Origin of the sequence: Paenibacillus phytohabitans (genome assembly GCF_013141775.1) — a bacterium.
Taxonomy (GTDB): Bacteria; Bacillota; Bacilli; order Paenibacillales; family Paenibacillaceae; genus Paenibacillus_AQ; species Paenibacillus_AQ phytohabitans.
On sequence record NZ_WHOB01000042.1, the window covers coordinates 1 to 57,671 of the forward strand.

The following is a 57,671-nucleotide window of genomic DNA, read 5'->3' on the forward strand; positions in this document are numbered from 1 at the left end:
CTTGTCATTCCCCACTCCACCCTGCAAAACATCATTTCCACTCGTACCTGTTAACGTAACTCCTGCCGCTCCCACCGCAGGAGTTATAGCATTATTCAAGACATAGTTGTAATCCCACACCGTTCCATCAGAGAAACTTAGCGCTTCAACAACACTACTAGTGGCTCCGAAATAATTGATAATCTTTAGTTTGTCACTAGTCCCTGTAACGACCAGTTCCAGGTTAGTTCCGTTGCGTACGATGGTTATTTCACTAGGCAACAAGCCAGCATTAAATAACACCCGATCGTAATTACCTTCAGTAGAATCACTGTCTATAATTGTATCGCTGCCATACCCTTTGCCGAATATGTAGGTGTCGTTGCCGATTCCACCATCAAGATAATCATTACCTGTTCCACCATCTAAAGTGTCATTGCCGGATTGTCCGGCGAGATAATCATTGCCCGCTTCACCCATTATGGTGTCGTGGCCCGCTCCTCCAAAAGCGGTGTCGTCACCAGCACCTGCTCTATATTTATCGTTATTTGATGTTCCGTAGAAAGTATCCAGTTGATCTGTTCCATTAGTTTCAGTGAACGCATGATTTAATATGTAGTCAACATCCCAGATGTTCCCGTTGACAAATACAATACTTTCAATTCTTTGCTTCTCGCTCTTGAAAAAGTTCCTGACATTTATCTTGTTAGCACTATCATCTATAGATACTATCAGGTCATTCTGATCTCTTCTCAACTTCACGTTATCTGGTAAGATACCATCACCAAGCAGTATCTTGTCTGTATTCCCTGCTGTAGCATCTTCTTCATAGATTTGAACAGTTCCGCTATCTTTGCCGATCATATATGTATCATTGCCAAGACCACCGAATAGCGCATCGTTTCCTTTAGTCCCATTGAGAATATCATTTCCATCGCCACCGGAGATTGCATCGTCCCCTTCAGTCCCTGTTAATAGTTCCCCTTGGGAAGTACCCATAATGCTGCTCTTTAAATTCGATTCTACGATCCAGGCCCATTCAATATTTTGACTCGAAAAATAGTTTCCAAACTTACTCAGTCCAATAGCATCCGCATTATACAATTGCTTGGCCGTGCGCATGAACTCTCCAAGTTGCAGTTTGGCTAAACTACTTCCACCTAGTAAGGAAGACTGCAGCCGAGTCTGCACTCCCGACAAATCCACAACAAACTTATCATTTCCCCATACAATAGATACTTCATCATAAAGAAATGCCAGATGGGTCTGTGCCATTAACTGGGCATATACATTTTCTTTAATATCGTTATAAAATTCTAGAATTGTCCCGGCAGTATCACCAGGTGGAACATACCCAGGTTGGCTGACACCATAATATTTCTCGATAACAACCAGCTTCTGTGCGTCAACAATCCCTCCACGACTATCAGGTTCCACCTGATCTGCACCAGTCCACTTATAGATCATTCGATCAAGCAGGTTATTACGAACCAACAAGTCTGTTTCTGTCTGAAATTGTTGTACCCAGAGTTTAAGTTGACCGCTGGCATCTCTCATCATCGTTTGATGTAAACTATATAAAATCCCACTGCCCGCTACATCAGGCAACAATTGAATTACCTCTGGCTCTTCCAACCATTCATTTGCCACCGTATCGTAAGGTGCTGTTTTCATTCTATATTCAATCATGGAGTGGCCTTCACCATCATTAGTTGCATAAGAAGCTTGTCCAGTTTCACTGTTACCCGTATATTCATCCTCTAAATAGAGGTTTCCATGATCCTTCAATATCAACTCTGTAATACCAAGTTCATTCAGCGTAAATAATTCATTCTTATCCGTTATTCCATCTGAATTTACATCCTTCCAGACTTGAAGTTGCTGGAAGTCAGCATCCATTTGGTTAATGACCTGATCACCATTAGCATCCAGATCAAGCAAGGCTTGAAATCCTGTTTTGGCTAATTGTCCATCTTTTAGCACTGTATATTGCCCGAACAACTCAGAGCCATTATTAATTAAGCCATCCTTATTGATATCTCTCACCAAGAGGCCATCTTCGGGATTCACCCAGCCCGTTTTCTCAGCAAATCCATCTCCATTATGATCAAAATAAACACTGCTATCATTTACACCTACTGTATTGTTATTATCATTAGAGTCGAGATCAAGGACAACAGGATCAATATATGCCTTTTCTGGATTTACTATTTTTTCCAATTCAATAGGAACATTATATTTAGGTTTATAGTTTTTTACGACATCTGATATCTCATTCTTCATCCAAATGATTTTATTATTGTCTTCTGCAAAAATAATTTGTTCCACAGATGCTGAATAGGAATTATTAGTACTTTTGCTGTACTCTAATGTGATACTATCACTCGATCCACCAAAAGTTATAATAACTGATATTACAGAATTATAATTCCCATAATTTTTATTTATAGCAAATTTAATGAATGTATTATTGTATGAATGTCCATATATAACTAATTTATCCATATTACTTTTACTGTCGTTTACTTCCATAATTATATCTTGTCCATCATCTTTAAAAAATCTATAAGTATCTGATCCTTTTTCGCCGAATAATGTATCATTTCCACCATAGCCTGTAATTGTGTCAGAACTGTCTCTACCATGAAGAATTTCATTGTATTCCCCATTCATTCCATTAACTTCAACAGTTGATAAATTACCATTTTTAGACATATAGTATTTAAACATATCGAATCTACTATGCCTAGAAAGAGGATCGCTACCATTTCCTACTTTGTTTGACAACGGAAGTGCAGTTTGCTTTCCAAAATGCTTACCAGGAACAAACGAATTTAAAACTTCTCCGTCTAGAATGTAGTGATTAACAGGATAATCCTCTTTACTCCGAGAAAGTTTGGGTTCATTTAAATCACCATTATGGGTAGGAGCTGCATTAAAAATAACTGCTTTTTTAAAGTTATTTTTCACATTTTCTCCGAAATGTCCTTCAATCCCTTCGATTAATAACGTTTGGGCCAATTTCCCTCCTAATGAATGGCCAGTGAAGGAATAATTAGATTGATCCCCATACTCTTCAAGTACCGCATTAACCAATCTTCTAGATTGATTGACTTGATGTGTGCTCCAATTCAAATTAGCATTTTCTCCCAACCAGTCCCCGTCAAGATCAAAAAAGGAACTGTTTGACCCTCTAAAAACAAATGTAATTTCATTCTCAGAAACATTCCGCAGAGCTGCACAGTAAAGTCCAACACCGTCATAAACTCTACCTAAATAATTCCAGCTAGATTCTCCTCCCAAAAAATCTTTATTAATCGTTTTATTCATAGAGATACCATCTGTGTCCTCATTACCCGGAGCTTTTCCAGGATATATCATTTCACACAATTCTAGATACTCTAATTCAGTTACCATTCTCATACCCCTTTTTTTGTAGTTTGGTTTGTAATTCATTTAATGAATTAGGCTCATCCATGTCCAAATAAATCTCTTTTATTAGCGCGCGTCTTGAGTTGAGTATCCCAGTTATATCTTCTTCAGCAATTCCCCTAAACCGATTAATATCACCAAAATATGATCGATCATACATAAGTACATACAACCTAATGTTACTTATATTCATTTTATTTAAATTTTCCTCCAATCGTATGATCTCATCATTAAACTGAGTCACTTGCTCCTTTTCCATTAGATAATAAACATCTATGCTTATTAGTAATAAATTCGGATATTTCTTTGTTACCTCTTTTAACGGTAAAGTAATGTCTCCGTATTCAAAAATATTCCTCGCTGGTAAACTAACTTTAAAGAAAGTATTTGAAGATATAATATTAGCTATTAAAGGATCGAAAAGAGATTTTGCCTCTTCCCCCCATTTAATAAGCATATAATTATCTCCATTGATAATTTGCTCACCTCTTTTCTTAGTATATACAGCGGAGAAATGAATTTTACTATTTGATACCGGAGACACACTCAAATACACTTCATCCTGTGGAGTTATAGGCTGAACTTCGTTAATAATAAATTTTTCCTTGTATTTATTTTCAAGGTACGCTTGCGTTTTCTCAGCTATTTGAGATTCGTTTGTTGATATGCGTTTTATTGATAAATCTAAGCCTAATAATGCCCATACTCCAATTGTTTGCATAAACATCCAGAAGAAAATAATAATTAAAGCAATCCAAAAAACATGTGACCCTGTTATTTTTCTCAATAAGAAACTCCCCTTAGTTTCATACCAGTTATTGAAAAGAATTTCCGCTTTTCAAATTTTAAAAATCATGAAAATCCCCTATTTTAGCTATTATTTTTGAAAACTCACCCCCACCACCTGCTCACCGATCAGTTTCTTCTCCCCCTTATAGCTCAGGTACACCTTCACTTGCAGAGAAGGTGTGGTGAGGTTTGTTGAAATACCCTCTATCTTGTATTTTCTGGAGAGAAGAGTGAAGCTGCTTGTATCTTCCGCCGTATTTAATCCGTATTCTTTCGTCGTGATGATCTCTCCTGCATTTTCTAATTGAATGATGATTTTGTGTTCTGTATCAAATGAGTCAAACGACAGTTGTTTCGTTAAGCTTGCCGTGAATTCCATTGTTCCGTTGTAACCAGAGACCAGTTTGGTCTGCGGATTCGAGATATCCAGACTATAAGGACCCACATTCATACCGATAAGTCCAGCAGCTGCAGTTCCCGTATCCTCTACTAGTGTGAAAAACGCAGGTCTGACAAAGGAACCTGCATTACCGCTGGTTCCGGCGATTTCTTTATCATTGATCGCTAGACCAAAGAGCAGTTTTAAATCCGCCAGATTTGTACCCTTAGGCACTTTGCCAGCTAAAGATTGAATGGACACACTTCCATACTTCACATTCTGTTCAGCATTTGTTTCATAATCCAGAGGGTAATAGCTTCCATCCTTGCTCTGAAAGTAACCATATAAGGGATTATGAACTAAGGTTCTTTTGTTATTATTCCTCTGAATCATCTGTACTTCCACCAGATCTTCACTCATTCCGGGATACACCAGAACTTTATACAATTGTGTTTCTGATTCTCGGCCAGCGATCTTCAGGGAATAGATATCATTAGCATCATATTGTGGCACTGTATCCATACTATCAATCAGAAATTGACCAATGCTCCGCTCTGCCCCATCTTCATTTACTTTGAGCAGCATATTCACCTCACCTGTGCTCATTGAATACGGTACTTTCCCGATCACCTGCAAGGAGATTGCGGTATCCGGTGAAGTACTGATTACTTTATCCAACACGAGCTGCTGGGCCTCTATGGAAGTATGATTCACAGTATAAGCTGCCTTAAATTCAGGTAACGTTTCGTTTTGACGGGAGCTGCTGTATAATTCAAATTCTGTCACAACTGCATCTTCCCCATCTACAGGCAGACGGTAAGTTGATATCCTTTTAATTTTGAAATCCCCGTTCTTTGTTGAGAAATACACCCAATCCTTCGCTGTCATCTGCGAATTCTGTAATCCCTGAAGGCTAAATGAGGCAACAGGCCGATACAACTTATCATTCCCCTGTAAAAAAGGTTCTTCCAATGACAGTTTAAAATCCTGCAGTCCTGCGTTCTTAGGAAGCTGTACCTGAAAAGTCTGGCTCATCTGATCTTGCGGACTTAAACCATTCACCGTTTGAGTATCTGTTAAAGTCCCTTCATAGCTGTATTTCTGGTCAACAGAACCCTTAAGTTTAAACTCTGGTAATTCAATTTTTTGCTGACCATCATTTGTGAGAGTAATCGTACCTTCGACTATTTGGTATTTCCCGTCCATATACCCCATGACGTTACTCACACTTATTGAATACGGTGAACCGTCTTTGAGTGCCGTCTTGGTAATACTATCTACTTTGGTTTGTTCTACTTCTGCGGCTTTGTTAAGCGGTATTTTCAATAGTGGTTTATACACTGGATGCTCATCACCGCTCAGTACTTTGGCAATAATCAGGTTCATATTGTATTTGCTTAACGATTTAGGCATATCCGCAGAAAGAGATACTTTCAGTTGTTCAAGAGCTTCCAGTCTTTTCTCAGTTGTAGTATCGCTTGGAGTCAGCACATAGGTAATATGGTTTACTTCAACGAAATAAGCCAGACTCGGTGTAACGACACTGAGTTTATTATTATTTTTAAGTATGATTGTTGTTCCTACATCCATTTGAGGCAAATCGGTTTCGGTTATGTATAGCGGGTCTACTTGCAGAGAGAATTGATCTTCATCGGGTCTGATATAATGTCCCTTCTCCATGTTTACAGGAACTGATGTCCAAGCTCTGGCTTGTGCCAGCTTAAAAGCATGAAGTGTCAAATTCAGACTGTTTTCTGTCGTAGTCAGGAGTAATTTGAAGTTTTTGGCTTTGGATGCCTTCGGAATGGTCGCATACAAATCAAAAGCAGCTTTTTCCTTAGGGTTCAATATACCGTCATCACTGCCATCAGTCTGAAGCGGATACAGGTCACCTGATTCTGCTTGCAGCCAATAGCTGTATTTAGGAAGCTCAACCGGCTGTGTTCCCCAGCTCTCATCAAGAAGTGTCAGAGTGTACATCCGGTCATTTGCTGTTTCATAACTAAAGAAATCACTGAGTGATATCCGGATTTGATTATTCTGCAGCACTGATATTTTGCTGTCACCAGATGCTACAATATTCGAATAATTACTTGGTATCTTAATTGTACCCATCGATTTACTGAAGCCCGCATAAGCAATATTCCACTCCTTCACATCAAATTGCACGCTGGTAAGCTGTGTCTGATTAGGAACTGTTGCGTAGAAAGTGAAGTCTCTGCTGGATTGCGGCAATACCTTTGTATTTGTCTGAGATTCTTTAACCTGAATGGCATTCCCCGGATTTCCGGCATTTGTCTTCACTGTGATTCCATATCTCAACAAATCCAGAGGGGCTCCGCCTCCGTTATATAGCCGAACCTTGAAGGACAGCACATTATTCTTGCCCCACTGCACTAAGTAAGGTTCGATAATCTCGATTGAACTATTTTTGTTAACACTTACTTTCCCCACAGTACCGGCTACCACATTCTTACTTTGAGCAGACAAGGCCCCCGGCCAGAACAATAGAGTGATAAGCATGCTCAATAGGATACTGGTTGCAAATAGCTTCTTCATCGTACTTCCCCTTTGTTGTTATCTTAGCGTGAAGCTCTCTTCCGCAACTTTTTTGAGTGGTGACAGGAAGAAATCAATGATTCGTCTTTGCCCTGTCTTTGCCTCTACGGATACAGACATCCCTGGACTCAAACGGATCTGATTCCCGGAAGATGTCTCCGCAGACATCACTTTGAGCTTAGCTTTGAAGACAGGTCCAAGCTTCTCATCTTCAAAGGCATCCGGACTCACATAGATAATTTCACCTTGCAGGTATCCGTATTTCTGAAAGGGAAAAGTATCTACCTTCACATTGGCAGCCTGACCCTTTTTAATAAATCCAATATCCTGATTGGCGATAGTTGCTTCTATAATTAGAGGCGTATCGTCCGGTACAATCGAGATGACGTCCTCCGCTGAAGTCACCACACCACCAATGGTAAAAGAAGACAGCCCGTGCACAGTTCCATCTACTGGTGAAGCTAACTGCTGTAGTTCAAAGCGCTTTTCTGCTTTGGTGAGTTCGGACTCGAGAGTATACAAGGTCTTTTCATTTTCTACAAGTTCATCCAGAACAGTTCTGTTGCGCTGCTTCTGAATGGAGATAACGTTCTCTTCAGCTTCAGCCAGAGCATCCTCTGCTTTGGCAATTTTCTTTTCCTGGGAATCTATCTCTAGTAATGTTTTATTCAAATCATTATCTGCCTGGAGAAGATCCGCACTTTCCGTGAAGTTCTCATCTCCACCGTTTTGTGACTTCATCAAGGCGAGCGCATAGTCTTTGTTGGCTAACTCCAGCGCGGACTGTTCCAAATGAAGCTCCTGCCGGGTCTGGGATACAACGAGTTCCGCTGCTTTAATCTTACTGTCAAACTCCTCATCCCTTGCCTCACGCAGTTGCATCTGCACTTGCAGCACTTCCTCTTCATCAACAGCAGAACCCGCCAGGGGAGTTTCTCCCTGTTCTATCCCATCAAATGCTTTGCCTGCAAGTTCTGCTTCCAGCATCGCCTTTTGCAGCTTGGCTACATATAGTTGCTTGACCATCTCCTGAATATCCGCCTCAGAAGTCGTAGAATCGAGTTCAATAAGCAGTTGCCCTTTCTCTACATGTTCCCCTTCGGTTACCATAACTTCCTTGATAGTTCCCCCTTCAAGTGGCTGCAGCACCTTGGTCCGGCCATCCGGAATGACTTTTCCACGGGCCACCGCTACTTCATCAACCTTCCCCAGGTATGACCAAACCAGTACAATAACAAATAAAATAATGATCGTCCAAATCAGCCAGCGTCCAAGTGGCGCCGGAGGAGTTTCTTCAATTTCCACTGCTGCAGGTAAAAACTCATATTCTAACCGATCCGATTTGTGTCCAAACATGTCTATTCCCTCTCCTGCTGGTTGTAGAGATAGTGGTACAGCCCTTTGTTTGCCAGCAAGCTTTGATGTGATCCAGCTTCAATTAGATGTCCTTTATCCAGCACGATAATCTTACTGGCTGTTCTGAGTGTAGAGAGCCGGTGCGCGATAATAATTACTGTACGGCCCGCACAGATTTTCTGCAGATTATTCTGAATGATGCGTTCTGATTCATAATCCAGCGCGGAGGTCGCTTCGTCGAAGATAAGAATTCGCGGGTTCGACAGCAATGCCCGGGCAATAGCTATTCTTTGACGTTGGCCGCCGGATAACCCTTCTCCCCGTTCGCCAACCATCGTATCGTAGCCTTCTGCCAGCTCAATAATAAAGTCATGTGCCCCGGCCAAATTAGCCACCCGCACAATATCTTCAATTCGGGCAGACGGGTTATTTAAAGCGATATTCTCCCGGATCGTTCCGCTGAACAAGTAGTTCTCCTGCAGTACGACACCGATCTGTCGGCGTAACCATGAGGGATCAGCCAAAGAAATGTCTACCCCATCGATCAGAATTTTACCGGACTCAGGCACATAGAGCCGCTGGATTAACTTCGATACCGTACTTTTCCCGGAACCACTTCGACCTACGATTCCCACGACTGTTCCTGGCGGAATAGCAAAAGACAGATCTCTTATAATCTCCGGGCCACCCACTTTATAGCGGAAGGTGACAGCCTCAAAGGCAATCTTCCCCTGAATCCGAGGCAACCTAGTTTTGGATACGGAGACCGCCGGTTCCGGCTTGACCTCAAAAATATCTTTTAATTTGTTAATGGAAATTCCGGTCTGCTGAAAGTCCTGCCACATTTGTACCAGCCGTAATACCGGATCACTTACACGTGAGGCGAGCATCTGAAAAGCAATCAGTTGTCCGACAGATATTGTCCCTGCCAGAACCAAATGTGTGCCATAGAACAAGATAACAAGATTAGAGATTTTTTGTATGAATTGGGCAAGAGAACCCGCCGTACCGGATAACAGGAGTACTTTAAATGTAGCTCTCGTATAATTGGATAGCAGTCCTTCCCACTTCTTCTGCGAAATGGGCTCAAGCGCGAATGATTTGATCGTCTGAATTCCGGACACCGCTTCAACTAGGTAGGATTGAGATTCTGAACCGCGTTGAAATCGTTCCTCGAGCCTGTTACGCAGTAATGGAGTAAAGATTAAAGACAGCAGAGCATATAAAGGCAACGTACCCAACGCAATAAATGTTAAATTAGAACTGTACGCAAACATGACAGCTATGTATACAACAATAAATAACAGGTCAAGTACAGCCGTAAAAGGCGATCCGGTAAGAAATTGGCGAATATTCTCTAATTCACGGACCCTGGCAATAGTTGCACCTGTTCTTCTGTTCTCAAAATAGGATAAGGGGAGGCGGAACAAATGACTGAACAGCTTTGTGCTGAGAGTTATATCCACACGGCTGGTCGTATGGGTGAAGACATATGTACGGCTGATTCCCAGAATTAATTCAAATATGATTATAATAAACAGACCAACTGCCAGCACATTCAAGGTCGAGAGTCCATGGTGTACTAGTACCTTATCAATAATGACTTGAGTAATTAAAGGAGATACAAGCCCGAATAATTGAATGAATAGAGACGCCAGCAGGACCTCCGCAAGTATCTTTTTATGCTTCCATAGCGCAGGTAGAAACCACTTGATTCCGAACTCTTCCGTGTGCTCCGTTTTCACTTTAGGAGAGAATAAAATGATGTCATTGCTCCACTGTCCTATCAATTCTTGTGTGGAAAGAGAAGACGGTTTACCGATCAGCGGATCGAAAATCAGAAATTGATCTTCGTTCACTTTAGCGAGAACCAGAAACTCCCCCTCTTTGGTAATCAACACCGCAGGTAATGGCAGCTTGAATAATCGTTTCAGCTGAACATTTGCCTTCTTAGATTTTAGACCTAATTCTGCGGATGCTTTAAGCATCTGCAACGTATTCATCCCATCATCATCAATTGCAAAAGAATGTTTAATCTGCTCGTAATCTGCTGAGATGTTATGGTAATTAGCTACCAGAATTAAGCAGTGCAGCCCAGTATCGATTTTCCTAATCCTCTCCTCTTCGTTGAGCTGAGTACTCTTTTCTTCTAAGACTTCTGCCTTCATCATTTGCACCCTTTGTAATGTAGTCAAATCCGAATTTATACTATATGTAATTAAAACGGGATTTTGGATTAATTATAAAATTTTCGAATGGAAATGATAGTAAACCATGAGAATGTTGATTTTCCCGAAGGTTGACTGGATTTAATAACTTCAGCTTGCCTACCGGGTAGTTTGCTTTAATCCCCGGGGGTCTTTGTACCTGGATTAGTTAACATTTCTTGATTACTCATTTTTTCATTAACACTGGATAGGAATTTTGGATTACGAATCTATCAATTAAAAATTTAAATAAATATGTATAATTTCATTAAATTGGAATATATATTATGTTTTATCGGCAACAGTATTAAATAGTTTATACTTATATAACATTTTTTGTTATTATAGTACATTAAACCCTTATGAGTTATAGGCGTCTTTCGCATACTTAAATTACCAGGGTAAGAAGATGCAGTTCAAGGGTACGAAGATGTAGTTCATTAGTAATGTTTTTTATTGCATTTCCATAAATCATCTCCCCCCTCCAAAAAAATAGATTGACTTAAACCATGGTTTAAGTCGTATCCTATTCCTGTCGACAAGTAAACAACCCCATGGAGGTCTCCAGATGAAATATGTTTCCATTAGCGAAGCTGCAGCCCAGTTAGGAATTCCGGAATCAACGATCCGTTATTATGAGAAAAAGGGTTTATTGCCACAGATGGAGCGTGATGAAGCCGGGAGGCGGATATTCTCGGAGGATCGTATTGCATTCCTCAAGATCATTATTTATCTGAAAAATACGCATATGCCCATCAGCAGTATCAGGCAATATGTGGACTGGATGTTAGAAGGGGACAGCACGACTGAACTCCGGCTTAGAATGTTTCAAGAGCACAAGCAGGCTGTGCTGGAGGAAATTGCACTCATGACAGAATCCTTGCAGGGCATCGACAAGAAAATTGCCCGTTATACAAATTATTTATCAAAATAATGGAGAAGAGGTTCTAAAAATGAAACTTACAGGAAACACAATCCTTATTACTGGCGGAGGCTCGGGAATCGGTCTCGCTTTTGCCGAACGCTTCATCAGCGGCGGAAATACAGTCATCATTACCGGACGGCGTGAACAGGTCCTGCAGGATGCCAAGGACAAGTTCCCCGGCCTGATTACCCGTGTAAGTGATTTGAACATCGAATCCGAGCGTATCGCCTTGTTCGACTGGGTAACCGCCAACTATCCGGAAGTGAATGTGTTAGTGAACAATGCGGGGACCCAGCAGCGCTTCAATGTACTCAAAGCAGATGCGAGAAACAACTGGGCTTATTTCAATCAAGAAATCACAACTAACCTTGAAGCCCCTCTTCATCTGGCTATGCTATTCGCTCCATTATTCGAAGCACGGGAAGCGGCGGCTATCCTCAACGTCACCTCCGGCCTGGCCTTCACACCGTTTGCCATTGGCCCGATCTATTCAGCGACGAAGGCGGCGCTTCATTCATTCACCATGAGTCTGAGACTCCAGCTCTCTGATACATCTGTAGAAGTCATCGAAATTGCGCCTCCGGCAGTGAACACGGATCTCGGCGGAAGCGGGCTGCATGTGCACGGCGAACCGTTAGATGCGTTCACGGATGGAATCTTCCAGGGATTAGCGGAGGGACTGCAGGAAATCGGCTATGGCACTTCAGTGGACCGGCTGCGGATGTCACGCGATAAGATCGATGAATACGCGGTCAGTATGTATCAGGCAATGAAGAGTTATATTGAATAACATTATCATTGCACTCATTACGCTTGGTATACAAACAACCCCGCCGCAAATGGACGGGGTTTATTTTTTATTGAAACCTGCCGGGTACGGAGGCCGTAGTTAAGGGTAACTAACGATTAAAGCCGCACTGCAATGGCTACTACAACCTAAGAGGAGGAAACAAGATGTTTAAGAAAATTCTTGGTAAAGTCCTGCACTCCGTAGAGCAGTCCAAACATGGCGGACACCGCAGACATTCGAGCAGTAATAAAGGGAGGCCAGTCTCCAGAAGGCATTCAAGCAGCAGCCACGGATACAAACGGCATTCCTCTTCAGATGCCCGCCGCGGAGGAACCGGACATAAATACTATAAGAACCGTTACGGCAGTTCAAGCTGATGTCAGCTTGATTACTTCCTACACATTCATAAGGCGCCTGTCAGCATTTGGCTGAGGGCGCCTTTTTTTGAACAGATATTAACGCAGCAGACTCTTATACAATTCTCGGGCTTCACGTATAAATACAGCTGTGTCCGTATAGGCCTCCTGCTCTCCAAGCAGACGGGACAGCATCTGCAGCATTCCCGGCGACAGCTCCAGCTCTTCCCTCCAGGTCCGCTCCGCCTTTCCCTGCTGAGGATGATAACCGGAATACAGCATGAAGAGCATCAGTTGTCCTACATCGTACAAATCCGAGGCGATTTCCGGCGGCCTGCGTTCCGGCATATCCTTCCCTTTCCTTTTCCCCTTCTGCGGCTGCTGTGCCGTATCCGCCTCTCCAATCTTTGCTGCCAATCCGAAATCAATTAAGTACAGGTCTTCATTCTGGAGAATCACATTGGGAATCCGCAGATCCAGGTGAACGTATCCGCGCGAATGAACATGGGCAACCCGCTCCATCAGCTTCAGTGTTGTGGCCAGACATTCCCGCTCACCGTAGACGAACTGCTCATCAAAGATCAGATCCTCAAGCGTCTTCCCCGCAATATAATCGGTAACCAGCCAATTCGAACCTTTATATTCAAAATAATCACGGCAAGCCGGAATGTTAGGATGCTCCATTACCCGTAGAATAGCACTCTCCCTGGCCAGCATCGCCCGGCCAACCGCTTTCTTACTGGGTCTGGACTGTTTGAGTGCCAGAGGCGTCCCGTCTTCAGGATTCCGGGTAAGGTACGTCAGCCCGTAGCTGCCTTCTCCCAGCAAAGCCTCTATTGTATAATTCCCGCCAATCACAGCCCCTTCCGGGAAGGGATAATCCCGCCAGGCCCGGATGAATCCGCGCCACCGTTCAATTGCCATAACCATTATGCCCCCCTTTCCGCTTTCCGCTTCCTGCGCCAGATTGAACATCAGTAGCTGTATTATCTCACAGATGTTCTTATCTGGCACCGGACGCACGGCAGGTCAGCACAAAGGCAGGGAGTTAGCTACAGAAAAAAAGAGGCTATCCAACCAGCCATTTCATGGCTTTTGGAACAGCCCCTTAGGTATGTATCCTAAATGTTGTATGTTCTGCAGCTTTGATCCCAAAATACCAGGCTGTTCGCGAGGATTCCTGTATGAAATACAACAATTATCCCGCATAGCCGCGTAGACAAGCAGAAATCCTGCCTTTTGTACAACAATTTCCGGTTAGGCTCGAATTCATGAGCGAAATGTTGTATTTTGGGCAGGATTAAGCTCCTCAGAACACCTTCTTCTTATCCCGTTCCTCAATCAGAATCTGCACAGATTCCTTAAATCTTAGCGCATGCACGATCTCCCGCTCCCGCAGGAACTTGAGGCTGTCCTGCAGATCCACATCATCCGTCATGTCGATCAGCCACTGGTATGTAGCTCTGGCCTTCTCCTCGGCCGCGATGTCCTCGTAGAGATCTGCGAGCGGGTCACCCTTGGCCTGGATGTAGGCAGCTGTCCACGGTACTCCTGCCGAGTTCTGGTAGAACAGCGCATGATCGCGCTGGGCATAGTTCGGACCTAAACCAGCAGCCTCCAGCTCCTGCACAGACGCATCCTTGGTCAGCTTGTAGATCATCGTGGCAATCATTTCCAAATGAGCAAATTCTTCAGTCGAAATATCCGTTAATACGCCGATTACTTTATCGGGAATCGCATACCGCTGATTCATATACCGCAGAGCCGCCGCCAGTTCTCCATCCGCCCCGCCGTATTGCTCCATCAGATAACGTGCCATACGCACATCGCATTTGCCGACACGTACCGGGTATTGCAGCTTTTTCTCATAAATCCACATTCGTGCACTTCCCCCTCCTTAGGCTTATTCATTCCTGACCGGGCCGCTAGACTTGCCAAGGCCAGGGACTCTGACTCCATTCCCACGGACATTTGGAATACGCACGTCCGAAGTTCTGCAGCGGGCCGTATAGCTCCTGGAACTGGTTGGCCAGCTTCGTGCGTTCGAAGGTCAGCTGATTGAATTGCTCAATGGCCTTCAGATCCTCAGGATGGGTATCCAGGTACAGATTCAGCTCCACCAGTGCGAAATCGAGCACCTGCAGCTGCTCCAGCATTTCGTAATAGCGGGGTTCGCAAGGATTATCTTCCATCGCCTACTTCCCTCCTTTGGACTTGGACTCATACGGGCTGAACAGCGCGGGCCACAGCGTTCCGTACTTCAGCGCTTCCGGCAGGGAGAACTGCGGCAGATTCGGGGGCTGAAAATTAATGAATTGGTTCGGCGGTACTACATACGTCTTGAACGGCACCGGCGGACAGGGATCAAACGGTCCCCTATACGGTGTCCATACACGTTCCTGGGAGTTCAAAGTTTCATTCCTCCTCAAAGTTTGATGAGCATCGTTCCATGAATGTAATATCTGATAGATACCTTCGTAACTAATTTATGACAGCTCTAAGGGATATCAGAACGCAATTGCAAAAAAACAGGGCACACCAGCAGCCTTTAGCGGCTGCCAATGTACCCTGTTACAATTTAACTGCTTCATTTCAGCAATTGCCCTGCTTAATCTTTATCTTCTTCCGTATCTTCTGCATCCTCTGCGGACTCCGGCGGATTCGCCCGGTGGATATTAATCCGGGTAATCCGCAGCCGGGTGGACTCCTCTACCTCAAAGGTGACGTCGCCGACCACCACCTGTTTGCCTTTGGACGGATTCCCCTCCAGCTCCTTGAACAGCCAGCCGCCAATCGAATCCACTTCTTCATCCTCGATGATGACGCCTGTAAGATCATTCACGTCTTCGATCAGCATGCGGCCTTCAACGGAAATATATTCTCCGTTGTGCTCCACACTCGGGCGTTCATCCTCGAATTCGTCATGCAGATCGCCGACGATCTCTTCCAGAATCTCTTCGGCGGTCAGCAGCCCCGCGGTCCCGCCATATTCGTCTACGACCAGGGTCAGCTGGGCTTTGTTCTTCTGCATCAGACGCAGCGCGTGGCTGATCTCCATCGATTCCGGCACATTCAGAATCGGCCGGACCAGTGAAGCCAGGTCATTCTGCTGCTCCAGCGGTGCGAAGAGAAGATCTGTAATATGGATGAAGCCGATAATCCGGTCCTTATCCTCGAAGGCTACCGGATACCGGGAATGCTTCGTTTCTGTAATGATCCGCATATTCTCCTCCAGCGGGAGATTGCTGTACAGTACATCCATATCCGTACGCGGGAGCATCACTTCACGGGCCAGCAGATCGGAGAATTCGAAGATGTTGTCCATCAGCTTCATCTCGTCCTTGTCGATAACCCCGCTCTTCGCACTCTGATTCATCAGGATACGGATCTCCTCTTCCGAATGGGCAGCTTCGGCTTCACTGGCCGGTTCAACACCAACCAGCCTCAGCAGCGCATTAGCCGACGCATTCAGCACCCAGATGAAGGGCAGGAACACATTATAGAAGAACATCAGCGGAGCGGACAGCAGCAGCGCTGAGCCTTCAGTTTTTTGAATCGCCAGGGACTTCGGTGCAAGCTCACCCAGCACAATATGTAAGAAGGTAATAATCGAGAACCCGATAATCACAGATACCGTAGAGATCAGGGTCTGATCCGATACGCCAAGCTGATACATCAGCGGTTCCACCAGCAGCTCAGAGATCGCCGGTTCTCCGACCCAGCCGAGTCCCAGCGAGGCGAGCGTAATCCCGAACTGGGTGGCAGACAGATACGAATCCAGTCTTTTATTGACCTTCAGCGCATACCCGGCCATTTTGTTGCCTTCGCTGACCAGCTGGGTCAGACGTGACTGTCTGACCTTTACCAGCGAGAACTCCGCCGCAACGAAGATCCCATTCAATAATACGAGCACCAGAACGAGCAAAAGATTAAGCACTAAGCTTCCTATGTCAAATTCCGTATGCACTATAATAACGCCCCATTTCTACAGAGTGATCGCTTTTCTTGTCTTGAAATCAACCTCAGGATAATACATGTCGGCTACCAGAAGGTTGGGCCCGCAGCAGCCGGCGGCATCGCAGTAGCAATTCACTTTCTGATTCAGCGGATGCTTAGTCTGCCACTCGGTGAAAATGTCATCCAGCCTGGTGCTGCTGATATTGCCAAATGCAGAAATATCGGCGAAATCTGTTACGAATACATCGCCCGTAAATAAATTTACGTTCACCCGGTTTCTTCCGTCCGGGTCATTGCGCAGAGTAACATTCTTCTCACTGCGCAGTCTGCGCAGCAGCTGCTGGTCTTCCTCCAGGAAGCTGCAGGCGAAGAACGGCAGCGTGCCGAACAGCATCCACATCTCAGGGTCCCGGGCATCCAGCAGGGAATGAATAGCTGCATTCATCTCTTGGAGTGACAATACGGGCAGCTTGGAAGCAAAGCTGGAGGCATACATCGGATGCACCTCATGGCGTCTTGCCCCCATCTCCCCGATCAGCTTGTGAATCTCAGGGAGCTTCGTATGCGTACGGTAATTAATCATCGACTCCGCCGAGATCAGCATACCGTCCTCGCTAAGCCGGCGGGAATTCTCCAGCATGGTGTCATACAGCCGGTAGGCGGCTTCCTTCGAGACCGGATGCCCGCTGTTCGCGAAGCCCACCTCGTGGAAGTCATCCCCGTTAACATAGTTGAAAGAGATATGCATGACATCCAGGTATGGAAGCAGCTGCTCATAACGGGAATACGGCATGGTAAGATTCGAGTTGATCTGAGAACGGATCCCCCGCTCACGTGCATATTTCAGCAGCGGCACGATGGTGTTCTCCACCGTTCCGGCACGGAACATCGGCTCCCCGCCGGTGATGCTGATGGTCTGCAGATGCTCTACCTCTTCCAGACGTCGCAGCATATTGGTGAGCGGCAGCAGCTCTCCTTCTTTCATAGTCAGGCTGTCTCCAACTGCGCAGTGCTCACAGCGCATGTTGCACAGATTGGTCACCGTCATCTCTACGCTGGTCAGCACATGCCGCTCGTGCTGGCGAAGAGAGGTAATCGGATCCCAGGGATCGTACTCCGGCGACAGCTCTTGTACAGGTATTGACGATGATGATGGCTCTAATATACTCATTTCTTAATGCTCCTTTAATGCTTATTCCTTATTATTAACCCAAAACAATTGAAAAAGAACGATAACTTACGCTATATCATACCACGACAAGCGAAAAACTGCGCATCTGCCGCTTATTTGCTGTAATTTCAAAAAAACAGCAAGGCTGAGAATACAGCTCCGCAGCCAAGCGGACACCTGTATTCTTTCCTCGCTGCTAACAACGCTAATCAAGTGCTCTTCACTATAATTTCTCCGCCATCAGTCACATCTACAATGACTACAGAGAGGGCTTTGCCCAGGTCATGCTCATAAGGGGTGACCGGTTCCCCTTCCGGGCCGTTAAGCACACGTACAACGGGTCTGTGCGGTATGCTGGGATCAATCTTGACCACAACACCGCTCTCGCCGGTGCTAAGCTTGACGGTAAGCCCCAGAGGATAGATCGCCACACGGTCTCTGAAAATCTCCAGCTGCTTCTGCTCATACAGCGTGCCGGAGCCGACGTACAGCGCCTCGACCGCCTGATGCGGCAGCATGGCTTTTTTGTAGATCCGGTTGGAGGTCATCGCATCATAGGAATCCGCCACACCCAGCCACTTCGCATATTCATGAATCTGCGGACCAGTCAGACCGCGCGGATAGCCGGAACCGTCGATCCGCTCATGATGCTGCAGTGCACAATGGGCCGCGAGCAGCGGGATATTCGGCTCTTCCTTAAGAATCCGGTAACCGATCTCGGTATGCGCCTGCATATGCTTGAATTCATCTTCACTAAGCATCCCGGGCTTCTGAACAATTTTGACCGGAATCTGTGTCTTGCCGATGTCATGCAGCAGCGAACCGAGTCCGATGACCCGCAGTTCTTCCTTGCTGTAGCCATGGGCAATGCCAAGCACCAGTGTGTAGAGGCATACGTTCAGGGAATGCACATACAGATAGTTGTCTGCGGTGTGCATATCCAGCAGCATAATCATCGGATCTTCCTGAGACGACATATCATCCAGTATGGAATCCATCACTTTGGAGAACTTCTTATCCAGGTGGTAGAAGCCTTTGGTAATTCCCGAAGCGCCGGACATTTGCTGAAATTGATTTCTGATTACCTTGAGCGCCTGATTTCGCGTCTCATCCTGCAGCATTCCGGGAATCACGACATCTTCCGTGACGGAATCCTCTATATAGATATAGCCGATATCGATCTTAGCGAGCCGCTTGATCAGGGCATCAGTAAGCTCTACTCCATCAGCGAGCAGAACCAGTCCTTCATCATTATAAATTTTTTTACCCAGCTTCATTCCCGCCTGAAGCCGATTCACGGATACTAAACGCACCTTGGCTCACTCCTGCCTTTAACGGTAAATTGCTATTCTGCTTCGGAATCCTTGGGTCAAACGCTGTGCCTATACCGTTACCTTGAGCGACCGGACAAGCGCATGTATGTAAGTCTGCATCTCCTGCCCGGTGATGCTAAGCCGGGTGAGCTTAACGCATAATGAACAGCCAGAAGACAGCCGCAAGTATGAACCGGTAAATCGCGAAATGGGTCGGTCTGATCTTCTGGATCATCCGCATGAACAGAACAACTACCACATAGGCCACCACGAAAGAAATCACGAAGCCAATGGCGAAATACCAGATCGTATCATTCGTGAAATTGCGGTAGGAATCCAGCAGTTCATAGCCCGAGGCCGCACACATAATCGGAATCGCGATGAGGAAGGAGAAATCCGCCGAAGCCTTGTAGCTGACCCCGCTGAGCATCCCCCCGGAGATGGTCGAACCGGAACGGGAGAACCCTGGCCAGAGTACGGAAATGATCTGATAGAGTCCGATCGCCAGCGCCTGCCCGTAGGACAGATCATCCAGCTCATGCGCGGTCACGCGAATCTTGCGTTTGTTGACCCATTCCGCGACGATCATCAGAATCCCGCCGGCCACCAGTGCCCAGAGAACCGTAGATGCGCCGAACAGGCCTTTGATGAAATCACGGGCAAAAAAAGCTACGGCGAGCGCAGGCACTATACCCAGCAGCACATGAATCAGGTTCAGGCGTGATGCCGGCATGACACCGCCTCTGCTTCTTCCGCTGCGGCCGATCCCCAGCAGATTCAGAATCCGCTGGCGGTAGACAATGGCAATGGCCAGAATGGCCCCAAGCTGAATGACAATCTCATACGTCTTCATAATGGAATCCTGCTCGTCAAACCCCAGCAGCTTCGTGGTAAGAATCATGTGTCCCGTTGATGATACCGGGATAAACTCGGTTATTCCTTCTACAATTGCCAGAATTATTGCTGTAATTGTATCCATATAATCCTCCTGATCTAGTCAATGAAACCTGGTGCAGCTATGACTTCTAATGTTTGAATGAATTGCGGAATGAATCAGGTGGCCAGGCTCACCCAGCGGGCAACTTCGCTCTCATCGAGACTCCCCGGGCGCTGGAGCTCCATCCGCAGCAGATCGCGCAGAAAATGGGGCAGCAAATAGACAGGCTCCCGGCCATTCGCTATACTCTCATACCCGGTGCGGAATGTAAACATATCCAGCGTGCCGACGCTATACTCCCGTCCGTCTTCCAGCTTCTCTCCGCCGACAAAAATCGCAATACCGTTATCATACGGCATGACCCTTGGATCGTACAAGATTTTTAATCCGTCGACAGCCAGACTGCCCAGCATATTCCCCCGGAATCCGTAGCCGTAGATTACCTTGTTGCGGTATTCCTCCATTAGACTCTGTTCCAGCGCAGTGCGGATATCCTTGCCGGTGAGCTGTACAATGCACGGATTAATCGGGGAAGGGCATAGGGCATGCAGCATGCCTGCCGTAATATTGCCCTCCGGCAGGGAGCCGAGCAGCTGCCCGGAATTGACAAGCGAGAAGGAGCTGCCCGTGAAGCGGCGGACAGCCTGTGCGAGCAGGTTGCCAAACGGTGATTCGCCCTGCAGGTCGAGCGGCAGCCCGCGGTCGCTGATGGCAACGGTCTCCTGCAGCACCTCACGGCCGCGCTGCAGGTGAATTGCTGCCGCCGGAGCGATGATCTCTTCAGTCAGCGCGCCATTGACTGCGGTACATCCCCCTTCAGCCAGCCGGAAGGCTCCGTCCGGCTGCTCCCGCTCAAATACCAGCCGTCCGAGATACCGGCCGAATTTGCCGGCGCCGCATACAGCCGTGCCGCCTATCATCTGCGGCTTCTCCAGCATGTGGTGGGTGTGTCCTCCCAGAATGGCATGTACACCTTCCAGATTCTCTGCCAGCTTCTGGTCTGCGGGCAGCCCCAGATGAGACAGAATGATCAGGATATCCACTTGCGGTGCCAGCAGTTCACACTGCTCGCGCAGCGCTTCTTCAGGGTCCAGCACATCCCAGCCCAGCAGGGAGTAGAAGGAAGTGAACGCTGCCGTGGCACCGGTCAGCCCGATCTTGATCCCGTCCTTCTCCAGGATGGCATGGCGCTGCATCCAGTGCGGAGGCTCTCCGGTTGCAGACTCCAGGAAGTTGCAGCACACCACAGGACACTGGATGCCGGTAAATATAGCCGAGAGCATCTTCTGTGAGAAGGTAAGGCCTTCGTTGTTGCCGATAGTTACGGCATCATATCCGGTCAGATTCATAATATCGATGTTAGCCTGCCCCATCGTGCCTTCCGTCTCTACGGCAGCCCTGTCCATATGGTCGCCAATATCCAGCAGCAGCACCGGACCTTCGCCTGCAGCAGCCTTCATTGCAGAAATCTCTGCCGCGACAGGACTCATCATTTCAAAATGGCTATGTATGTCATTGGTATGAAGAATGGTTAATCTTTGCGGCTCAGGCTTCATAAGCTTGCTTCCCTCCCACTTGTACAGCCGTTTATAGTGTAAGCGGCAGGCTTGTGCTCTTCTAGAGTTAGCATAACATTTTCAGGCTCATTATGGTATATTGTAATCATTATAAGCTGTCCTAACTTATGTAATTACGAGGTGATTAAATCATGCATGTGTCCATTCGACTGTTTGCGGGTCTGGCCGAAGTCATCGGCTCCTCTACTCTGACATTTCATGCCCATGAGTCGCCTTTGACAGCCGGCAAACTGAAAGAACTGCTCTCCGCTTCGTATCCCGATGCTGCTCCGCAGATCAAAGTATCCCTGGTTGCCGTTGACCGGGAATATGCCCCGGATGATACAGAGATTGCCGAAAGCTCCGAGGTGGCATTGATCCCGCCCGTGTCCGGCGGAGAACCTGAAGCTGCCGCTGGCGAGACAGCAGACGGCCTGTTCAGCATTACGGATCAGCCCTTGAAGGCTGAGCTGCTCCTGGAGAAGGTGCAGGATGTTAACCACGGAGCCTCACTCCTCTTTGTCGGCACGACCAGGGAGATGACTGGAGATCAGCAGACAACCGCCCTTCATTATGAATCTTACGTGCCCATGGCACTGAAGAAGCTGCAGGAGATAGGCCTCGAGATTCAAGAACGCTGGCAGGCTCACTGCGCAATTGCACACCGGATCGGACTCGTAGGAATCAAAGAAGCCAGTGTTGTCATTGCCGTGTCCGCACCGCATCGCGATACCTGTTATGAGGCCAGCCGTTACGCCATTGAGGCGCTTAAAGTCTCAGTCCCCGTATGGAAAAAGGATATCCGGGATTCAGGCTCACAGTGGCTCGGGAAAGATCCCCAGGCTGAAGAATCCTCCAGCTATAAACAGTACTCCTAAACCATTGAATATTCCCGACTTTGTTGCTATGCTGGAAAAAATCGCTATAGTAAGGTGGCATATTCATTGAGAGTACACGTCATGGATCTAAAACCGGGTGATCATCTGCGGATGGATACCTTCAGCTCACGCGGGCTGCATGTACTCCCCAAAGGATCACGGCTCCAGTTGGAGGAGATCGCCAAGCTGATACAGCATGGCGTAGATTATGTAGATATTGAAACGGTGCAGGAAGAACCCGCACCCTCAAGCAGATCCTCAATCATCCAGGCTGCTTCCGGCAGCTTCGACATCATGATCGATGGTTTTGAATCTCTATATATGGAAGCACTCACTAAGGGAAGCTTCAATCAGTCCGTTGTAGACGATATTCTCCAGCCGACGCTATCCACGCTCGACAAACACAAAGATGTCGTCTCACTCCTTCTGCTGCTTGACCGGGAAGACAATTATACCTACAACCATTCCCTGCAGGTTGGGATGCTATCTTATTATATTGCCTCCTGGCTGGGATATTCCAAGGCGGAGTGTTATGAGATCGGCCGTGCAGGATACCTGATCGATATCGGCAAATGCCGGATCTCCCCTGATATTCTGAACAAACCCGGCAAGCTGACCGCTGCCGAATTCGACGAGATCAAACTACATACGGTTTACGGGCACGAAATCATTCAGAATTCCATGAATGATCCTTTCACAGCTTTAGTCGCCTTGCAGCATCATGAACGTGAAGACGGCTCCGGCTATCCGCACCAGCTTACCAAGAACGATATTCATCCATATGCCCAGATTGCAGCGGTCGCCGATATATACAGCGCCATGACCTCCCACCGGGTCTACCAGTCCAAGCAGGAGCTGATTTCCGTACTGCGCGAGATCAACTCGCTCAGCTTCGGCAAGCTGAACGGCAAACCGGTACAAGCCTTCATTCAGCATCTGATGCCTAATTTTATCGGCAAACGCGTATTGCTCAGCACCGGAGATATGGGTGTAATCATTATGAACAATCCGCTGGATGTCTTCCGGCCGCTCGTGCAGAGCGAAGGCAAATTCCTTGATCTGTCGCGCGAACGCAAAATTGCGGTCGTGGAAATCTATATGGAATAGGCCGGCTACATATACATTCATGCAAAAAGGAGATTCCTGAACCCGGATACGGGTCAGCGAATCTCCTTTTCTTTTAACGCAGGCTATAGCTCTTCACCATTGCTGGCGATGACCTTTTTGTACCAATGGAAAGAGTCTTTCTTCGAACGGTCCAACGTCCCGTTACCGTCATCGTCCAGATCCACGTAGATGAAGCCGTAGCGCTTCGACATTTCCGAAGTAGACATACTCACCAGGTCAATCGGTCCCCAGCTTGTATAGCCGATCAGTTCCACACCGTCCATAATGGCTTCCTTCATCTGGGCAATATGCTGTCTTAGATAATCGATGCGGTAGCTGTCATGGATGGAGCCGTCCGGCTCAACCTTGTCATACGCCCCAAGCCCATTTTCAACGATGAACAGCGGTTTCCGGTAACGGTCATACATCGTGTTCAGCATAATCCGCAGCCCGGTCGGGTCGATCTGCCAGCCCCATTCCGAGGCCTTGAGATAAGGATTTCTTATCCCGCCGAACAGATTACCCTGCGCCCGCTCGCCTTCAGGACTAACTGACAGCGTGAGGGTCATATAGTAGCTGAATGCCACATAATCCACCGTGTACTGCTTCAGAAGCTCATCATCGCCCGGCTCTTTGTGAAGTTCAATATTGTGCTCTGCAAAATAACGGTCCATATATTTCGGATATTCGCCGCGTGCATGGACATCGGTAAAGTACAGGTTCAGCTGATTCTCATGCTGGTTCAACCGCACATCCTCGGGATTACAGGTAGCCGCATAGCTCTCCATCCGCGCCAGCATACAGCCCATCCGGGAACCGGGGATAATCTCATGCACCAGCTTGGTAGCCAGCGAGCTCGCAATGAACTGGTGATGCAGGGCCTGATAAATCGTCTGCAGCTTATTCCCTGCACGGTCAATGACAACACCGCCGCCGGTGAACGGGCTAAGGGTCATCATATTGATCTCATTGAAGGTGATCCAGTATTTCACTTTATCCTTATAACGCCGGAACACCGTTTCGGCATAGCGGGTGAAGCAGCCGACGAGTTCGCGGGAGGCCCAGCCGTTGTATTTCTGCGTCAGACCGAGCGGAGTTTCGTAATGCGCCAGGGTAACCAGCGGCTCTATCCCGTATTTATGCAGCTCATCGAATACATCGTCGTAGAACTTCAGACCGGCCTCATTCGGCTGGGCATCATCGCCATTCGGATAAATCCGGGCCCAGTTGATCGACAGACGGAACACCTTGAAGCCCATTTCCGCAAATAAAGCGATGTCCTCTTTGTAGCGGTGGTAGAAGTCGACCCCTTCACGTTTCGGGAAACGTGCGTTGAATTCGCCGGACAGAATTTGCGCGATCCGCTCGGAGCTGATTTCGATGGCATGATCATTGCTGCGCTCTGCTTTGGGCACGTAGGCTACCATATCCGCACTGGACAGGCCTTTGCCGCCCTGATCGTAAGCGCCTTCCAGCTGGTTCGCGGCCGTAGCCCCTCCCCACAGGAAGTTATCCGGAAATTTCTGTTTGAAATTAGTCATGTGTATCTCCTTTTTAGAAGTCGTAAGTACCTGCTCATTGGAGCACGGGTTCTAGTGTATTAGGGTTAGCAAAGCTTCGCCGTTTGTTACTTCGCTTCCGGTATTCTTCAGAACATCGAGGTATTCTGCCGAGTTGGTGACAATGACCGGAGTCGCTGTTACAAAGCCTGCCGCACGGATAGCTTCCAGGTCAAATTCCAGTAATAGCTGACCCTGCACGACCTTATCTCCCTCTTGTACCTTTTTGTCAAAATGTTTCCCTTTCAGCTTCACCGTGTTGACTCCTACATGGATCAACAGCTCTGCGCCGCCATCCGAAGTAATGCCTATCGCATGCCCTGTCGGGAATACCGTGGTTACCATTCCGTTCACCGGAGAAGTCAGCTTCCCGGAGGACGGCTCGATGACAATGCCTTTACCCATTGCGCCGGAAGCAAAAGCTTCATCGGGCAGACTTTCGAGCGGCTGCAGTGCTCCTGCCAGAGGACTTACCACCATTTCTTTGTCAATCATCGTGGGTGTAGCCGGGTTAGCCGGTCCGCTTGAGTTAACAGAAACTGCTGTATCGGCTGCCGGGTCATCAAACCCAAGCACAAATACCAGAATAGCAGCGAGTACGAAGGCTACAAGTATGCCGATGATTACCCAGATGAATCCGGTTCCGAAATAAGTCGGCAAGGCCAGCAGTCCCGGCAAGGAGAAGGACAGTGCTCTTGCGCCGCCTTGTGCAATAATCGCCCCACCGATCGCACCGGAGATACAGGCATAGATGAACGGTTTCTTGAGCTTCAGGGTAACCCCGTAGATTGTCGGTTCAGTAATTCCGAAGATGGCTGCCAGTGTGGAAGAACCGGCCAGAGCTTTGAGCTGCGGGTTTCTGGATTTCAGGAATACGCCGAATACTGCACCGGCCTGAGACAGAACTGCTGCGCAGAGTATTGGCAGCATCGTATCATACCCCAGTGTAGCAATGTTGCTGAGCATGATGGGCACAAATCCCCAATGCACGCCGAAGATCACGAATACCTGCCAGAATGCCCCGGCAATAGCCCCGGCAACCAAAGGACTAAGATTGTACAACCAGGTATAACCGGAAGCCAAACCGTCACTGATCAGTGAGCCTACAGGTCCGAAGGCCAGGAACGTAAGCGGAATTACAATTAAGAGCGCGAACATGGGAACCAGAATATTTCGGACCGATTCATGAATGAACGAACGGAACCATTTCTCCACATAGGATTGTACCCATACCGCCAGAATGATCGGAATTACACTGGAGGAATAGTTAATCAGCACAATCTTAATCCCCAGGAAGTTCAGCGGGTCCGGCGAACCCACAGCAGCAATTACCGAAGGGTATATCAGCGCCCCGGCTACTGCTATGGAGACAAATTGATTGGCTTTGAATTTACGCGCCGCTGTAACTGCCAGGAACACAGGCAGGAAGTAGAACACACTGTCCGACGCTGCATTGAGAATCAGATACGTACCGCTGGTGCCGCTGATCCATTCCAGCGAGAGAATCAAAGCCAGCAGGCCCTTGAGAATCCCTGCACCGGCGAGCGCCCCGAGAATCGGAGAGAAGATGCTTGAAATAATATCGACCGCTTTGCCGAGTACACCGGTACTTTCGGAGCTTTCGTCATTACCGCTTTTCTCTGCATCCTGCAAAGAGGTTTCCTTCATAATCTGCTCAAACACCTGGCTGACATTGTTGCCGATGACGACCTGGAACTGGCCGCTGTTCTCCACCACGGTAATGACTCCCGGTGTTTTTTCAAGCGCTGCTTTATTGGCCTTGCTGTTATCCTTCAATTTGAATCTCAGTCGCGTTGCACAATGGAATACGGAATTCACATTACCTTCTCCGCCAACGAGTGTAATAATCTGTTTGGATAAGTCTTTATTGCTCACTTGGGTATGCTCCTTTATATTTCTCGATTGATTAAACATCGCTGCAGAGGCGGGTTGTGCCAGCAAGTTCTATTATCCCCCCTGCAAACAAGAAAAACCTGAACTCAGGGCAAAAGGGCGTCAAAAAACGCTAGTTTTGCCATCAGTTCAGGTTTTGCCTGCATTACCAGTTACACCCTGTAGGATAGAAAATATGAAGTTAGAGGGTTCGCTTAGGGAATGTGTTATTCCAGACTGTTACGGTCCGTCACCCGCTGGATGTGAATGGTCAGATAGACATATTCATCCTTGCTTAAGCTCTGGCCATGGGATTTCTCCAGATACTCATTGATCTTGCTTGCACATTCGAAGGCCTTGACATAAGTCTGCCTCACCTGGTTATACAGAAACTCCTCGCCGCTGTTATTGGTCTCCTTCTTCAGGATCCGCATGGAGAAATACTGCAGATGCGTCAGGAACCGCGAGTAATTGAGCGAAGTCTCATCAAGCACCAGCTTGTAGTGATAGGTAACAATATTCAGAATATTCTGCACGATTTCCGTCATCTTGACGGTTGATCTCATCTCATTGCCGCCATCCATCCTGGCATTCACCAGATGCAGGGCAATAAAACCGGCTTCATCTTCACCAAGCGCTAGGCCCGTTGCCTGCTCGATAATCTTAAGGGCATCCAGCCCGATCTCATATTCCTTCTTGTAAAAGCGTTTGATTTCGAACAGCATCGCGTTCTTCAGCATGATTCCCTTTTCGAAACGCTGCAGCGCAAAATGAATGTGGTCCGTCAGCGTCAGATACAGGTTATCACTCAGCTCTGTGCCCAGCACCCCGTTCGCATACATCACGATCTCATTGGCCAGCTCCAGATGCACCACTGGAATATCATTCAGCAGCTCCGTCAGCCTTGCCGTGAATTCGTTCTCATTAAGCAGGAAAATCTTGTCCACCTTAGCCGGATCTACATAATCCCCTGCCACCTTGTTGAAGGAAATTCCTCTGCCCATGACAATGACTTCCTTGCCTTTCTGATTCTTGGTCAGAAGTACATTGTTGTTCAGCACCTTCTCGATAATCATCTCTATCTCACCTCCCGCCATATAGTTTGTACAAAAAAAGCCTAAGTTGATCCCAATATCATTAAGAAAATGATACTCGCATCAGCTTAGGCATTGCCCGCGTTACCGGTCACAATCCTGTATTACTGTTATTGTAGCATAAAAAAAAGCGATTTCAAGAACTTTATTTTCCCCGGTTTGAATCCCGGCCTCCAAGGCTAGGCTGATAGCAAAAGATCATTTGGAGGAGATAACCTATGCTTGCAGTTCATCAGCGCCTTGCCGAGCTGTATACCCTTAGTCTGAAGCGGCCGCTGGCCGCAGCGGAACGTGACGAGCAGCAGCACTGCCTTCATGTCAACACAGTGTACTGCTGGGAAATGGCCCGGCTGAATAATGAAGCCATGCTGGCCGCACATACGAAAGACTCTCAGTGGCAGCAGGAGATCAGTGCACAGATGCTGGAGGTCCGGGTAACCGGCAGAGCCGCCAAGCGGCAGGGGTGAATTTCTATAAAAATAACAGCAGCCCTCCCTGCTAATTAAAGTGTGCCGGGGAGGGCTGCTGTCTGTCATTCTGCTATAAGAAGCGGAACTGCGCTTCAATTAAACCGTTATATATGCCGTCACGCTCGGTAAGCTCGGCGTGATTGCCTTCTTCCTTGATCTCGCCATGATCCAGCACCACAATCTTATCCGCATGGCGGATGGTGGAGAGCCGGTGGGCTACGATGAAGGAGGTCCGGCCCTGAAGCAGGAGCTTCAGCGCTTCCTGGATCTTGATCTCCGTCTCCGTATCGATACTGGCTGTCGCTTCATCCAGAATCAGAATCCGCGGATCGGCGAGCAGCGCCCGGGCGAAGGACAGCAGCTGGCGCTGGCCCATGGACAGTGCGCTGCCGCGTTCTTCAACTTCGGTCTCATAGCCGCCCGGCAGCTTCATAATGAAGTCATGGGCATCCACTGCCTTGGCAACTTCTTCAATCTCCTCATTTGTAGCATCCAGCCGTCCAAACCGGATATTGTCCCGGATCGTTCCTGAGAAGATGAAGGTATCCTGGAGCACGATCCCGATCTGTTCCCGCAGACTCTGCAGGGTTACATCACGGATATCTCTGCCGTCGATCGTGATGTCGCCGCTCTTGATATCATAGAACCGGCCGATGAGGTTGATGATCGTGCTTTTGCCGGAGCCGGTATGGCCGACGAGGGCAATCGATTGGCCGGCTTTCACATCGAGATCAATGCCTTTGAGCGCGGCGCGGCCTTTTTCATATTCAAATACGACCTTGTTAAAGTGAATGTCTCCCTGAATCTTGGACAGCGGCGTTGCGCCCGGCTTATCCTGAACCGCAGGCTGCTCATCCAGATACTCGAAGATCCGCTCCGAGGAAGCCATGGCTACCAGCAGCTGATTGTACATCTGGCCGAGGCGGTTGATCGGGTCCCAGAAGTTACTGACATACGTACTGAAGGCCACCAGGAAACCAACGGTAAGCTCACCGGACTGGATCAGATAAGCCCCGAACCAGAAGAGAATCATCGTTCCGAAGCCTCCGGTGACTTCAATAATCGGACCGAACGCCTGGTTCATTGCCGAAGCCTTGTTCCAGGATTTCCGGCTGTCCATGTTCATGGCATCGAAATAATGCATATTTTCTTCTTCCTGGGTGTACGCCTGGGTCACGCGAATCCCCTGAATCGACTCATTCAGATGGGAGTTGATCCGGGAATTCTTCATCCGCACATCCTGCCAGGCGATCCGGATCCGCTGCCGCAGCTTGGTGGAGATCAGGAACATAACCGGTACAGTAATCATTACCGCAAGTCCCAGCTTCCAGTTGATCAGCAGCAGAATGACCATAATGCCGACCAGCTGCACACAGTCGATCATCAGGTTGACGACCCCGTTCGTGAACAAATCCTGCAGCGAGTTGATATCATTCGTCACCCGCACCAGTACTGATCCGGCCGGTCTTTTATCGAAGAAGTTGAAGGAGAGCTTCTGAATATGGCGGAACAGATCCGAACGCAGATCATAAATGACCCGTTGCCCGATCACATTCGTATACTTAATCCGGTACACACCGGCGATCCATTGGATCAGATATAGAACAATAACACTGGCTGTCAGCGTGTATAGCAGCGTAAGACTTGAGTTGCCGTCCTCGGGAGCAATTGCCTTATCGATCGCCATACTTGTCAGGAACGGAACCGTCAGCTTCGTTACTGTACCCAGAATCATCATTACCGCGACGAGCGGCAGCATCTGCCTTGCATACGGCTTCATATAGCCGAACAGGCGGGTGAACTGCTTCCAGTCAAAAGCCTTGTCAATCACGTCATCATCCTTATAGACGAAACGCTCCTCCAAAGTCTGTTCCTCTGCCTTGCTGTTATCCTTCTCTAATGCCGCACTTGCGGTCTGCTTGGATGTCTCAAGATTCATGCCGGATCACCTGCCCCTAATTCATTATCTCTGGCCAAATAATCGGCATATTGAATCCGGTATACATCCTGGTAAGGTCCCGGAACCTCAATCAGTTCCTTATGCGTACCTTGCTGCACCATCTTCCCTTCATTCATAACTATAATCTGGTCAGCATGGCGCAGAGAGGAAATCCGGTGGGCAATGATCAAGGTTGTACGTCCGCGCATAACCTCCTGGAATCCTGCCTGAATCTCATGCTCCGTCTCCATGTCGACCGCACTGGTCGCATCATCCAGAATGAGAATCCGCGGGTTCTTCAGCAGCGCGCGGGCAATGGCAATCCGCTGCTTTTGTCCGCCGGAGAGTCCCATCCCGCGTTCACCTACCACGGTATCATAACCCTCCGGCATCTCCATAATGAACTCATGCGCCTTCGCCAGCTCGGCGGCACGGATGATTTCATCCATGCTGACATTTTTGAGTCCATAGGAGATATTATTGCGGATGGAGGAGGAGAACAGGAACGTCTCCTGGAATACCGTCGAGATCTGTGCCCGCAGACTGCGGACCTGGAATTCACGGATATCCACCCCATCGAGCTTGATACTTCCTTGATTCACATCATAAGCGCGCATCATCAATTGGGTAATGGTGGATTTCCCGGAGCCGGTTCCTCCCAGGAATCCGATGACCGCACCTGGCTCAGCATGAAAGTGGATATCCTTGACAGCCGGCATCTTATTCCCGTAAGCAAAAGTAACATGATCGAAATCCACTTCGCCTTTCACTTCGGACGGTACAAGCTCACTTGCATTCTCTTTATCCTTCACATCAATCTGCTGATTAAGGACTTGAAGCACGCGTTCTCCCGATGCCTTGGACTGGGTATAGTTGTTGATTTGGAAGCCAAGGCCCCATACCGGTCCGATAATATACCAGATCAGGCTGAAGAAAGCGACGAGTTCTCCGAGCGACATATGCTTGTTAATGACCAGTGTACCGCCAACCCCCAGCAATATCGCTACACTGACCGAAGCGAGCAGCTCCATCACAGGGAAGAATTTACTCCATAGCTCGGCGGCAAAAATCTGATTATCCTTATAACGTTCATTACGGTGTGAGAACTTCTCAACCTCGTAAGCCTCTCTGGCAAACGATTTGACTGTTCTCACCCCGGTGACATTCTCCTGTACAGCCGTTGTCAGGGAGCTTAACGCCAGACGCATCTCCTGAAAGGCCGGGTGAATCTTGGATTCGAATCTGAGTGCAACTACAGCCAGGAACGGCATAGTGATCAGAGTAACCAGCGTAAGCTGCCAGTTGATTGTGAACATCATGATGGAACCGAACAAAACCATGAAAAATACATTCAGCAATTGGGCAAATCCGAAGCCGATGAACATCCGGATCGCTTCCAAATCCCCGGTCAGCCGGGACATCAGGTCACCTGTCTTCGCCGTATCATAGTAACGGAAGGACAGGAATTGCAGCTTCTCATAGCAGGCATTGCGCAGCCGGTAGGCCAGAAAATTCCCCAGCCGTCCACCGAAGAAGCCATGGGCAAATTGCAGGCAGGCCTTAACAATAATTACAGCAAGCACACTAAGAGCGAGTACGGGCACCTCAGTAAACTTTAGGGGAACAATAACATCATCAATCAATCTCCTTAACAAATTGGGGGTAATAAGCCCCACTGCAGTTGCGGCCGCCAAACATATAATCGACAGAATCAAATAGTGCAGTTTCTCCCGATAAAAGCCCCGCAGTTGCCTGAGAACATCCATATCTCTCCTCCTTAAAGCTTTACGAAGTAAAGCTACTTCGTAAGCATGGTCTTAGTCCCCAAACCTCACATCTTAAGCCACCTTTTTATGCGCTTTCAATTTAGGGACTTTAAGCAGTTTATCACCCATGATTTAATGCGGCAAAGGGGAGAAATGAGCATTTTCCTTGTTTTTTCGGAAAAAACTAGGCTTAAGCATGTAGTAAAGCCCTCCCATAGCTTTAATTCCTCCTATTTCCTCGTAAATACTGCTCAATTAAGATATAGCAAGATTCAACCCTGCGAAACTGCTTTTTGGCCGTCCGTTAAAAGGAATATTATGTATTAATATTACAAAAGCGTCGCTGCAAGCCTTTAACGGCCCCCTTCCTGCCTGAGGCGGACTGAAAATCCGCTAATTGGGCAAATCAGGAGAATTTGCCTGTCACCCGGACTCACATTCCTTTATTTGATCGCCCGCCCCTCCTTTCAGGCGCGAAAATACAATATAACGGAATCTCAGTCCGTTTCAGCGTCAATATGGGTCTTTTTGAAGAAATATGCGCTTCTCAGTCCACTTCATCGTGACTACACACACAATCATCGTGACTACACACAAAAAAAGTACAAGCAGCAGAGCATAACAGCTTTGCTCCGGTGCTTGCACTTGTTCATTAAGCAAGTTCATTAAGCCTTTTCACTAAGCTTATTCATTAATCCTTAACCGGTGCGTAGCTGGCCACAACCACGCCCGGGGAGAATTTCCGGGTATCTGTAAGATGAAGTCCCTGCTCCTTAAGTCCTTCACCGAATAGCCGTTTGCCGCTGCCAAGCAGCACCGGGAATACCATCAGGCGGAATTCATCCACAAGACCCAGACGCATCAGGCTCTGGACCAGCATACAGCTGCCGAATACCAGAATATCTCGGCCCGGCTGCTGCTTAAGCTTATTAATCTCCTCCGGCAGGTTGTCCTTAATGAGGTTTGAATTGTTCCAGGTGACTTCGGAGAGCGTTGTGGAGACGACATGTTTGGCATAACCGTTCATCATCTCGCCGTATTCCCCGGTCTGCTCCAGCATATTGGGCCAGGCAGCGGCAAATGCCTCATACGTCACACGCCCCAGTAGCAGAGCATCGGCATCCTTCAATTCACCGAACTTGTATTTCTCCTGTTCTTCACTTCCATAGGCGAAAGTCCACTGCGGATTCTCCATTACTCCATCGAGCGTCAAAAACTCTGATACGACCAATTTTCTCATCGGGGCCTCCTTGGGACCGGAAAGATAATTTATGCAGTTTCTCCTGTGTCCACTACATTATTTCACGTTGTACAATTTCCCATACCCCATAAAAATGCCCACAGTTCTTAGACAATATTGCGTCAAGAATCTGTGGGCACATACTGGATATTACTTGGTTATACTCGAAGCTCCTGTTTAACCGATGGAGCCTTCCATCTCGAACTTAATCAATCTGTTCATCTCTACCGCATATTCCATCGGCAGTTCTTTGGTGAACGGTTCGATGAAGCCCATAACGATCATTTGCGTAGCTTCAGCTTCAGTCAGGCCGCGGCTCTGGAGATAGAACAGCTGCTCTTCAGAGACCTTGGATACTGTAGCTTCATGCTCAAGCACAATGTTATCATTCATGATCTCATTGTAAGGAATCGTGTCCGAGGTGGACTCGTTATCCATAATAAGCGTATCACATTTGATATTGGATTTCGCGCCTTCTGCCTGACGGCCGAAGGAAGCGAGTCCGCGGTAAGTCACCTTGCCGCCGTGCTTGCTGATCGACTTGGAGACGATCGTGGAGGTGGTGTCCGGTGCCAGATGAATCATTTTGGCGCCTGCATCCTGGTGCTGGTTCTTACCGGCAACCGCAATGGACAATACCGAACCTTTGGCTCCACGGCCCTTAAGCACAACTGCCGGATATTTCATCGTCAGCTTGGAGCCGATGTTGCCGTCAACCCATTCCATCGTCGCATTCTCTTCGGCAACCGCACGCTTGGTTACCAGGTTATAAATATTCGGTGCCCAGTTCTGAATGGTTGTGTAACGCACGCGGGCGTTCTTCATGCACAGGATTTCAACGACTGCACTGTGCAGGGAGTTGGTGCTATAGATTGGTGCGGTACAGCCTTCAACATAATGCACGAAGCTGTCCTCATCCGCAAGAATCAGCGTACGCTCGAACTGTCCCATGTTCTCGGAGTTGATACGGAAGTACGCCTGCAAAGGCACTTCACATTTCACACCCTTCGGAACATAGATGAAGCTGCCGCCGGACCACACTGCACTGTTAAGTGCCGCGAATTTGTTATCTGCCGGAGGAATGATGGTACCGAAGAACTTCTTGAACAGCTCAGGGTGATCGCGCAGTGCAGAATCCGTATCGGTGAAGATTACGCCCTGATCCTCAAGGCTCTTCTGCATGCTGTGGTATACAACCTCAGATTCATACTGTGCCGAGACACCGGCAAGGAATTTCTGTTCCGCTTCGGGAATACCGAGCTTATCGAAGGTTTCCTTAATCTCGGAAGGCACTTCTTCCCAGGTCTTACCCTGCTTCTCCGAAGGTCTTACATAATATTGAATATCCTCGAAATCCAGATCGTCCAGATTGCCTCCCCATTTAGGCATTGGCATCTTGCGGAACTGCTCCAGGGATTTCAGACGGAAATTAAGCATCCATTCCGGCTCGTTTTTGATTGCGGAGATTTCCCGGACAATTTCTTCCGTGAGCCCTTTACCAGACTGGAATATCGACTTGTGCTCGTCACGGAATCCATACTGGTACTCTTCCATATCAGGCGCTTTCTTAGCCATGGTGTCAGCCTCCTTGTTTCTAATGTTGTGGGTGATTCTCTTCCGTATCTATGCCTTTGCGAAGCGCGTTCCAGGCCAGTGTGGCACATTTGATCCGCGCCGGAAATTTATTAACACCGGACAGGGCTTCAATATCTTCGTAGTCTCCGAAATCTGCTTCTTCACCCTTCATCAGAGAGGAGAAGCTGTCCGCCAGCTCAAGCGCATGCGCTACAGTCTGGCCTTTGACCGCTTCCGTCATCATCGAAGCCGACGACATGCTGATCGAACAGCCTTCGCCGCTATAACGGGCGTCCTTGACGACGCCGTCCTCTACCTTAAGCTGAAGCGTAATGCGGTCGCCGCAGGTAGGGTTGTTCAGCTCAATCTTGAGTGCATCATCTTCGAATGAACCACGGTTCCGGGGATTTTTGTAATGATCCATAATAACGCGTCTATATAAGTCATCCAAGTTCATAGGCGAAATACTCCTTTGCCTTAATTAAGGCTTGAACCAGCGAATCTACATCCTGTTCCGTATTGTACAGGTAGAAGCTGGCCCGGGCTGTAGAGCTAACCTCCAGCCAGCGCATCAGCGGCTGGCAGCAGTGATGTCCGGCACGGACAGCAACCCCTTCCGCATCCAGCACGGTAGCTACGTCATGCGGATGAACATCACCAAGGTTGAAGGTTACTACTCCAACCTGGCGGTTCCGGGGGCCGTAGATCGTCAGATCACTGATCTCTGACAGACGCTCCTCCGCATAAGCGGCAAGCTGCATCTCATGACGGTGGATATTGTCAAGGCCCACCTCCTGCAGGAAATCAATCGCTGCTCCCAATCCAACGGCACCCGCAATAATCGGTGTCCCGCCTTCGAACTTCCAGGGCAGCTCTTTCCAGGTCGATTCGTACAGGCCTACATCATCGATCATCTCGCCGCCGAACTCGACAGGCTCCATGGCCTCCAGCAGTGCCTTCTTACCGTACAAAGCGCCGATTCCCGTAGGGGCAAGCATCTTGTGACCGGACAGTGCATAGAAGTCACAGTCCAGATCCTGCACATCCACCTTCATATGCGGCGTGCTCTGGGCTCCATCCACCACGATTACGGCGCCGTTGCGGTGAGCAATCGCTGCAAGCTCTTTGATAGGATGGGTGACACCCATAACATTGGATACATAAGCGATAGCTACGATCTTGGTCTGAGCCGTAATCGTCTTCTCTGCATCCTCGAGCGTCACCGTACCATCCTTCTGCAGAGGAATGAATTTCAGGGTTGCCCCTGTCTTCTTGGCCAGCTGCTGCCAGGGAATGAAGTTACTGTGATGCTCCATCTGGGTAATCACGATCTCATCACCCTCCTGCAGGACAGAAGGTCCGTAAGAGGAAGCTACAATGTTAAGTGCGCTTGTAGTACCGCGTGTGAAGATAATCTCCTTCGTGCTGCGGGCATTAATGAACTTAGCCAGCTTCTCGCGGGCGCCTTCATAAGCATCCGTTGCCCGGCTGCCCAGCGTATGCACTCCGCGGTGGACGTTGGCGTTATCCCATTCATAATAAGACTTGACCGCCTCAATGACCTGGCGCGGCTTCTGGGAAGTTGCCGCGCTGTCCAGATACACCAGCGGGTGGCCGTTAATATTCTGATTCAAGATGGGAAATTGCTCCCGGATCGAGCTGCTAATCATTGGCCTAACTTCCTTTCCACAAGAGATTGGAGCTGATTGCGCAGTCCCTCCAGTGGAATTTGCGACACAACAGGAGCCAGGAAGCCGTATATGATCAGTGTTTCTGCGTCATGCCGCGTAATTCCCCGGGACATCAGGTAATAGACTTGCTCGTAATTGACCTGTCCTACGGAAGCGGCATGGCCTGCAGTTACATCATCTTCATCTATAAGGAGGATCGGGTTGGCGTCGCCGCGTGCTTTGGGACTCAGCATCAGAACCTTCTCGGTCTGCTGTCCGTCCGCTCTTGTGGCACCTTTCTCGATCTTCGTAATTCCGTTAATAATCGAAGTGGCCGAATCCCGCATCACTGCGCGGGTAATCATATCACTCGGAGTATTTCTGCCAAAATGCTGTGCCTGCGTAGTGTAGCTTAGCTTCTGCGAACCGGTACCTACAGCAATTACCTTGGCATCCGAGCTTGAGCCGTTACCCTTCAGCACAGACTTGGTGTCGCTGGCGGTATCGCCATAGTTCATCTCACCGATGATCCATTCGATCGTTCCGTCATTCTCCACTACCGCACGGCGGTAAGTAACATCCGTGGTGTCTTGCCCAAGCTGATGCACCGTGGCATAGCGTACTGTGGCACCTGCGCCTACAAATACCTCAACAGCCCCGTTATGCAGTCCCGCTTCGGACTTATCTGATACATAATTATCCACGTAGGTTAATGAACTATTAGTATCGGCTACAATCAGAATATGCGGGACAAATGCAGCCTCGGCATCATCCGTTAACAGCACCGCCTGCAGCGGAGTCTCGAGGATGACATTCTTCGGAACATAGAGGAATACCCCGCCGTTCCACAGCGCTGCATGCAGTGCGGCGATGGAATGCTCTTCAGGCAATACAGCCTTATGCAGATAACGCTGCACCAGATCTCCATGCTCTCTGACTGCTGTCTGCAGATCGGTGAATATCACGCCTTGCGCAGCCAGCTCAGGAGCCAGACGGGTATATACGGCTCCCGAATTGCGCTGAATGATCAGGCTGCCTTCCTCCTGATCCTTGATCAGAGCGGCAATTGAAGCAGGTGCTTCGCTAAGGGATGTGAAAGTCTGGCTTGCCTTGTACTCTCCGTAGTTGTTAATGTTCCAGCGGTCAATCCGTGTCTTCTCCAGCTTCGGCAGGGCAAGCTCAGCGGCAAGCGTAAGTGCCTTCAAGCGGCTGTCCTTCAGCCAGCCCGGTTCGCCGCTGCTCTGCGATAATTCGCCGAGCTTCTGGGCATCTACGGGAAGAATGGTTTGCGTCGTCATAAGTGGTTTCCTCCTTCCAGCGTTTCTAAGCTTCTTGTCCTACAGTTTCGTCTTCTATGCCGAGTTCTTCCTTAACCCATTCATAACCTTCTGCTTCCAGACGTTGTGCAAGCTCTGGGCCGCCGGATTTCACAATCCGTCCCTGCATCATGACATGTACATAATCAGGTTTGATGTAGTTAAGCAAACGCTGATAGTGAGTGATAACCAGGAATCCGCGTTCCGGACTGCGCATGGAGTTCACACCATCGGCAACAATTTTGAGTGCATCAATATCAAGGCCGGAGTCGATTTCGTCAAGAATGACGATCTTAGGGTCCAGCATCATCATTTGGAGAATTTCATTACGTTTCTTCTCACCGCCGGAGAAGCCTTCGTTCAGGTAGCGGTGCAGGAATTCAGGATTCATATCCAGTTCCTTCATCTTAGCTTCCATCAGCCGGATGAAACGGATCAGGGAAATCTCACTGCCCTCTTCACGACGGGAATTAATTGCACTGCGCAGGAAGTCGGAATTGGTTACCCCGCTGATCTCGCTCGGATACTGCATAGCCAGGAACAGGCCGGCACGGGCGCGTTCATCAACCGCCATCTCCAGCAGATCTTCACCTTCAAGCACGGCTGTGCCTTCTGTAACCACATACTTCGGATGACCCATCAGGGCTGAGGCCAAAGTACTTTTACCAGTACCGTTCGGTCCCATGATGGCGTGGATTTCTCCGCCTTTCATTTGAAGGTTGATCCCCTTCAGAATTTCTTTTCCTTCAATCGTCGCTTTCAGTCCCTCAATGACAAAATCTGCTGCCATAATTATTATTCCCTCCATTGATCGATTTGCGAAATCAGAAAGTTGTATTGTCACAGGATTTCCCTGATTACAAGCAATTAGATTTTATATCACATTGTAATTATTATAAATTGAATCAGGTTGATTATCAATGATTCTCACTAATTTTATTACAAAGGTCCGATTTTTACAAATACCGACTTATAATTTTATTACTCTGTCGCCTGTATCTACAGCTAATAATAGTGATTATTGCCCGGGACCGCTCCCCCCGCTGTACTGTTCGACAACCACTGGAGCAGACACGGCATTAGAGACTTTCTTGTCTCCCCCCAGTTCAAGCACAGCAACGATCCGTTCCCGGGGGCGAATTCCAAACGAACTGCACTGCTCCGTGTCATAAATCCATTCCGGAATCAGGCGGCGCAGGTTCCATGGCTCGGACTTGGCCAGCAGTTGAAAGTTCTGGATCAGACAGCACACCGCCGCATAATCCTCTTCCTGCCGGTGAAGATCCGATTCCTCCGTGGCTACGACCATAAGGAACGGTGTTGAAGCTTCTTCTCCAGAGGATCGCAGTTTCCGGGCAGCTTGACCACCCGTTACATAGATAAAACGCCAGGGTTCTCTCATTCCGTCATTAGGCGCCCATACAGCCTCGTTGAGCAGTTTCAGGACGCTTTGCGGAGAAACAGGGTTGAGATCCGGATGGAATCTGTCGTCCTCACCTATTATACTCCAGCTCTCCTCTGCCGGCGTTCTTTTCCGGGCCCTCGGCGTCTTCTCAAAGTATCCGATTTCCAGCATACCGGCGAACCGTTCTCCTTCTTTCAAGCCCATTTTCTCAAAAAATGACCCGCTGCAAAACATGGAATCCGTGTACCACAGCATTCCTAGCCCTTGTTCCCAGCCCAGCAGTTGAACATTCTGCATAATGCTGCAGACGGCGGCGTAATTTTCGTCGCGCTGCCGCTGCGTTTCGGCGGATTCAGCGATGAAAATGATGTGGGCGGGAGTAGCAGTGATTTGTTTTTTTAGAAATCCGGTCATCCTGGCAGGAAGGAGTTTTCCCAGATGACTATCCTTCACCTTGGCAATCATGCTCTCAGCCAGCTCTTCACGTGACTCCGGTGTGCCGAAATAAAGACAGCGCCAATGCGGCGTCCCCTCAGCTTCGTACAGGCTTGCCGCCTCATTCAGCAAAGCAACGATCACTTCTTGTTCGACCGGCTTTGCGTTGAATTTCCGAATGGTCCGCCGTTCTCTTATCGCTTGAGACACATTCATCATCCTTATCCTCCCCGGAAAATTGTTAACATTCAACAATTTTAAATTGTTTACCAGTAAACTATATTTCGCAATAACATAGCTGTCAATCTAATTATTAGAAAATAGACTGAGCTTTAATAGCTAATCAGCGAAATCACACGTTAGTTTACAAGTGAATAATTTCGGGGTAGGATAAAGATAATTTTACATAACAGGGAGATGCCCAGCCTTATGAACTCATCCGAAGGACTTAAGCGGCTGCTGTATGGCCGATTACTCCACTTAACGCATCTAAATGAACAGCTATTTGCATCCGAGCTCGACGCTTTCGCTGATCTTACCCGCCAGTACGGGCTGACTTTCACTTCAAACTCTTTGACGAGCATTCATGTCATTGATTGCATCGGCAGCCACGAGCCCATTAACAGCACCTCGATTGCGGAAAAAATGAAATTGTCCAAGGCGAGCATTACAAAAATCAGCGGCAAGCTCCTCCAGGAAGGCTGTATTAAGCGCAGCCGGATGAATGACAACAAGAAAGAAGTTTATTTCAGCCTTACGCCCAAAGGCAGGCAGCTCTTCATCGTTCACGCCGAGATGCATGAAAGCCTTGAGCAGAGCTTTATTCAGGGTTTGAACACCTTCTCGGAGGCGGAACTGCAGGCTTCACTGAAATTTATTCAAACGGTGATTAGTCATAGTGACACTATGATTAAAAATGACGAGAGCTCCTAGTCTGTATAAGGCTTACTTAAGATTTGAACTTGAAGCTTAGCCGTCACTGCGGTGAACATTTGGAGCTCCTTAAACAGCATCTGATTTACACTAGTGATAACTAATTTTGTAAATCGCTTGCTGATGGTTTGCTTGCAGTGACCCTATTCCGGTATATGCGTATGCTTAGTTGTACTTTGTACAACTAAAACGTCTGATTTCCAGCCGATTATCCGTTTAGTTGTATTTCGTACAATTAAACTGCCTTTGGACCTTGGTTCTCACCCATTCGGGCAGATTTAGTTGTACAGAATACAGTTATAAGATGCGGGCAGCCCTTTTCGCTGTTTTTAACTGCACAATATACAACTATTACTGAATTTCCACTTGGAACTGAACTGAATACATTCATTGCTGCAATATTAAATGAACTCTCTTCTTTAGTTCGTAGCATAAACAAAGCCTCCCGCATGGTATTATCCCAGGGGAGGCTTTGTTTATACTTTTGTCTCAAACTTACACAGCAAGGATTAACCAGCTATCACTCAGCCCAGGAAAGAGCGCAGCATCCATTGGTTCTTCTCAAGATCAGTGCGGATCTTGATGAACAGGTCGGCAGTCGGCTGATCGCTGACTTCTTCCGCCAGTTCGATGCCTTCAGTCAATTCTTCCGCTACTGTAGCGAAATCCTCGATGAGTGCCTGCACCATACCCCGTGCATCTTCCTTGCCGGTTGCTTCCTGAATAGTGGCAATTTCCAAATATTCTTTCATCGTCGCTGCAGGACTGCCTTTGATACTCAGAAGGCGCTCGGCAACCTCGTCCATTTTGAGCGTGATATCATCGTACAATTCTTCAAACTTCACATGCAGGGCAAAGAACTGCTCACCTTTCACATACCAGTGATAGTTATGCACTTTCACATATAGAACGTTGAGGTTAGCTACCTGACGGTTAAGTACTTGTTCCAATGAAGCGGTATTTACTTTGTTTGATGCTTTAGCCATGAGTTGATCCCTTCCTTATCCATATATTTTGCCGGCTGCTTGTCCATCATCCGGCTATGCAGTAGTCTATTCTCCATTTACCCTTCTGCCCGCAGGGCGAAACAAAGGAGGACACGGGACAAGCAGCTTTTTCCCCGCCGCATCCTGCAGCTTCCGGTCCTAACCCGTAGGATGAGCCAAGAGTCCTTGCCTTATGCTCCGGGACATGTGAAACAACAGGAATTATTATTATTCTCCTACTCAGACAAAAGGAGGGCCGATGGCCCCCCTGTTGACACTCATCCAGTCTGCTGTCCTACACCATCAGAAGCAGGGCTTCCGCCCCAGTCATTCCCGGAACGATGCCAAGCTTCTCCGCCTCTATTGTAACGGATTCCAGAGGGGCAGCCAGCAGCTGCGGCAATGTGCGCACCCCTACTGCCCGTGCAGCAATAATCTGCCGGTCACTCAGCGTATTATTGAGCAGTCCTATATCCAGCGCCCCGCACATGATATATCCCCGGCTTGTGCTGATGCTGAGCAGCGTAGTTTTGGGCAGCTTCACTTCAACCCCGACCAGGACATAATCACCCACCTGTACAGGCTCCAATGTTACCATTTGCAGCACCTCCTATTATCACGTTCCACGATCTAAGTTATGCGTCCTGCTACAACGGCGTGTGGACGATGGTCCTAGTTCCTTTATAAATTAGAGGGGTCATAAGTCCTTAATTCTCTGCCGGAGGGTATATAAATTTTGCTTGTTTAATGGTATAGTTTATATACTTTATAAATACTTAATGAATCGTGTTAAACGATAAAGCTGGGGGATTAATGGACAAGAAACTACAACACACCGACGGCAACTATCTCTTCAATGTCGACATCCTGATTAATGCCCGTACTAACCCGCTTGCACTGCAATACTTACTTGAAATGTTGAACAACAGCGATAAAATCACAGATTTCAACATTAACTCCGGTCTGGAGCTTGGAAGAACTATAGACACTCTGCTGCGGTCTGCAAAGTTGGCTCTAAAGAACGATTCCTTTACTCCAGCTCCGGTTTCAGTGAAATTGCCACAGAAGCCAGCGGACAAGCCAGCCGAAAGACCTCCCGTCAAGAAACCGCCTGTTGTGACACCGGCGGAAACGCCGGCAGACGTGTTCGGCAAGATCAGGCTGTATATTCAGAATAACCAGCTGGTCCGGCTGAGAGCGAACCGGCACGGGAAGCAGGTATCGATGCCCTGCCGTATTCTGAACTTTGATGAAGGCGCTAACTCGCTAAGCGTGTACCATGTTGACGAGAAGCAGGTGTACACGTTCAATCTCAATGAAATCGACGAATTCTTGTAAGCAAGCCCAAACAAGCACCCGCCCGGGATTCCGGAAACGGGTGCTTGTTTGTTAGTCCTTACGCGAGAAAGCCTCCACGGCAAAGCATATCCAGCCGGCAAGGAAGCATACGCCGCCGATGGGTGTAATGGCTCCAAGAATTTTGATCCCGGAGGTGCTGAGGATATACAGGCTGCCGGAGAACAGAATAATTCCCGCCCCAATCAGCCGGCCCGCCCAGGCAAGCCGGGCACTCTCTCCCCACTGGCCTGCTGCCAGGCCGATAAGAATCAGAGCCAGTGCATGAACCATATGATACTGGACACCGGTCTCGTACACTTTCAGGTACTCTTCACTGATCACAGCCTTCAGCATATGTGCGCCGAACGCTCCGATTCCCACGGACAGCATAGCCAGCACAGCTCCCCAGGCTACCAATCTTCGTTGCATGGATATACAGCTCCTTTGTCTCTTGAACTCCTCCTATCTTAACGTATCCGCATGGCTGATTTCCAGCAGCAGGATTTACGGATAATTCTGCCGCAATACTTGCTTTTAGAGCCATCTTATGGAAAAGTGATACTATCAATCTTTTATCCCAAGGAGTGCAGCCCATGGACCATAATCCTCCACCCAAACCGGAAACCGCACGATCCCGGCCCGCAGAATGGGGCTCATCAGAACAGCCAATACCTGCTGATCCAGCATACGTGTATCAGGAGAACAAACGTGACTTCAAGCACTCAGGCCCCGGCATTGCTTCTTTTGTCATCGCTCTGGTTACTCTGGTCGGTTATGCAATTGCGTTTGTGTATGTTGGTGCACAGGCTTCCTCCATCATGAATGAGAATAATAAGCTGATTGCCGATTCAGCGGAAGCGATTATGTATTTGGGCTTATCCGTGCTGATCCTGGCTGCTGTTAATGTGATCGGAGCGGTCACCGGCATTGTCGGTCTTACGCTCCGCAGACGCCGTAAGGTATTCGCAGTCCTCGGGACCATCATTAACGCCGTTATCCTGCTGGTGTTCATGCTGCTGATTTCCATGGTTCTGGTGAATGCAGGCGCTGCCTAGGCAGGCGTAATGAATCACAAAAAAAAACAGCACCTCCCCATTTACTGGAGACGTGCTGTGTTTGTGTTTTCCAGCTTTTTTCACAGCTTAGAACCGGCAGTTATAGCTCAAACTCCTCGCTTGAATCTGAAAGACCGCCATTCTGCACACCATAATTATTGGCTACGGCAAGAACATACACCTTGTATTTAATCCCGCTGGCAATTGCATTTCCGTTCACATCTCTGGCTGCAGCTGCAACTGTCGGATTCGAGCCGTTTGGAGCCACCGCCTTATACTGTGAAGCCGGCACTCCGAGCGCATCCGCTGCACCAAACCCTTGCTTGGAAGGGACTACGTATACCCGGTATTCCAGGATATTAGCCTCGTTCGATGATTTGGTGAAGCCGATCAGAAGGTTACCTTTGTCCACACTATAAGTTACATTCGTAACAGAGGTGAGCGGGGTTTTGCCGGCCAGGGTAATTACTGACGATTCTCCCGACAACACGTTCGGGCCTGCATAATTCGCAATTCCGACGGACAACACATACACTTTATAGCTGATTCCATCTTTGATTGTAGTACCGCGCACATCTCTGGCTGAGGCGTCTAAAATTATGCTGGTGCTATTGCCGGAGGTACCCGCTGATGTGTACGTGGAGACATTATTCGCATCAGACAAGCTGAAGCTGCTGTAATAGGAAGTAGGCACCACCAGAATCCGGTACTCTCTGATGTAGGTTTCATCCGAAGCATGAGTAAAGGACACCTTCAGATCACGGCCGTCACCGAAATCCGTAACATCGCTGACAGCGAGGCCGGAAACTGCACTCACACTTGAGGAATTCAACAACGTAATTACCGATGAAGCTGACGAAAGCACACCAGACCCCGCGTAACTTCCGCTTCCAATAGATAATACATACACCCGGTAACTGATCTCATTCTTAAGCAGATTCCCGCGCACATCTCTGGCGGAGGAGGTTAATACCTGGCTGGTCGTGGAGCCCGATGTACCTACTGATGAATAATTTGCACTTGATACATTATTCGCGTCAGACAAGCTGAAGCTGCTGTAATAGGATGTAGGCACCACCAGAATCCGGTACTGGCTGACATAAGTCTCATCTGAGGCATGGGTGAATGACACCCTCAGATCGCGGCCATCCCCATAATCGTTAACGTCAGTCACACTCAGGTTAGTCGCAGCACTCATGCTGAAATCATTCCATAGCGTAATTTCGGCAGAGGCAGGAGAAAGAATATTCGACCCTGCATTACCCCCGCTTCTGATTGATAAAATATACACTTTATAATTGATTCCGCTCTTCAGCAGCGTCCCGCGCACATCTCTGGTGGACGAGGTCAGCACTAGACTGGTAGAAGAACCGGAAGTGCTCACAGCAGTATAGTTGGCTCCCGATACATTATTCGCCTCAGACAGGCTGTAGCTGCTGTAATAGGATGTAGGCACCACCAGAATCCGGTACTGGCTGATATACGTTTCGTCAGCGGCATGGGTAAAGGACACCTTCAGGTCACGGCCGTCATTATAGTCGTTAACGTCAGTGACATACAGGCTCGAGATCCCGATGCTGGATAGGGTAACCGGAGACGAAGCAGCGGATAACACATTATTGGCGGTATTGCTGCTGTCCACTGCCATGGCGAATACCCGGTAGCTTACCCCCGTCTGAATCAGTGCTCCGTCTGTATCCCTGGCTCCTGAGGAAAGAATCTGGGTAAGATTAGCACCTGTCTTGGTGACTTGGGTGTAATAGGCACTGACGACAGAATTGGCTTTGGCCAGATTAAAGGCTGAATAATTAGCCGCTTTAACCACAAATATCCGGTAAGAGCTTATCTTGGTCTCATCTGCCAGCTTGTTGAAGCTGACGGACAGATCGCGCCCGTCACCGTAATCGCCATTATCGGTCACTTGTACATTGCTTATTACCGGTGCAATATTATTGGTCAGAGTAAGGGTGGAGGAACTGCCGGAAAGCGCGCTGATGTTACTTCCTTTGCCTACCGTAAGGACATAAGCTATATACCCTTGACTGCTTTTAAGTACTTCTCCATCTGCCGTTCTCGAAGCAGCCGTCAGTTTAACCACAGGATTGGCGCCTGTTACCATAACTGAGGAGTAATTAGATGCGGGTATAGCCAGTGCTGACGACAGATCAAGCGAATTCCCCGCTTTGACGATCAGAACGCGGTAATGGTCCACCAGGGACTCATCGGCCACCCGGTTGAAGCTGATCTGCAGGTCGCGTCCGTCACCGAAATCACTGATATCCTGCGTGGTTACGCCGGATACCGGAGCAGTATTAACACCGGCCGGTACCGGGGTGGTTACCGTCACAACCTTGGTGGTCTGATTCCAGCCCACTTCCCGGCCCAGCGCTTCACTTACGAACCGCGTCGGAACCATAGTTCTGCCCTTCAAATTCTGACCGGGCACATCCAGGCTTACAGACCGATTATTAATCGTAGCTGTCTTGGAGCCGATCTTCAATATAACCGTTGTATCCTCCTGCACCGCCGTTACAGTCTGCGTCTTCTGATCCCACTTGATAGCGGCATTGAAGGCTTCGAAGATTGCACGCAGCGGCACCATCGTCCGTCCGTTCACCATTACCGGAGGCTGCTCCGTAGACAACTGGACTCCGTCAATAATGATGCGGATCGGTGTGACTGCCGCCTTGGCCGGGGCTTGAAATAGTAACGGAACTATCAGCAACCCCACTACAATAGAAATCCATAACTTCTTCACAAACTCATCCTCCCAGATAGGAAAAAAATCTCATCTATTTCTATCTCTTTGACGTAAGATCACGGGTAAAAGTTTCTCGCAAACCGGTTACAATAAAATAATCTTTTGGAGGTTGAATCATGCCGCAGGCAAGTGAAAACGGTAGCGCCCTTTAATAAGGACACTACCGTTTCCGCGGTAAAGATTAGGATAATGGATGGCGAAGCCTATGCCTTCTTATCTTCTAAGCTGGCGGTGCCGCTTCGCTGCTCTGCGCTTTACTGATTAACCAGTGAATCCAGTGAAGCATACACATGCGGCCCGAAGCCTTCCGAGGCTTCCCGCTGCGGGATGTTCAGCTTGATCAGATAGCCTTGGCCATCAACTTCCTTCACGGCAACCTGGCGGGTCAGGCCAGAGCCCATTGCGGTAAGATACAAGCGGATGCCGGACATCCGCCGGTCCCGCTCTTCCCGGGTAAGCGCTGTAACCTTGCCTGTAGCCGCAAGCTCAGCCTTCCCCTCCTGCTCTATGGCATCCAGATCGAAATCGGCAGGAAGCTTGATAATTTCGGCGTAATACCCCGGGTCTACCTTCATCGCCAGCTTGCCGCTGGCCGCGTCAAAGCTGAAGATATCGAATACATACAGGGAGTACCCTTCTCCGGCGGCAAGTGCCGCCGTCTTCTCTTCCTCCATCCCTTCCAGTGTCAGCCTGAAGGTCTGAGTATCCGGGAGCGCACTGGCTGCCGGTGCGGCCCCTCCGCCCTCTGCCTTGGACAGGCTGGACAACACACGCTGAACTGCGGTCCCATCGCTTCCGACCACTTTTTCCACATACGCAAAAACAACGGCATCATCCATTTCGAGCAGCTCCGGCGCATCCTCCGTGCCGGCACCCAGCTCAAAGGCTGTGGGTCCTTCTTCAGTCTCAATCTCTACGGAATGATTATCAATCTGTCCGATATAAACGCCGGATCCCTGAATAACCTGTGCCTCTGCAGCTCCGGTAGGACTTGGCGGGAGAGCAGGGCTGGGGCTCGGCGCAGCTGCGCTCTCTACAGGTGCAGATGACGGGCCTGCTGAGGGTAGCCCCGGCGCTTCAGCCGGATGGTTCCCGCCGCAGGCGGTTAAGGCCAGCATTAATACAGCGACTGCTGCGATAGCAGGCAGCGAACGTTGTGATCTCATAGCCTTACCTCCTCCATATCTCACGGTAAGCCCTGAGTGTGCTGCTTACCTTATTAACGATTACCCCAAAGGCCGGGGGGCATAAACTTGCCGGACGGGGCTGGGCATCCGCCGTACGCACAGAACCGCAGATTTAATACAATGATGGAGAGCCTTATTCAGCAACTTGAAGGAGTGATCTCCCCTGAGAATCGATATCGGCTGCGGTCCCGGCAAAGAATCCGGTTATCTGGGAATCGACCGCAAGTTATACCCCGGTGTGGATATTGTCTGCGATATTTGCGAGGGCATTCCCCTGCCTGATAATACCGCCGAATTCGTGATGGCCAGCCGGGTAATGCCCTATGTAAACGACTTGTTTGCAGCATTGTCCGAGATTCACAGAATCAGCACGCATAAAGCGGTCATCTGCATTCTCTCACCCTATGCCCATAGTTTTCCGCATATCTCCAACCCTATGTTCAAACAGAAGTTTGACGAATATACACCCCGTTATCTGACCGGCAGCTTTTTTCAGCCTTCTCTCAGCCCAATCTCCCCGGAGATTCCGGACTATCCGGCTCCTGCGCCGCCGTTCGATTTCAGACTGCTGCGGATGGAGCTGTTCTATCAATATCCTTTTGACGACTCGCTCTATGAGACGGAGGAGCTGGAGGTGCTCAAGACGCTGCAATCCAACGTCGTCCATGAAATCATGTATCATTTTGCCGTAATTAAGCAGGAGATCAGCCGGGAAGAGCTGGAAGCAATGAGCCGAAAAGTCTATCCGGAACCGCGCGCGCTGTTCCAACGCCGGCTCCGGTCACAGAACAGACAAAATTAGTAAAAAAGAATCGCAAATGGACATACAATAATGCCCTGCACCGCACATAGGCTAATACCACACAAGAAAGATGGCACATCGACCTCAAGCAGGAGTCGGTCTGCTTTTTTTCGTTGTCTTCCAATTTGAATTCAGCACTCCCAAAAGGAGGTGAAAATCATTCCTCTAGTCGTTCGGTCTACGGTTAATGCAACAGGTGCCATTACTTTTACAGGCAATACATTGGGGTTAAGCCGGTCCGATACGCTTGGGGTTCCGGGTACCCAGGATAGTATCGGGGCCTTCTCCACAGTGAATACAGCCTCCATATTCGGCACTTATCCTGCTGGCACTACAAATCTGTACCAGAGCAACAGTTCAGCAGCGGTCCTGGTGCTTCCGGCGGGGAGCACGGTCCTGTATGCAGAACTGATCTGGGGCGGAACTTATGTTAACGGCACGGTCAATCTGACTGCGGCAATTAACAATCCTGTGTCCTTCACAACACCGCTTGGGAACACGGTCAGCGTATCTCCCGATGCAGCCACCGCCAATTCCGTAGATCTCGGAAGCGGAGCACTCGCTTATGTCCGTTCCGCCAGTGTTACCAGCATTATTCAAGCCTCGGGAGCCGGAACCTATATCACAGCCGGTGTAGTCGGCACCATCGTTATTCCCGGTGATCCGACTGCCAACCATGCGGGGTGGACGCTCGCTGTCATCTACCAGAACCCGTCACTTCCTTTCCGCAATATGTCTCTGCGGGCGGGGGCCGTACTTGTCCAGTCCACCTCTGCCCCGGTTGTCACAACGATTACCGGATTTGCCACACCCGTTACAGGAGCACTCGGCGGCCGCATCATGTTCAGTGCCCAGGAAGGAGATGCCAACCGCTCAGGGGATCAGGCGCTCTTCGGCCCTACCTCTGCCACCCAGGTCGCTTTGTCAGGACCTAACAACTTTGCGAACAACTTCTTCGCTTCACAGATCAATAATGATACCGGCAACCTGAATACCACCGGTACATTCGGAAACCGCAACCAGACTAACGGCAGTCCAGGCTCCAACATTGTCGGCGGCAGGCAGGGCTGGGATATCACGAACGTGGATGTTGGTGCGCGCCTGGTTAACAATCAGTCCTCGGCTTTGCTGACACTGACTACCTCAGGCGATGCTTACGTGGTTAATGCTAACGGGCTGCAGATTGATATTAATGCCCCCAAGATTTCGTTAACCAAAACCGCTAATGTCGCCGGAACGATCGTTGGTGATCTGGTCACTTACACCGTGACCGTCAGCAATACCGGTACAGCAAGTGCAGCCAGTGTCGTACTGTCGGATACGCTGCCGCCTGGTCTGACCTTTGTGGCTGGAAGTGTAGTGGTAGCCGGGGTTTCCCGGCCGGCTTTTGACATAACATCCGGCATCCCTCTCGGATCTCTGGCCCTGGGTACTTCAATCACGATTACATATCAAGCCAGGGTTACATCCTTGCCAAGCACACAAATTGTCGCCAACACAGCCAATGCCGCATTTACGTTCCAGAGCGTAGCGGGCGGCCCGATTGTGAGCGGGGTTATTCCCTCCAATACAAGCTCGCTGCCGGTCTATTCTCCGGTTCTTGGCATCGTCAAAAGCGCAAATACTACCAACGCTACCGTCGGTGATCAGATTATCTATACGCTCCAGATTGCAAACACCGGTAATATCGGCGCCACAACTACACTCACTGACAATATTCCTGCGGGCAGCACCTATGTTCCGGGAAGCTTTACGGTCAACGGCACTCCGGTTGCAGGCAATCCCGCCGCCGGCATCCCTATTGGCACCATTGCTGCCGGAGGAACCTCAACTGTACAATTTCGTGTTCTGGTAAACAGTCTGCCCTCGCCTCCGCAGCTGGTCGATCAGGCCACGGCAGCCTATACCTTTCTCGTTCCCGACGGCCGGACCGTTCCCGGAACAGCAGCCTCCAATACGCTGACCATACCGGTCAGGCTGCCGAGTGTCGCTATTGTCAAAAGCGCCAGCTTCCCGGATGTGGCCGTAGGTGACACCCTGGTGTATACATCGGTGGTCACTAACAACGGAATTGTCGCAGTCACGAATGCCGTACTCTCTGATCCGATCCCCCCCGGCAGCACCTTTGTGGCGGGAAGTGTCACTGTAGCAGGTAGTGCACGGCCGACTGCTGATCCGGCTTCCGGGATTACCATCGGAACCATCGCTCCCGGAGCCAGTGTAACCGTTACGTTCCAGGTGAATGTCACTTCCGTGCCGGGAAGCGGCCAGCTCTCCAACCAGTCGTCCGCTTCGTACAGCTCAGGAGCATTTAATGCAATCACCCAATCGAATACAACCCTAACCCCTGTATTTCAACCCGTAATCAGTATCGTCAAAAGCGCGAGTCCGGGCAGCGCGACGGTCGGGGGCAATGTGCAGTATACGCTGGTAGTGAGGAACACAGGCAATATCGCCGCAACGGTGAGCTTGACCGACACGATTCCGGCCGGGTCCTTCTTCGTTGCCGGAAGTGTTACGGTGAATGGCGTTGTCCGACCGGCAGACTCACCCGTTAGCGGAATCCCGCTGGGGTCCGTAGCACCCGGGGCAAGCTTTACGGTGACTTTTCTGACGTCGGTTCAATCTCTGCCGTCTCCGGCAACCTTGACCGACCAGGGAAGCAGCAGCTATACGTACCAGTTGCCCAGCGGACGTGCCCTGTCCGGCGGAAGTGTGTCGAACACGGTTACCATTCCGGTATCTGCACCTAACATCACGCTCCTCAAGAGCGCCAATGTCACCGCTATAGCAGTAGGGGAATATCTCACCTACACCGTGTCGGTATCCAACCCCAGCGGTGTGGCGGTTAACAATGTCGTTCTGTCCGATCCCGCCCCTGCCGGGAGCGCCTTTGTAGCGGGAACCGTCACGGTGAACGGGGCTGCTGTACCGTCTGCGAATCCGAATGCCGGGATCGCCCTGGGTACGCTTGCTGCCGGAGCAACGAGTATTGTAGTCTTCCAGGTCAACGCCACTTCTGTTCCAAGCCCGCCTCAGCTGAACAACCGGGCGAGTGCTTCTTTCACAGCGGGTGCATTCAGTGGAACAGCTCTTTCGAACACTATACTTACTCCAGTCTTCACCCCGGTGATTGGGCTAGTCAAAAGCTCCAGCCCTGCACAAGCCTCGGTGGGCAGTCTGCTATCCTTCTCCATATTCGCCAGCAATACCGGCAATATTGCCGCAACCCTGAATCTGACCGACATTCTGCCGCCGCAAACAGTCTTCGAGACCAACAGTGTAAGCGTAGGCGGAACACCGCTGCCCGGCTTCAGCCCGCTGACCGGAATTCCGGTAGGCCCGCTTGCTCCCGGAGACAGCGTCACCGTCAGTTTTCTGGTTACCGTTACGTCACTGCCACCGAACCAGCAGCTGATCAATTCAGCGGCCGCCTCCTATACCTTCACGCTGCCGGACGGACGGCAGCTCGGCGGAAATACCGTATCGAACGCTTTGACTGTTCCCGTCTCTGCCCCCAATGTCAGTGTTGTCAAAAGCGTGAATGCCATCGACGCCGTAACCGGCGACATTCTTACATTCACCTCCGTGCTGACCAACAACAGTATTACATCTGTCAGCAATATCATTCTCAGCGATCCTCTGCCTGAGAATGCGGCTTTCATTCCCGGAACCGTAATTGTAGGCGGCGTCTCCCAGCCGCTGGCAGTTCCGTCCGCCGGCATTCCAATCGGCAGTCTGGGCCCTGGGGCTTCAGTTGCCGTAACATTCGAGGTGAGGATAACAATGCCGATTCCTTCACAGGTCAATAACCAGTCAACCGTCAGCTTCACCTCCGGGGTCTTCTCCGGCTCTTCATCTTCCAACGTCACTACCACACCGGTAACGCAGCCGCAAATTTCTCTGGTCAAAAGCGCCAATGACCTGAACGCCACTGTCGGCGACACGGTCATCTATACCATTCTTGTCAGCAATACCGGCAACGTTGCAGCCAATGTAACGTTAACGGACAATATCCCGGCCGGCACCGCCTTTGATCCCAACAGTGTCATTGTCGGCGGCTTCCCTCAGCCGGGCGCGGCACCGGATACAGGCATTGCTGTCGGAGTTGTCGCTCCCGGCGCCAGTGTGTCTGTCAGCTTCACCGTCTTCATTGTCTCCCTGCCATCGCCGCAGCAGCTAGTGAATCAGGCGGCTGCCACCTACACCTTCACACCGCCGGACGGGCGGCTGCTGAACGGAAGCGCCGTCTCCAACACTGTAACGATCGCTGTGTCCGCACCCAATCTGGCGGTTGTTAAGAGCACGACTTCAACCTCGGTGGCACTGGGCGATACTATCGCCTATTCGGTAAGCATCACGAACAACGGAATAGACCCGGTTAATAATGTAGTGCTCAGCGATCCAACGCCAGATGGGGCAGCCTTCGTGCCGGGCAGCGTATCTGTAAATGGCGTGCCATTTCCAAATGCCCATCCTTCTACAGGAATTCCCATTGGCACACTGGCATCCGGTGCTTCCGCAATTGTCTCCTACAGTGTTACGGTAACATCGGTACCGGCAGATACTTCAATTGATAATCAGGCGACTGTAACATACACCTCCGGTATCTTTACAGGCTCCACCTTCTCGAACCCCGTGGCGGTTCCCGTCTTCCAGCCGAATATTGCTGCCGTCAAATCTGCCAATACCGCGAATGCAACAGTGGGTGATACAGTAACCTACACCATAAATGTCAGCAATACAGGCAACTACGCAGCAAGCCTGACAGTAACGGACAACATCCCAGCCGGGACTACTTTTGAGGAAAACAGTGTTCTGATCAACGGGCTGCCTCTGCCGCAGGCCAATCCCACCACCGGCATCGCTGCAGGAAGCATCGCTCCGGGCGCAACCGTTGCCGTCTCATTCTCGGTGGTGATCACTTCACTGCCTACACCACAAACACTGGTGAATCAGGGGACGGTAGCCTATAGCTTCACTTTGCCTGACGGAAGAACCCTTGGCGGATCGGTCCTCACCAATACAGTGACCATCCCTGTCTCGAATCCGAATCTCGCGGTCGTCAAATCGACCACAACCACCGCTACCAATGTTGGCGATACCATTACGTATTCGGTCGTTCTGACCAATAACGGAATCGCTACCGTTAACAATGTCGTATTTACAGATGCCTTACCTGCAGGAACGGCCTTCGTTCCCGGCAGTGTAGTGGTAGACGGCGTCCCTCGTCCGGCCGCTTCACCTTCTACCGGGGTAACCATTGGCAGCATCGCTCCAGGCGCTTCAGTAACTGTAGTTTTCAGTGTGACTGTAACGTCCCTGCCTGTCTCGGGAGTGCTTAACAATCAGTCATCGGTCAGCTTCACTTCCGGTGCACTGTCCAGTGTTGCCTTCTCGAACATTGTGACCACTCCGGTCTTCCAGCCGATTATCGCAGCAGCCAAGAGCTCAAATTCTGCCATTGCAACGGTCGGAGACACCATTATTTATACTGTCAATGTCAGCAATTCGGGTAACTATGCAGCTGCTGCCACACTTACCGATACGATTCCTGCAGGTACAACGCTTGTTCCTAACAGCGTGCTGATCAACGGCTTCCCGGCACCGGGTGCAGATCCCGCCACCGGAATCCCTCTGGGTACGGTTGCTGCAGGTGCATCGCTGGCGGTAACATTCTCTGTTGTCATTGCCACACTGCCAGCCAGCCAGCAGCTCAGTAATCAGGCCATCATCGCCTTCAGCTATACGCTTCCTGACGGACGGACCTTCAACCAGTCAGCCAGCTCGAACATCAATCAGATTTCGGTATCATCGCCAAATGTACTCGTTGTCAAAAGCACTACTGTAACCGATGCAGTTCCGGGAGATACCGTTCCATACAGCATCAGCGTTACCAACAGCGGCATAGCGCCGATCAATAATGTTGTACTGAGCGACCCGATTCCGGCCGGCTCTTCCTTTGTTGCCGGAAGCGTAGTTGTGGACGGTACTCCGCTGCCGGGAGCGAATCCGGCTAACGGGATTTCACTGGGAACAGTGGCCCCGGGTGCGACAGTCCTGGTTACATTCAATATTCTGGTCAACTCCTTGCCTAATCCGGCGATACTGAACAACCAGGCTTCGGTAAGCTTCACTTCCGGTGCATTCTCTGGCGCATCTTATTCCAACAATCTCATTACTCCGGTATTCCAGCCGATCATCGGCATTGTAAAAGCTGCGGATACGGCCAATGCGACGGTTGGAGATACCGTGACCTATTCCTTCAGCGTTACCAATTCAGGCAATCTGCCAGCTGTCGTAACCTTAACGGATTCTATCCCGCCGGGAGCTGTATTCATTCCGAACAGCGTACTGGTCAACGGCCAGCCTGTTCCGGGTGCAGACCCGACTACCGGCATTACTCTCGGCACCGTTGCAGCCGGAGCTACAGTCCTCGTGACAGTCACCCTGCAGGTCACGGTAGCTTCCCTGCCTTCTCCTCAGCAGCTCGTGAACCAGGCCGCCGCCACCTTCACCTTCACACCGCCGGATGGCCGTCTGCTCTCAGGTTCTGCACTGTCGAATACGCTGATTATCCCTGTCTCTTCACCGGACGTAACAGCAGTCAAGAGCACTCCTGCAATCGATGCGGTAGTTGGCGACATTATTACCTATACCATTGTTGTGACCAATAACGGTATCGTTCCCGTTAACAATGTTGTACTGGTTGACCCGATTCCGGCAGGCAGCCAATTTGTCGTTGGCAGTGTTGCCGTAGACGGAGTCTTCCGCCCTGGTGCGAACCCGGCTGCCGGCATAGTCATCGGCACGATTGCCGCCGGTGCGTCCACTACAGTAACCTTCCAGGTTCAGGTCATTGTAATATGACAGAAGGCTCACGGCTTCAACCTGTCGTAAGCAACCAGTCTATGGTCCTATTCAGCTCGGCAGAGGGTATTAACGCCATTACCTATTCCAATACCGTCAATACTCCCGTCGTGGGCCCTGTTCTATCCCTTCTCAAGCTTACAGATCACACGAGCGCCTCCCTGGGGGAGACGCTCGTCTACACCGTATTCGCCAAGAACAGCGGCAATACGCCCGCACTGGTCACCATCGTTGATGTCCTTCCTGCGGGTGTATCCTTTATTGCCAACAGCGTGCTTAGAGACGGAGTCCCCCTTCCGGGGGTCACTCCGTCTTCCGGCATACCGGTGGGCACTCTCTCTCCGCATACCGGAGTTACGATCGCCTTCCAGGTCATTGTTGTATCGCTCCCGCCTTCTCTGGCCTTGCATAACAGGGCAGTCGGCACCTATTCCTTCTCCACACCCGAAGGACGAACGGTACGCGGCGAAGTCCGCTCCAACCCGGTGACTGTCTCCCTGCTGTCTTATCAGTTGTCCACGCTTCTCTCTGCCAGCACACCCACTACCTTTGTCGGCGATGCCGTGACGTATACACTGCAGCTCAGAAATGAAGGTACCCGGCCACTGGCCGGGATTATCGCGACCATTCCGGTTCCGGAAGGTGCTATATTCATCCCCGGCAGCGTCATTGCAGGCGGAGTCTACCAGCCCGAGGCCGATCCGGCCCTTGGCATCAGGCTGGGTTCCTTGAGTACAGGCTCGGCTGCCGAGATTTCCTTCCGTGTGCGGGTGGCCGCAATCCCTCCGGACCCGGTATTGCCGGCGAAGGCGGTGGTCACCTATGAGGTCAATGACAGCAGGAATACCGCTGAGAGCAATACAGTCCTCATAACGATCGTCCAGCCGGGAGTATCCGCCAGCTTGAAGGTAGATCTCTACAGCGCCGCTCCCGGCGATAATCTGCGGTATGAGTTCACCGTGCGCAACAACGGAAATCTGGCTGTAGAGGCTCTGTTGACCGACTTCATTCCGGCAGGTGTTCTATTCATCTGGGACAGCATCCATATTGACGGTGTTCCCCAGAAGGGAATACGGCCTGCGGACGGCATTCCGCTCGGAACGGTAAGAGCAGGCTCGGCGGTAAGGATAGATTGTCTCGTATCCATTCCGGGCGCCACCGATATCCGCCAGACTCCGGCCATTCAGAACCAGGGCAGTGTCCAATACACATTCACCCTTCCGGATGGACGCAATGTCCGGCAGATCACCCGGACCAATGCTGTGACTACGCTGCTGTTCTCGCCAATCGTCTCCATTCAAATACAAGGAGAGCCGCCGGTTGTCGAGCCTGGAAGCATTGCCGAATTCCGGATTCTTGTCACCAACAGCGGGAATTATCCCGCAGAGGTCTCTGTGGTCCGGATTGTGCCGCAAGGAGCAGTAATTGATCCGAATATCGTTACCATCAGCGCCATCACTGTACCCGAAACCCCGTACAGCGGAACTGTGGCTCTGGGAACCCTACAGCCCGGGCAGACCGTCACCCTCACTTATTTTGTGAAAATCAACCTAGATTATATGGGCACATCGCTTCAGGGATCCTCGACCGCCCTATATTTATTCACGATAGACGGACGAAGATACTCCGGCGAAGCCCGCTCGAACAGCTATAAACTGCTCATTGAGGAAATCAGTGAATAATACA

Annotated in this window: 44 protein-coding genes; 12 read left to right on the forward strand and 32 right to left on the reverse strand. The window is 49.5% G+C overall.

Annotated features, from left to right (window positions below):
- The 5 genes from GC101_RS15440 to GC101_RS15460 form a co-directional block, all read right to left on the reverse strand.
- The coding region (locus GC101_RS15440; RefSeq protein ID WP_281365888.1) for a calcium-binding protein at window positions 1–3,396 on the reverse strand (3,396 nt) is incomplete at its 3' end.
- The gene (locus GC101_RS15445) at window positions 3,386–4,198 is read right to left on the reverse strand and encodes a hypothetical protein (protein WP_171717953.1); all 813 of its coding nucleotides are present in this window, start codon (window positions 4,196–4,198) and stop codon (window positions 3,386–3,388) included. The genes GC101_RS15445 and GC101_RS15440, both read right to left, overlap by 11 nt.
- Before the next feature lie 90 nt (window positions 4,199–4,288).
- Entirely contained in the window at window positions 4,289–7,138 is a 2,850-nt protein-coding gene (locus tag GC101_RS15450; RefSeq protein WP_171717954.1) for a hypothetical protein, read from the reverse strand.
- Between the two features lie 18 nt (window positions 7,139–7,156).
- Window positions 7,157–8,494: an HlyD family type I secretion periplasmic adaptor subunit gene (locus tag GC101_RS15455; protein ID WP_171717955.1), complete on the reverse strand. Its 1,338-nt coding sequence runs from the start codon at window positions 8,492–8,494 to the stop codon at window positions 7,157–7,159.
- A gap of 2 nt (window positions 8,495–8,496) precedes the next feature.
- Complete coding sequence (locus tag GC101_RS15460; protein WP_281365889.1) at window positions 8,497–10,665, reverse strand: type I secretion system permease/ATPase; 2,169 nt, start codon at window positions 10,663–10,665, stop codon at window positions 8,497–8,499.
- A 604-nt stretch (window positions 10,666–11,269) separates the two neighbouring features.
- Here GC101_RS15460 and GC101_RS15465 point away from each other — a divergent pair.
- The 3 genes from GC101_RS15465 (at window position 11,270) to GC101_RS15475 (ending at window position 12,793) form a co-directional block, all read left to right on the forward strand.
- Window positions 11,270–11,635: a MerR family transcriptional regulator gene (locus GC101_RS15465; protein WP_171717956.1), complete on the forward strand. Its 366-nt coding sequence runs from the start codon at window positions 11,270–11,272 to the stop codon at window positions 11,633–11,635.
- 19 nt (window positions 11,636–11,654) lie between these two features.
- Complete coding sequence (locus GC101_RS15470; RefSeq protein WP_171717957.1) at window positions 11,655–12,416, forward strand: SDR family oxidoreductase; 762 nt, start codon at window positions 11,655–11,657, stop codon at window positions 12,414–12,416.
- A gap of 164 nt (window positions 12,417–12,580) precedes the next feature.
- Window positions 12,581–12,793, forward strand: coding sequence for a hypothetical protein (locus GC101_RS15475; protein WP_042211670.1), 213 nt, complete (start codon window positions 12,581–12,583; stop codon window positions 12,791–12,793).
- Between the two features lie 78 nt (window positions 12,794–12,871).
- Here GC101_RS15475 and GC101_RS15480 read toward each other — a convergent pair whose 3' ends face one another.
- The 9 genes from GC101_RS15480 to GC101_RS15520 form a co-directional block, all read right to left on the reverse strand.
- On the reverse strand, window positions 12,872–13,696 hold the full coding sequence (locus GC101_RS15480) for a serine/threonine protein kinase (RefSeq protein ID WP_171717958.1): 825 nt from the start codon (window positions 13,694–13,696) through the stop codon (window positions 12,872–12,874).
- 385 nt (window positions 13,697–14,081) lie between these two features.
- The gene (locus tag GC101_RS15485; RefSeq protein WP_171717959.1) at window positions 14,082–14,651 is read right to left on the reverse strand and encodes a manganese catalase family protein; all 570 of its coding nucleotides are present in this window, start codon (window positions 14,649–14,651) and stop codon (window positions 14,082–14,084) included.
- Window positions 14,652–14,697: 46 nt separating this feature from the next.
- Window positions 14,698–14,964, reverse strand: coding sequence for a spore coat protein CotJB (locus tag GC101_RS15490; RefSeq protein WP_171717960.1), 267 nt, complete (start codon window positions 14,962–14,964; stop codon window positions 14,698–14,700).
- Window positions 14,965–14,967: 3 nt separating this feature from the next.
- Window positions 14,968–15,183 (reverse strand): spore coat associated protein CotJA, encoded by a 216-nt coding sequence (locus GC101_RS15495; RefSeq protein WP_042135306.1) that lies wholly within the window; start codon window positions 15,181–15,183, stop codon window positions 14,968–14,970.
- Between the two features lie 197 nt (window positions 15,184–15,380).
- Window positions 15,381–16,739: a hemolysin family protein gene (locus tag GC101_RS15500; protein WP_425497147.1), complete on the reverse strand. Its 1,359-nt coding sequence runs from the start codon at window positions 16,737–16,739 to the stop codon at window positions 15,381–15,383.
- An 18-nt stretch (window positions 16,740–16,757) separates the two neighbouring features.
- Window positions 16,758–17,900, reverse strand: coding sequence for a radical SAM/CxCxxxxC motif protein YfkAB (gene yfkAB / locus GC101_RS15505; RefSeq protein WP_171717961.1), 1,143 nt, complete (start codon window positions 17,898–17,900; stop codon window positions 16,758–16,760).
- Between the two features lie 209 nt (window positions 17,901–18,109).
- Window positions 18,110–19,213 (reverse strand): HD domain-containing phosphohydrolase, encoded by a 1,104-nt coding sequence (locus GC101_RS15510; RefSeq protein ID WP_171717962.1) that lies wholly within the window; start codon window positions 19,211–19,213, stop codon window positions 18,110–18,112.
- A gap of 151 nt (window positions 19,214–19,364) precedes the next feature.
- Window positions 19,365–20,192 carry an undecaprenyl-diphosphate phosphatase gene (locus GC101_RS15515; RefSeq protein WP_042211663.1) on the reverse strand — a complete coding sequence of 276 codons (828 nt, stop codon included), beginning with the start codon at window positions 20,190–20,192 and terminating at the stop codon, window positions 19,365–19,367.
- 74 nt (window positions 20,193–20,266) lie between these two features.
- Window positions 20,267–21,706 (reverse strand): bifunctional metallophosphatase/5'-nucleotidase, encoded by a 1,440-nt coding sequence (locus tag GC101_RS15520; RefSeq protein WP_171717963.1) that lies wholly within the window; start codon window positions 21,704–21,706, stop codon window positions 20,267–20,269.
- Window positions 21,707–21,858: 152 nt separating this feature from the next.
- On the opposite strand from GC101_RS15520, the gene GC101_RS15525 reads away from it, so the two are divergent.
- Together GC101_RS15525 and GC101_RS15530 are read left to right on the forward strand one after the other, a co-directional pair.
- Window positions 21,859–22,584, forward strand: coding sequence for a molybdenum cofactor biosynthesis protein (locus GC101_RS15525; RefSeq protein ID WP_171717964.1), 726 nt, complete (start codon window positions 21,859–21,861; stop codon window positions 22,582–22,584).
- Window positions 22,585–22,650: 66 nt separating this feature from the next.
- Entirely contained in the window at window positions 22,651–23,691 is a 1,041-nt protein-coding gene (locus tag GC101_RS15530) for an HD-GYP domain-containing protein (protein ID WP_039300202.1), read from the forward strand.
- An 83-nt stretch (window positions 23,692–23,774) separates the two neighbouring features.
- Here GC101_RS15530 and GC101_RS15535 read toward each other — a convergent pair whose 3' ends face one another.
- The 3 genes from GC101_RS15535 to licT form a co-directional block, all read right to left on the reverse strand.
- Complete coding sequence (locus GC101_RS15535; protein ID WP_171717965.1) at window positions 23,775–25,232, reverse strand: glycoside hydrolase family 1 protein; 1,458 nt, start codon at window positions 25,230–25,232, stop codon at window positions 23,775–23,777.
- A 51-nt stretch (window positions 25,233–25,283) separates the two neighbouring features.
- Complete coding sequence (locus tag GC101_RS15540; protein WP_171717966.1) at window positions 25,284–27,146, reverse strand: beta-glucoside-specific PTS transporter subunit IIABC; 1,863 nt, start codon at window positions 27,144–27,146, stop codon at window positions 25,284–25,286.
- A 224-nt stretch (window positions 27,147–27,370) separates the two neighbouring features.
- Window positions 27,371–28,219: a BglG family transcription antiterminator LicT gene (licT, locus tag GC101_RS15545; RefSeq protein ID WP_171717967.1), complete on the reverse strand. Its 849-nt coding sequence runs from the start codon at window positions 28,217–28,219 to the stop codon at window positions 27,371–27,373.
- Between the two features lie 236 nt (window positions 28,220–28,455).
- Between licT and GC101_RS15550 the strand changes: the two genes are divergently transcribed.
- A complete protein-coding gene (locus GC101_RS15550; protein WP_039300213.1) occupies window positions 28,456–28,704 on the forward strand; it encodes a DUF7667 family protein in 249 nt (82 codons plus the stop codon).
- 73 nt (window positions 28,705–28,777) lie between these two features.
- Here the strand turns inward: GC101_RS15550 and GC101_RS15555 are convergent, their stop codons facing one another.
- The 9 genes from GC101_RS15555 to GC101_RS15595 all read right to left on the reverse strand — a co-directional run bounded on the left by GC101_RS15555 (window position 28,778) and on the right by GC101_RS15595 (window position 40,272).
- The gene (locus GC101_RS15555) at window positions 28,778–30,646 is read right to left on the reverse strand and encodes an ABC transporter ATP-binding protein (protein ID WP_081969908.1); all 1,869 of its coding nucleotides are present in this window, start codon (window positions 30,644–30,646) and stop codon (window positions 28,778–28,780) included.
- Window positions 30,643–32,412, reverse strand: a complete 1,770-nt coding sequence (locus tag GC101_RS15560; protein WP_039300219.1) for an ABC transporter ATP-binding protein — start codon at window positions 32,410–32,412, stop codon at window positions 30,643–30,645. Before GC101_RS15560 ends, GC101_RS15555 begins: the two co-directional genes overlap by 4 nt.
- A 691-nt stretch (window positions 32,413–33,103) precedes the next feature.
- Entirely contained in the window at window positions 33,104–33,652 is a 549-nt protein-coding gene (locus GC101_RS15565) for a dihydrofolate reductase family protein (protein WP_171717968.1), read from the reverse strand.
- 177 nt (window positions 33,653–33,829) lie between these two features.
- Complete coding sequence (gene sufB / locus GC101_RS15570; protein WP_171717969.1) at window positions 33,830–35,227, reverse strand: Fe-S cluster assembly protein SufB; 1,398 nt, start codon at window positions 35,225–35,227, stop codon at window positions 33,830–33,832.
- A 19-nt stretch (window positions 35,228–35,246) separates the two neighbouring features.
- The gene (sufU, locus tag GC101_RS15575) at window positions 35,247–35,684 is read right to left on the reverse strand and encodes a Fe-S cluster assembly sulfur transfer protein SufU (RefSeq protein WP_042135279.1); all 438 of its coding nucleotides are present in this window, start codon (window positions 35,682–35,684) and stop codon (window positions 35,247–35,249) included.
- Window positions 35,671–36,897: a cysteine desulfurase gene (locus tag GC101_RS15580; protein WP_171717970.1), complete on the reverse strand. Its 1,227-nt coding sequence runs from the start codon at window positions 36,895–36,897 to the stop codon at window positions 35,671–35,673. Before GC101_RS15580 ends, sufU begins: the two co-directional genes overlap by 14 nt.
- On the reverse strand, window positions 36,894–38,195 hold the full coding sequence (gene sufD / locus GC101_RS15585; RefSeq protein ID WP_171717971.1) for a Fe-S cluster assembly protein SufD: 1,302 nt from the start codon (window positions 38,193–38,195) through the stop codon (window positions 36,894–36,896). Before sufD ends, GC101_RS15580 begins: the two co-directional genes overlap by 4 nt.
- A gap of 25 nt (window positions 38,196–38,220) precedes the next feature.
- Window positions 38,221–39,003: a Fe-S cluster assembly ATPase SufC gene (gene sufC / locus GC101_RS15590; RefSeq protein ID WP_171717972.1), complete on the reverse strand. Its 783-nt coding sequence runs from the start codon at window positions 39,001–39,003 to the stop codon at window positions 38,221–38,223.
- A gap of 228 nt (window positions 39,004–39,231) precedes the next feature.
- Window positions 39,232–40,272 (reverse strand): nitroreductase family protein, encoded by a 1,041-nt coding sequence (locus GC101_RS15595; RefSeq protein WP_246354352.1) that lies wholly within the window; start codon window positions 40,270–40,272, stop codon window positions 39,232–39,234.
- A 210-nt stretch (window positions 40,273–40,482) separates the two neighbouring features.
- Here GC101_RS15595 and GC101_RS15600 point away from each other — a divergent pair, with 210 nt between their 5' ends.
- A complete protein-coding gene (locus GC101_RS15600) occupies window positions 40,483–40,986 on the forward strand; it encodes a MarR family transcriptional regulator (RefSeq protein WP_171717973.1) in 504 nt (167 codons plus the stop codon).
- Between the two features lie 235 nt (window positions 40,987–41,221).
- Here the strand turns inward: GC101_RS15600 and GC101_RS15605 are convergent, their stop codons facing one another.
- The 3 genes from GC101_RS15605 to GC101_RS15615 form a co-directional block, all read right to left on the reverse strand.
- The gene (locus GC101_RS15605) at window positions 41,222–41,419 is read right to left on the reverse strand and encodes a hypothetical protein (RefSeq protein ID WP_171717974.1); all 198 of its coding nucleotides are present in this window, start codon (window positions 41,417–41,419) and stop codon (window positions 41,222–41,224) included.
- Between the two features lie 91 nt (window positions 41,420–41,510).
- Window positions 41,511–41,972: a Dps family protein gene (locus GC101_RS15610; RefSeq protein ID WP_039307503.1), complete on the reverse strand. Its 462-nt coding sequence runs from the start codon at window positions 41,970–41,972 to the stop codon at window positions 41,511–41,513.
- 295 nt (window positions 41,973–42,267) lie between these two features.
- The gene (locus tag GC101_RS15615) at window positions 42,268–42,570 is read right to left on the reverse strand and encodes a YunC family protein (protein WP_039307501.1); all 303 of its coding nucleotides are present in this window, start codon (window positions 42,568–42,570) and stop codon (window positions 42,268–42,270) included.
- Window positions 42,571–42,785: 215 nt separating this feature from the next.
- Between GC101_RS15615 and GC101_RS15620 the strand changes: the two genes are divergently transcribed.
- The gene (locus GC101_RS15620; protein ID WP_171717975.1) at window positions 42,786–43,310 is read left to right on the forward strand and encodes a hypothetical protein; all 525 of its coding nucleotides are present in this window, start codon (window positions 42,786–42,788) and stop codon (window positions 43,308–43,310) included.
- A gap of 51 nt (window positions 43,311–43,361) precedes the next feature.
- On the opposite strand, the gene GC101_RS15625 is transcribed toward GC101_RS15620, so the two are convergent.
- A complete protein-coding gene (locus GC101_RS15625; protein ID WP_039307497.1) occupies window positions 43,362–43,739 on the reverse strand; it encodes a DUF423 domain-containing protein in 378 nt (125 codons plus the stop codon).
- 164 nt (window positions 43,740–43,903) lie between these two features.
- Here GC101_RS15625 and GC101_RS15630 point away from each other — a divergent pair, with 164 nt between their 5' ends.
- Complete coding sequence (locus GC101_RS15630) at window positions 43,904–44,365, forward strand: hypothetical protein (RefSeq protein WP_171717976.1); 462 nt, start codon at window positions 43,904–43,906, stop codon at window positions 44,363–44,365.
- A gap of 100 nt (window positions 44,366–44,465) precedes the next feature.
- Here GC101_RS15630 and GC101_RS15635 read toward each other — a convergent pair whose 3' ends face one another.
- Window positions 44,466–47,123 carry a stalk domain-containing protein gene (locus GC101_RS15635; protein WP_171717977.1) on the reverse strand — a complete coding sequence of 886 codons (2,658 nt, stop codon included), beginning with the start codon at window positions 47,121–47,123 and terminating at the stop codon, window positions 44,466–44,468.
- 257 nt (window positions 47,124–47,380) lie between these two features.
- Window positions 47,381–48,292, reverse strand: a complete 912-nt coding sequence (locus GC101_RS15640) for a hypothetical protein (RefSeq protein WP_171717978.1) — start codon at window positions 48,290–48,292, stop codon at window positions 47,381–47,383.
- A 259-nt stretch (window positions 48,293–48,551) separates the two neighbouring features.
- Here GC101_RS15640 and GC101_RS15645 point away from each other — a divergent pair, with 259 nt between their 5' ends.
- The 3 genes from GC101_RS15645 (at window position 48,552) to GC101_RS15655 (ending at window position 57,667) form a co-directional block, all read left to right on the forward strand.
- Complete coding sequence (locus GC101_RS15645; RefSeq protein WP_343049715.1) at window positions 48,552–49,115, forward strand: hypothetical protein; 564 nt, start codon at window positions 48,552–48,554, stop codon at window positions 49,113–49,115.
- A gap of 150 nt (window positions 49,116–49,265) precedes the next feature.
- On the forward strand, window positions 49,266–55,985 hold the full coding sequence (locus tag GC101_RS15650) for a DUF7507 domain-containing protein (RefSeq protein WP_171717979.1): 6,720 nt from the start codon (window positions 49,266–49,268) through the stop codon (window positions 55,983–55,985).
- The gene (locus GC101_RS15655; protein WP_171717980.1) at window positions 55,982–57,667 is read left to right on the forward strand and encodes a COG1361 family protein; all 1,686 of its coding nucleotides are present in this window, start codon (window positions 55,982–55,984) and stop codon (window positions 57,665–57,667) included. The genes GC101_RS15650 and GC101_RS15655 overlap by 4 nt, the downstream gene beginning before the upstream one ends.
- Window positions 57,668–57,671 lie beyond the last annotated feature (4 nt).

Coding starts and splice junctions, on each gene's coding strand:
- GC101_RS15450 (WP_171717954.1), bottom strand. CDS start 7,138: ATGAAGAAGCTATTTGCAACCAGTATCCTATTGAGCATGCTTATCACT.
- GC101_RS15455 (WP_171717955.1), bottom strand. CDS start 8,494: ATGTTTGGACACAAATCGGATCGGTTAGAATATGAGTTTTTACCTGCA.
- GC101_RS15460 (WP_281365889.1), bottom strand. CDS start 10,665: ATGATGAAGGCAGAAGTCTTAGAAGAAAAGAGTACTCAGCTCAACGAA.
- GC101_RS15465 (WP_171717956.1), top strand. CDS start 11,270: ATGAAATATGTTTCCATTAGCGAAGCTGCAGCCCAGTTAGGAATTCCG.
- GC101_RS15470 (WP_171717957.1), top strand. CDS start 11,655: ATGAAACTTACAGGAAACACAATCCTTATTACTGGCGGAGGCTCGGGA.
- GC101_RS15475 (WP_042211670.1), top strand. CDS start 12,581: ATGTTTAAGAAAATTCTTGGTAAAGTCCTGCACTCCGTAGAGCAGTCC.
- GC101_RS15480 (WP_171717958.1), bottom strand. CDS start 13,696: ATGGCAATTGAACGGTGGCGCGGATTCATCCGGGCCTGGCGGGATTAT.
- GC101_RS15485 (WP_171717959.1), bottom strand. CDS start 14,651: ATGTGGATTTATGAGAAAAAGCTGCAATACCCGGTACGTGTCGGCAAA.
- GC101_RS15490 (WP_171717960.1), bottom strand. CDS start 14,964: ATGGAAGATAATCCTTGCGAACCCCGCTATTACGAAATGCTGGAGCAG.
- yfkAB (WP_171717961.1), bottom strand. CDS start 17,900: ATGAGTATATTAGAGCCATCATCATCGTCAATACCTGTACAAGAGCTG.
- GC101_RS15515 (WP_042211663.1), bottom strand. CDS start 20,192: ATGGATACAATTACAGCAATAATTCTGGCAATTGTAGAAGGAATAACC.
- GC101_RS15520 (WP_171717963.1), bottom strand. CDS start 21,706: ATGAAGCCTGAGCCGCAAAGATTAACCATTCTTCATACCAATGACATA.
- GC101_RS15525 (WP_171717964.1), top strand. CDS start 21,859: ATGCATGTGTCCATTCGACTGTTTGCGGGTCTGGCCGAAGTCATCGGC.
- GC101_RS15535 (WP_171717965.1), bottom strand. CDS start 25,232: ATGACTAATTTCAAACAGAAATTTCCGGATAACTTCCTGTGGGGAGGG.
- licT (WP_171717967.1), bottom strand. CDS start 28,219: ATGATTATCGAGAAGGTGCTGAACAACAATGTACTTCTGACCAAGAAT.
- GC101_RS15550 (WP_039300213.1), top strand. CDS start 28,456: ATGCTTGCAGTTCATCAGCGCCTTGCCGAGCTGTATACCCTTAGTCTG.
- GC101_RS15555 (WP_081969908.1), bottom strand. CDS start 30,646: ATGAATCTTGAGACATCCAAGCAGACCGCAAGTGCGGCATTAGAGAAG.
- GC101_RS15560 (WP_039300219.1), bottom strand. CDS start 32,412: ATGGATGTTCTCAGGCAACTGCGGGGCTTTTATCGGGAGAAACTGCAC.
- GC101_RS15565 (WP_171717968.1), bottom strand. CDS start 33,652: ATGAGAAAATTGGTCGTATCAGAGTTTTTGACGCTCGATGGAGTAATG.
- sufB (WP_171717969.1), bottom strand. CDS start 35,227: ATGGCTAAGAAAGCGCCTGATATGGAAGAGTACCAGTATGGATTCCGT.
- sufU (WP_042135279.1), bottom strand. CDS start 35,684: ATGAACTTGGATGACTTATATAGACGCGTTATTATGGATCATTACAAA.
- GC101_RS15580 (WP_171717970.1), bottom strand. CDS start 36,897: ATGATTAGCAGCTCGATCCGGGAGCAATTTCCCATCTTGAATCAGAAT.
- sufD (WP_171717971.1), bottom strand. CDS start 38,195: ATGACGACGCAAACCATTCTTCCCGTAGATGCCCAGAAGCTCGGCGAA.
- sufC (WP_171717972.1), bottom strand. CDS start 39,003: ATGGCAGCAGATTTTGTCATTGAGGGACTGAAAGCGACGATTGAAGGA.
- GC101_RS15595 (WP_246354352.1), bottom strand. CDS start 40,272: ATGATGAATGTGTCTCAAGCGATAAGAGAACGGCGGACCATTCGGAAA.
- GC101_RS15600 (WP_171717973.1), top strand. CDS start 40,483: ATGAACTCATCCGAAGGACTTAAGCGGCTGCTGTATGGCCGATTACTC.
- GC101_RS15605 (WP_171717974.1), bottom strand. CDS start 41,419: ATGCTACGAACTAAAGAAGAGAGTTCATTTAATATTGCAGCAATGAAT.
- GC101_RS15610 (WP_039307503.1), bottom strand. CDS start 41,972: ATGGCTAAAGCATCAAACAAAGTAAATACCGCTTCATTGGAACAAGTA.
- GC101_RS15615 (WP_039307501.1), bottom strand. CDS start 42,570: ATGGTAACATTGGAGCCTGTACAGGTGGGTGATTATGTCCTGGTCGGG.
- GC101_RS15620 (WP_171717975.1), top strand. CDS start 42,786: ATGGACAAGAAACTACAACACACCGACGGCAACTATCTCTTCAATGTC.
- GC101_RS15625 (WP_039307497.1), bottom strand. CDS start 43,739: ATGCAACGAAGATTGGTAGCCTGGGGAGCTGTGCTGGCTATGCTGTCC.
- GC101_RS15630 (WP_171717976.1), top strand. CDS start 43,904: ATGGACCATAATCCTCCACCCAAACCGGAAACCGCACGATCCCGGCCC.
- GC101_RS15640 (WP_171717978.1), bottom strand. CDS start 48,292: ATGAGATCACAACGTTCGCTGCCTGCTATCGCAGCAGTCGCTGTATTA.
- GC101_RS15655 (WP_171717980.1), top strand. CDS start 55,982: ATGACAGAAGGCTCACGGCTTCAACCTGTCGTAAGCAACCAGTCTATG.